Annotated in this window: 41 protein-coding genes and 1 tRNA gene (2 of these 42 running past the window's edge); 21 read left to right on the plus strand and 21 right to left on the minus strand. The window is 44.4% G+C overall.

Going from position 1 to position 57,671, the window contains the following annotated elements; genetic code table 11:
* Positions 1 to 1,525, plus strand: partial view of a GDSL-type esterase/lipase family protein gene (locus V144x_RS28385; protein WP_197998918.1) — the 3' portion only. Its footprint begins 665 nt before the window's first position; the window shows 1,525 of its 2,190 coding nt (coding positions 666-2,190); its start codon lies beyond the left edge, outside the window; it ends in the stop codon at positions 1,523 to 1,525.
* 91 nt (positions 1,526 to 1,616) lie between these two features.
* Here V144x_RS28385 and V144x_RS13525 read toward each other — a convergent pair whose 3' ends face one another.
* Positions 1,617 to 2,534, minus strand: coding sequence for a GntR family transcriptional regulator (locus V144x_RS13525; protein ID WP_144985683.1), 918 nt, complete (start codon positions 2,532 to 2,534; stop codon positions 1,617 to 1,619).
* A 322-nt stretch (positions 2,535 to 2,856) separates the two neighbouring features.
* On the opposite strand from V144x_RS13525, the gene V144x_RS13530 reads away from it, so the two are divergent.
* The 4 genes from V144x_RS13530 (at position 2,857) to V144x_RS13545 (ending at position 7,174) form a co-directional block, all read left to right on the plus strand.
* Positions 2,857 to 3,846, plus strand: a complete 990-nt coding sequence (locus V144x_RS13530; protein ID WP_144985684.1) for a DUF1559 domain-containing protein — start codon at positions 2,857 to 2,859, stop codon at positions 3,844 to 3,846.
* Positions 3,847 to 3,917: 71 nt separating this feature from the next.
* Positions 3,918 to 4,349, plus strand: a complete 432-nt coding sequence (locus V144x_RS13535; protein ID WP_144985685.1) for a hypothetical protein — start codon at positions 3,918 to 3,920, stop codon at positions 4,347 to 4,349.
* A 269-nt stretch (positions 4,350 to 4,618) separates the two neighbouring features.
* Entirely contained in the window at positions 4,619 to 6,235 is a 1,617-nt protein-coding gene (locus V144x_RS13540) for a N,N-dimethylformamidase beta subunit family domain-containing protein (protein ID WP_144985686.1), read from the plus strand.
* A gap of 21 nt (positions 6,236 to 6,256) precedes the next feature.
* Entirely contained in the window at positions 6,257 to 7,174 is a 918-nt protein-coding gene (locus V144x_RS13545) for an acetamidase/formamidase family protein (RefSeq protein WP_144985687.1), read from the plus strand.
* A 17-nt stretch (positions 7,175 to 7,191) separates the two neighbouring features.
* Here V144x_RS13545 and V144x_RS13550 read toward each other — a convergent pair whose 3' ends face one another.
* The 8 genes from V144x_RS13550 to V144x_RS13585 all read right to left on the minus strand — a co-directional run bounded on the left by V144x_RS13550 (position 7,192) and on the right by V144x_RS13585 (position 19,521).
* Positions 7,192 to 8,109, minus strand: coding sequence for a dihydrodipicolinate synthase family protein (locus tag V144x_RS13550; protein ID WP_144985688.1), 918 nt, complete (start codon positions 8,107 to 8,109; stop codon positions 7,192 to 7,194).
* Between the two features lie 30 nt (positions 8,110 to 8,139).
* Positions 8,140 to 9,258 carry a mandelate racemase/muconate lactonizing enzyme family protein gene (locus V144x_RS13555; RefSeq protein ID WP_144985689.1) on the minus strand — a complete coding sequence of 373 codons (1,119 nt, stop codon included), beginning with the start codon at positions 9,256 to 9,258 and terminating at the stop codon, positions 8,140 to 8,142.
* A 10-nt stretch (positions 9,259 to 9,268) separates the two neighbouring features.
* On the minus strand, positions 9,269 to 10,189 hold the full coding sequence (locus tag V144x_RS13560) for an amidohydrolase family protein (RefSeq protein ID WP_144985690.1): 921 nt from the start codon (positions 10,187 to 10,189) through the stop codon (positions 9,269 to 9,271).
* A 72-nt stretch (positions 10,190 to 10,261) separates the two neighbouring features.
* Complete coding sequence (locus V144x_RS13565) at positions 10,262 to 11,224, minus strand: GntR family transcriptional regulator (RefSeq protein ID WP_144985691.1); 963 nt, start codon at positions 11,222 to 11,224, stop codon at positions 10,262 to 10,264.
* A gap of 269 nt (positions 11,225 to 11,493) precedes the next feature.
* Entirely contained in the window at positions 11,494 to 12,816 is a 1,323-nt protein-coding gene (locus tag V144x_RS13570; RefSeq protein WP_144985692.1) for an MFS transporter, read from the minus strand.
* 117 nt (positions 12,817 to 12,933) lie between these two features.
* The gene (locus V144x_RS13575) at positions 12,934 to 14,427 is read right to left on the minus strand and encodes a DUF1501 domain-containing protein (RefSeq protein ID WP_144985693.1); all 1,494 of its coding nucleotides are present in this window, start codon (positions 14,425 to 14,427) and stop codon (positions 12,934 to 12,936) included.
* A gap of 45 nt (positions 14,428 to 14,472) precedes the next feature.
* A complete protein-coding gene (locus V144x_RS13580; protein WP_197998919.1) occupies positions 14,473 to 18,003 on the minus strand; it encodes a PSD1 and planctomycete cytochrome C domain-containing protein in 3,531 nt (1,176 codons plus the stop codon).
* 171 nt (positions 18,004 to 18,174) lie between these two features.
* Positions 18,175 to 19,521, minus strand: a complete 1,347-nt coding sequence (locus tag V144x_RS13585) for a Kelch repeat-containing protein (RefSeq protein WP_144985695.1) — start codon at positions 19,519 to 19,521, stop codon at positions 18,175 to 18,177.
* A 400-nt stretch (positions 19,522 to 19,921) separates the two neighbouring features.
* Here V144x_RS13585 and V144x_RS13590 point away from each other — a divergent pair, with 400 nt between their 5' ends.
* From V144x_RS13590 to V144x_RS13605, 4 genes are all read left to right on the plus strand, one after another.
* Positions 19,922 to 21,337: an SBBP repeat-containing protein gene (locus V144x_RS13590; RefSeq protein ID WP_144985696.1), complete on the plus strand. Its 1,416-nt coding sequence runs from the start codon at positions 19,922 to 19,924 to the stop codon at positions 21,335 to 21,337.
* Position 21,338: 1 nt separating this feature from the next.
* The gene (locus V144x_RS13595) at positions 21,339 to 22,400 is read left to right on the plus strand and encodes a hypothetical protein (RefSeq protein WP_144985697.1); all 1,062 of its coding nucleotides are present in this window, start codon (positions 21,339 to 21,341) and stop codon (positions 22,398 to 22,400) included.
* An 830-nt stretch (positions 22,401 to 23,230) separates the two neighbouring features.
* Positions 23,231 to 25,642 (plus strand): outer membrane protein assembly factor BamB family protein, encoded by a 2,412-nt coding sequence (locus V144x_RS13600; RefSeq protein ID WP_197998920.1) that lies wholly within the window; start codon positions 23,231 to 23,233, stop codon positions 25,640 to 25,642.
* 479 nt (positions 25,643 to 26,121) lie between these two features.
* Positions 26,122 to 27,657, plus strand: coding sequence for a ComEC/Rec2 family competence protein (locus tag V144x_RS13605; protein WP_144985699.1), 1,536 nt, complete (start codon positions 26,122 to 26,124; stop codon positions 27,655 to 27,657).
* A gap of 157 nt (positions 27,658 to 27,814) precedes the next feature.
* Here V144x_RS13605 and V144x_RS13610 read toward each other — a convergent pair.
* The 10 genes from V144x_RS13610 to leuC all read right to left on the minus strand — a co-directional run bounded on the left by V144x_RS13610 (position 27,815) and on the right by leuC (position 40,440).
* Positions 27,815 to 27,888 (minus strand) — tRNA-Pro (locus V144x_RS13610).
* A gap of 71 nt (positions 27,889 to 27,959) precedes the next feature.
* Positions 27,960 to 28,979, minus strand: coding sequence for a tetratricopeptide repeat protein (locus tag V144x_RS13615; RefSeq protein ID WP_197998921.1), 1,020 nt, complete (start codon positions 28,977 to 28,979; stop codon positions 27,960 to 27,962).
* A 308-nt stretch (positions 28,980 to 29,287) separates the two neighbouring features.
* Positions 29,288 to 31,612 (minus strand): hypothetical protein, encoded by a 2,325-nt coding sequence (locus tag V144x_RS13620; RefSeq protein WP_144985701.1) that lies wholly within the window; start codon positions 31,610 to 31,612, stop codon positions 29,288 to 29,290.
* A 211-nt stretch (positions 31,613 to 31,823) separates the two neighbouring features.
* The gene (locus V144x_RS13625) at positions 31,824 to 32,633 is read right to left on the minus strand and encodes a DUF1573 domain-containing protein (protein WP_144985702.1); all 810 of its coding nucleotides are present in this window, start codon (positions 32,631 to 32,633) and stop codon (positions 31,824 to 31,826) included.
* Between the two features lie 123 nt (positions 32,634 to 32,756).
* A complete protein-coding gene (locus V144x_RS13630) occupies positions 32,757 to 34,031 on the minus strand; it encodes an MFS transporter (protein ID WP_144985703.1) in 1,275 nt (424 codons plus the stop codon).
* A gap of 113 nt (positions 34,032 to 34,144) precedes the next feature.
* Positions 34,145 to 35,692, minus strand: a complete 1,548-nt coding sequence (locus tag V144x_RS13635) for a Gfo/Idh/MocA family protein (RefSeq protein WP_144985704.1) — start codon at positions 35,690 to 35,692, stop codon at positions 34,145 to 34,147.
* Positions 35,693 to 35,827: 135 nt separating this feature from the next.
* Entirely contained in the window at positions 35,828 to 37,054 is a 1,227-nt protein-coding gene (locus V144x_RS13640) for a DoxX family membrane protein (RefSeq protein WP_144985705.1), read from the minus strand.
* 167 nt (positions 37,055 to 37,221) lie between these two features.
* Positions 37,222 to 38,325 carry an FAD:protein FMN transferase gene (locus V144x_RS13645; protein ID WP_144985706.1) on the minus strand — a complete coding sequence of 368 codons (1,104 nt, stop codon included), beginning with the start codon at positions 38,323 to 38,325 and terminating at the stop codon, positions 37,222 to 37,224.
* A gap of 50 nt (positions 38,326 to 38,375) precedes the next feature.
* Complete coding sequence (gene leuD, locus V144x_RS13650; RefSeq protein ID WP_144985707.1) at positions 38,376 to 38,966, minus strand: 3-isopropylmalate dehydratase small subunit; 591 nt, start codon at positions 38,964 to 38,966, stop codon at positions 38,376 to 38,378.
* 52 nt (positions 38,967 to 39,018) lie between these two features.
* Positions 39,019 to 40,440 carry a 3-isopropylmalate dehydratase large subunit gene (leuC, locus tag V144x_RS13655; RefSeq protein ID WP_144985708.1) on the minus strand — a complete coding sequence of 474 codons (1,422 nt, stop codon included), beginning with the start codon at positions 40,438 to 40,440 and terminating at the stop codon, positions 39,019 to 39,021.
* 632 nt (positions 40,441 to 41,072) lie between these two features.
* Here leuC and ffh point away from each other — a divergent pair.
* The 11 genes from ffh (at position 41,073) to ligA (ending at position 53,912) form a co-directional block, all read left to right on the plus strand.
* Positions 41,073 to 42,551 carry a signal recognition particle protein gene (ffh, locus tag V144x_RS13660; RefSeq protein WP_144985709.1) on the plus strand — a complete coding sequence of 493 codons (1,479 nt, stop codon included), beginning with the start codon at positions 41,073 to 41,075 and terminating at the stop codon, positions 42,549 to 42,551.
* A gap of 91 nt (positions 42,552 to 42,642) precedes the next feature.
* Positions 42,643 to 43,041, plus strand: coding sequence for a 30S ribosomal protein S16 (gene rpsP, locus V144x_RS13665; protein WP_144985710.1), 399 nt, complete (start codon positions 42,643 to 42,645; stop codon positions 43,039 to 43,041).
* 33 nt (positions 43,042 to 43,074) lie between these two features.
* The gene (gene trmD / locus V144x_RS13670; RefSeq protein WP_144985711.1) at positions 43,075 to 43,776 is read left to right on the plus strand and encodes a tRNA (guanosine(37)-N1)-methyltransferase TrmD; all 702 of its coding nucleotides are present in this window, start codon (positions 43,075 to 43,077) and stop codon (positions 43,774 to 43,776) included.
* A 78-nt stretch (positions 43,777 to 43,854) separates the two neighbouring features.
* Complete coding sequence (rplS, locus tag V144x_RS13675; protein WP_144985712.1) at positions 43,855 to 44,217, plus strand: 50S ribosomal protein L19; 363 nt, start codon at positions 43,855 to 43,857, stop codon at positions 44,215 to 44,217.
* A 112-nt stretch (positions 44,218 to 44,329) separates the two neighbouring features.
* On the plus strand, positions 44,330 to 44,737 hold the full coding sequence (locus tag V144x_RS13680; protein WP_144985713.1) for a YraN family protein: 408 nt from the start codon (positions 44,330 to 44,332) through the stop codon (positions 44,735 to 44,737).
* A 90-nt stretch (positions 44,738 to 44,827) separates the two neighbouring features.
* A complete protein-coding gene (locus V144x_RS13685; protein WP_144985714.1) occupies positions 44,828 to 45,271 on the plus strand; it encodes a RidA family protein in 444 nt (147 codons plus the stop codon).
* Between the two features lie 600 nt (positions 45,272 to 45,871).
* The gene (locus V144x_RS13690) at positions 45,872 to 47,161 is read left to right on the plus strand and encodes a beta-ketoacyl-[acyl-carrier-protein] synthase family protein (protein ID WP_144985715.1); all 1,290 of its coding nucleotides are present in this window, start codon (positions 45,872 to 45,874) and stop codon (positions 47,159 to 47,161) included.
* A 195-nt stretch (positions 47,162 to 47,356) separates the two neighbouring features.
* Positions 47,357 to 48,835: an aldehyde dehydrogenase family protein gene (locus tag V144x_RS13695; RefSeq protein WP_144985716.1), complete on the plus strand. Its 1,479-nt coding sequence runs from the start codon at positions 47,357 to 47,359 to the stop codon at positions 48,833 to 48,835.
* 187 nt (positions 48,836 to 49,022) lie between these two features.
* Positions 49,023 to 50,738 (plus strand): cation:proton antiporter domain-containing protein, encoded by a 1,716-nt coding sequence (locus V144x_RS13700; RefSeq protein WP_144985717.1) that lies wholly within the window; start codon positions 49,023 to 49,025, stop codon positions 50,736 to 50,738.
* 137 nt (positions 50,739 to 50,875) lie between these two features.
* A complete protein-coding gene (gmd, locus tag V144x_RS13705; protein ID WP_144985718.1) occupies positions 50,876 to 51,859 on the plus strand; it encodes a GDP-mannose 4,6-dehydratase in 984 nt (327 codons plus the stop codon).
* Positions 51,860 to 51,899: 40 nt separating this feature from the next.
* Positions 51,900 to 53,912, plus strand: coding sequence for an NAD-dependent DNA ligase LigA (gene ligA, locus V144x_RS13710; RefSeq protein ID WP_144985719.1), 2,013 nt, complete (start codon positions 51,900 to 51,902; stop codon positions 53,910 to 53,912).
* Positions 53,913 to 53,928: 16 nt separating this feature from the next.
* On the opposite strand, the gene V144x_RS13715 is transcribed toward ligA, so the two are convergent.
* Positions 53,929 to 54,918 (minus strand): radical SAM protein, encoded by a 990-nt coding sequence (locus V144x_RS13715; RefSeq protein WP_232102811.1) that lies wholly within the window; start codon positions 54,916 to 54,918, stop codon positions 53,929 to 53,931.
* On the minus strand, positions 54,881 to 56,209 hold the full coding sequence (locus V144x_RS13720; RefSeq protein WP_144985720.1) for an asparagine synthase-related protein: 1,329 nt from the start codon (positions 56,207 to 56,209) through the stop codon (positions 54,881 to 54,883). Before V144x_RS13720 ends, V144x_RS13715 begins: the two co-directional genes overlap by 38 nt.
* Positions 56,210 to 56,474: 265 nt before the next feature.
* On the opposite strand from V144x_RS13720, the gene V144x_RS13725 reads away from it, so the two are divergent.
* A protein-coding gene (locus V144x_RS13725; protein ID WP_144985721.1) for a DUF1501 domain-containing protein crosses the window boundary here: on the plus strand, positions 56,475 to 57,671 show its 5' portion. The gene runs 186 nt beyond the window's last position; the window shows 1,197 of its 1,383 coding nt (coding positions 1-1,197); it begins with the start codon at positions 56,475 to 56,477; its stop codon lies off the right edge, out of view.

Genomic DNA, 57,671 nt, shown 5'->3' on the forward strand with positions numbered 1-57,671 from the left:
TGCAACGAATGATGTATGGAGTTCTGAAGATGGAATCCATTGGAAACAGGAAACAGCGCAGGCTCCCTGGCACGAAAGGCTGTGGTTTTCTTCGGTGGTCTACCGAGATCGAATGTGGGTTATTGGTGGTTGGTCTAATCATCCCGCAAAAAATAAAAATGATGCCTGGTATTCAAAAGATGGAAAGCATTGGAATAAACTCAAAACGAATAAAGTCTGGAAAGAACGCCACGAGCTTTCCGCGTTTGTTTTTAAAGATAAGATCTGGATTGCAGGAGGGCATGCACAACCTCTCAACAGTGAGGTCTGGACGCTTGATATCCCCAGGGACTGGTTCAAAAAGGAAGAGAGTAGCGCCTCTCTGAAACGTGGTCTACCAAAGACTATTGAAAAACTAAAGTCTGGAAAACCGACAAAAATCGTTTGTTTTGGAGATAGTGTCACCGGGGTTTACTATCACACGGGGAGCCGGCGTGCTTATACAGATATGTTAGGCATCGCATTAGAAAAAACGATACCTGAGGTGAACCCTCATATGATCAACGCTGGTATCAGTGGGCATACCACGGTCAATGCCTTATCACGGATTGACCGGGACGTGCTACAACATCAACCTGACCTCGTCACGGTGATGTTTGGTTTAAATGACATGAGTGGTGGTAAAAGGCATGTTCCATTGGAACAATACCGGAAAAATTTACAATTAATCATTACCAAATGTCGTGCTGTAGGAGCAGAAGTTCTACTTTGCACACCGAATGCTGTAACTACAACTCAAAGTCGCCCTGCAGAGAAATTGGTTGAGTATTGTGATGTTGTGAGAGCAGTTGGCAATGAAATGAGTGTACCTGTGTGCGACTGCTATCAAAAACTGAATAAATTGCGCGATCAAAATCCATTCGCATGGCGATTACTGATGAGCGACGAAATTCATCCCACAATGGCAGGGCACAAGAAAATAGCGGAATTCATTTCTGAAGCAATTACAGGAAAAGAGATTTCACTGACCGAAGTCGAACCACCTGTACTTGCGATTCCGCGCACGAAGTCGCTACTGAAAACAAATCAGCCGATTCGTGTTGTCGCAATGCCTCCCTTGGATGAGATGATCCAGAAAGTCGTTAAGCAAGTTGCACCTCAGACTAAATTACAAATGACTGTCTGGAAGACAGATGGTAAAACAATCAAGCAAATTGAAGCAGATGCCAAAACAGTGATTCGTCCGCAGAAGCCGGATTTGGTTTTACTGGCGATTCCGCGCACAGCAGCTTCAGATTCGAAGGAAGAATTCATACATAGTTATATCTGGACGATGAACTATTCCCTGAATTTTGGAAAAGGGGGCTGGGATTGTGTCGTTTTTCATCCGAACGTCTTTAACCCTCAGAGTGCAGATCCTGACTTTGACAAGCTAATACGCCAATTGGTCCGCGGGCAGGATTTGACTCTCGTCGATCGTAAACCTGATCAGAAAACAGAAGCAGAAACGATTTTATTGAAATGGTGGCAATCTCAACTGAATTGAGCCATGCATGATTTGCTCTGTTGCCTAAAAAAACAGCAGCTTGCTTTGACATCAATCTCTCTGCATCGATATCAATTACGCTTGAAAATCATTAGTTCGAATTTTCCTGATTTGGGACATTTTCGTAAGTTTCGATATGCGTATTTAATGCTCTTGAGATGTGTGCGGTCAAACATTTGGTTGCCAGCTTAAGATCACGCTTTCGAATCGCCTGCAAGATGGATTTGTGCTCTATCGCATAGGTGTGGGGCTGATGTTGGGAACTGAATTGACCTTTAAAGGCAAACCGTTTCCGAATCAGCGGCGCAATCACTTCCAGGAGCGTCTGACTACCCGTGCTTTCGACCAGCGTGCGATGGAAACGCATGTCGTTATCAAGACGTTCATAGCGCGAAATATTTCCATTAGCAGCAATCACAGCATCACATTCTGCCTCTAATCGATCGATCGTTTCATTAGTGATATGTTTCATGGCCTCTTTTAAAGCGACCGGTTCAAGCAATAGTCGACAATGATATAAATCAGTAATTTCAGAGACAGTGAGTGAAACAATTTGCCAGCCGCGACGTGGAATACGTACAAACATGCCGTCTTTGCAGAGCCAGTCCAGTGCTTGTCGAACAGTAATTAAGCTGACACTGAATTCTTTGACGAGATCTTGCGCACGTACTGTCTGACCCGGAAGGTATTCGCCGCGCAGTACCTTTTCCTGAATCTCTCGATAAGTGCGTTCTGTCTGGTTTTTAAATTCGAATGTCTCATCAGTCGGAACTGCGCCGTTTGTAGGTATTTTGACCACAACAGGGTGACGGCGTTCATCAATTTCGACCCACTTATCCTGAATAAGCTGGTCGATTGCTTTTCGGATGGTCGTGCGACTTGTACCTAGTTCCCGTGCCAGAGTGGTTGCATTTAAGTGTGTACCTTTTGAAAGCTCATCTGAGGCTAATTTCGCAAGTAAGTGCTGATGCACACGAGAGACCAGAGTTGGTTGGGAATTTGATGACATGAATTGGCGCCTCTTGAAATCAAAATCGAATGGAAGACAAACCTGACTTCTGAATAGAAACACATTTGTTCGAAGTGATTTTGTCTGCTGCAATTATAGAGAGCATTCAGTGGAACGAAACCTATGGAAAATATAAAATAACAAAATGATATTATTAATAAAAAAGTCATTGACATGTACGTCTCTATGATTTATTAATAATGTTATTCATAAAAAAGTCATTATTTTAAACGATTATGATCTTAATACTCTTCTACAGTAAATAGCTGTTCTACTGTGCTCGTTTATTTTTCATTTCCAGGTTATTGGGAGTACATCAGCCATGCGAACTCAAAAAAATCCTCGTTCTGCTTTTACATTAATTGAATTATTGGTCGTGATTGCGATCATTGCCATTCTGATTGCTTTACTTCTACCGGCTGTTCAGCAGGCCAGGGAAGCAGCCCGTCGTAGTACCTGCAAAAACAATCTTAAGCAATTAGGATTAGCAATTCATAATTATCATGAGGCACATAGTGTTTACCCACCTTCTTCAATAAACAGAGGTGCCGGTAGTCCCAATGGTTGTTCTGGCTGGGGAGTTCCCGCGATCAGCGGTCTTACGATGTTACTGCCTTATATGGACCAGGCTAATGTTTATAACCTCTATGATTTTGATATTGGACAAACTGATCCTTCCGTGAATGTCGCTGCCATGAATACGGATATTCCCTCGTTGGTCTGCCCCACTGATTCCAATTCAGTCGTTCAAATTACAGGAGCCTGTTACAAATTTGCCAGCCCCTGGCAGGCAGCTCAACATAATGGAGGTACAAATTATGTATTTTGCACAGGAACAGGGACTGGTTGGACTTATTTGGGATCTGCGGGAAACGCACCAGATCTCGGGGGAATCTTTCTGGAAAATGGAAAGAAAAAAATACGTGATGTGACCGATGGTACGTCTAACACAATTGCGATGGGAGAAGTTCTCTGGGTTGATCATGCCAATAATGCCCCCAGTAATGGCGAAGGCGGAAAACCAGCCTGGGCGGTTGGCGTAGGGACACAACTTGGATTCTCATCCACAGCAGGCATCAATTTCGATTGGGAACAGTTTGCTGGTTCCCCGGGACAATGCCGTGGTCCGAATACGACAAGTGGCAGTAGTTGTGGTGGTGCACGTCCTGCGGCATTACAAAGTATTCACGTTGGGGGCTGCCATGTGCTCCTGGCAGATGGTGCGGTCAGATTTCTATCTGAAAATATTGATCAATTGACTTTGGATTACCTGTCACAACGGGCAGATGGCGAGGTAGTAGGCGAGTTTTAATTTTGTCTGCAATCCAGACACTCGCATCATTTTAAGTCAAATCATCATAGTCGATCAAGGGAGGTATGAGCGTGACTACTTTGATGAAAGCATCAGTCGTTTTCAGCGCGCTGTTGACATTAAGTGCATTCTTAGTGGGATGTAGTGCTTCTTCAGTAGATGATGCACCCGAGAGAGCAATTACATCTGGCGTAGTTTCGTTTTCCGGAAATCCGATTACCCAAGGGCAGATTAGTTTCATACCTAAGCAGGGGCCGACTGCGATGGGACCGATTAAAGATGGGAACTATCGTATTGACTCAAAAGGAGGTGTGCCTGTTGGCAAGTGCCAGGTGAAAATCCTGGCATATGAGGAAACTGGTAAGGAGTATACAGTGGGTGCTGGTGGAAAAAAGGCAAAGGAAACAAAACAGATCATTCCGACCAAGTATAATAAACGGTCAACATTGCATGCCGAGATCGATGCCGGTAAAGAAAATAAACATGATTTTGATCTGAAATAGATTTGATCAAATTCTATTTGAAATGACGAGGATGGCTAAGTGAGTCATCCTTTTTTCATAGGCTATGAGTTGTCTGTTCTCAATGAATGTGAATCTTCGATTGATGCAGTTCACAAACATTTTCTCACGAGAAGTTGATATTGATTTCTATTAAGAGCTGATTTGTTTATGATTTGATTTTGAATGTAAATCCTTCCTTTTGCTCGCCACCATTCTTATACCGTATTGTCGCACACCTTGAGTTCACTCCAGAAGCCAGGATCAAATCAATGTTAATTGGATACGTCAGTGATGAAAATTACCGTGCCTTATATGATGTCGCTGTGGAGTTTCAGGCGGATGGTCAGCATTTCAGTACTCGTTCCACTGCATCCGGGGCTGTGATCGCAGATCTTTCTGAGGGAACTTATGAAGTCATTTTGCAGCATCATGATTTTTGTTCAAAACGAGTTCAGCTTCAGGTACAAGAAGGTCAGGTGCATCAGTTCCGACTTCTATCTACAAAACTCTATGGCTATGCCTGGCCAAGATGTGTCAGCGTCGGGGAGTCTTCCGAATTTCGAGTCCACTCTACATCCGAATATTATTTAGAACTTTGGCGTTACGGGAAAAAGAAAGAATACGTGCGTCGTATCGGTACTTTTGATGATCATGCCCCTTTAGCAAATCTACAAATCACTCCAGATGGTGATTATACCCAGAATGGTGTCGACTGGAATCACGTCGGTTATAAAACGGTCACACAGAAACAAAGGGTAACCGCACCGGATCGAACGGGCTTGTATATGTTCCATCTCAGTAATCAAGAAGGAAAAGTATTTACGTTTCCCTGGGTGGTTTCTCCCGAAACACCGCAAGCAGATGTTGCGATTCTTGCCAGTGATTTAACCTGGAACGCTTACAATAATTTTGGGGGCCGGAGTAACTACCTGAATCCGGAAGGTCTGCCTCCAACACCTGTTGTGAATAGTCGCCAGGAGTTACGGCGTTACCTTCAACCTTCGTTTGGGGTCTATTGTTTTGATGAGTACGCACCACTTTCTTTAGAGCGTCCGCAGCCGTATTTACACATTGATCTGAAAGAACAACTACGCGACCCGATTCACAGCCGCATGGGTTGTGGGATGCTGCATTCAGAGTGGCGTTTGTTGGGCTGGATGGAAGAACAAGAGATCGCTTACGACTATTATAGTGAGACCCAGTTTCACTTTGATCAGGTTCCGCTCGATCAATATAAGGTGTTGATTTTGGGATCGCATCCTGAATACTGGTCCAAGCAAATGTATGATCGGCTCAAGTCCTGGGTCTTTGAATCGGGAGGGCGTCTTATTTACCTGGGGGGGAATGGACTGAATTGTGAAGTGGAATTTCTGGATGATCATCGGATCGTGCATCACGATACCGATTGCACAAAGTGGTGCGGAGTAGCGATGGATCCACCGATTCCGGAATCAGAGTCCAAGTATGAAAGTCGCTATCACGTGCGTCAGGAGTCTGAAGCCAACCTGTTGGGAGTTGTTTTCTCCTTTGCTGGCATTATGACGGGAGCCCCATATAAAGTAGTTGATGATCAGCACTGGTGTTTTCAAGGGACAAACTTAAAACAAAACGATCTATTTGGGACGGAAAGTCAGCACATGCGAATTCCGGGAGGTGCTTCCGGACACGAGACGGATAAAATTTCTCCCAGTTCACCGGTGAATGTGCATCTGGTGGCGCAAGGAATGAACCCCGATCAAGGTGGTGCTGATATGGTCCATTTTCAAACTCCCTCTGGGGGGGAAGTCTTTTCTGTCGGCTCGATTTGCTGGATTACATCAATGCTAGTCGACGAAAATGTATCGAAGGTCTCACGTAATGTGATTGATCATTTTATCGAATCATAAATCTAATAGTTGAAGAAACTCATGAAACGCATTCTTCGAGAACATACAACGGCTGTTTTTTCTGCTCAGGCTGAACCTGTGTTGTCAGTGAGTCCCGGCGAAACTTTTATGATTGAAACTGAAGACTCGCGCGGCGGTCGAACCAGGAAACCCGAACAATGTACTCCCGATGCGTTACATAGGATGCGCCAAGAGGGGTATGCCGGTAATCCAGTCGTCGGGCCTGTGTTTGTGGAGGGGGCAGAGCCTGGGGATACTCTTGCGGTTCAGATTCAAGAGATGGCCTGTGATACACAGGGATACTACGGCTATTGGCCGTTCGAGCAACATCTACAGGATCTGATTGAAGAGCCAGTAACACGTTTGGTCAAGATTGTTGATGACAAAGTGAAATACTCATTTCAGGCTGGCGGAAAAACGCATGAGTTGGTCCTTCCTGTTGCACCTGTCATCGGAACGATAGGAACAGCCCCGCAGGAGGAAGTGGTTTATACCTATCATACAGGAACACATGGAGGGAACCTCGATGTACCTGAGATCGGACCCGGCTGTACAATCTATCTGCCTGTGGCAGTCGAAGGCGCGTTATTATCGTTAGGAGATTGTCATGCGCGGCAAGGCGATGGTGAACTGTGCGCGGTTGAGATGCGTTCCGAGGTGAAATTGTCAGTGCAAGTGCTTAAGAATTGGACCAAGCAACAACAATGGTTGCGTGCGGAGACAGATGAGGAACTACTCACCATTGCCTGTGATCGTCCTTTGGAATCTGCGCAGTGGTTGGCGATTCGAGAGATGATTTCCTGGCTCGAAGAGCGGCAGGGATGGACCAAAAGCGAAGCCCGTGAATTTCTGAGCATTGCCAGCGATGTTAAGCCAGGGCAGTCACTTGCTGGGCCTTATTCGATGCGTGTGCTCGTTCCTAAAAAACTTCTGCCTTGAGAACAAGAGGAGAAAAATCAGACGGCCATCATCGATTCTTCACGGTCCAGGATCGGTCGCACGAGATCGTTAATCTCTTTGCATTCCAGATTTGTTAATTGGCGTTGAGGAGCACGAGCAGGGCCAAAGTCTTTTCCGGCGATGTGCATTGCATATTTTAACATGCTGATACTAAAACTCTCACCATTGCGCGCTCGATATTGTTCAATCGGCAGAATGATCCGTTGCAGTGTCATCGCTTCTTCAAAATTCTGACCGGCTAGTGCGGTATATAAAGCAAGTACTAAACGAGGGCAGAGATTGACGGCACCGGAAGTGAAACCTGTCGCGCCAGCCAACATATAATAGGGGGCAAATCGTTCTGCAGAACCACAGAGCCATTCACAGTCACCAGAACTCCGCTCCACAATCGATTGAAACTGATCCATGTGATTCACTGCGTATTTCACTCCGCAAATGTAGGGGTTAACGGCCAAATTCAATAGTAGCTTATCACTGGGAATCTCTCGCGTTTTGTAGATCACAGTAGAAGCATGTGTTGATTCGATGAGACGCAGGTAGTAGTCGGAGGCTCCTTCGTCACACAGGTACGGATGCGGTAAAGGCATCACCATAAGACCGGCAGCACCACGTTTTATCGCCTCTTTTGCTAGTTGAATCGCATCTCCGATGGCGCCACTGATGGGGGCCAGGATGAACGCGTCTGGACCTGTTGCACGACAGGTGGCTTCCACGATGTCCACGATTTCTGAACGAGAGAGACTGTGAAATTCACTCGTACCGGCTGCGGGCAAAAAAACGCGAATTCCAGCTGCATACATTTCATTAATATGATGCTCATAAAGATCAAAATTGATCTTATCTGATTGATCATAGGGTGTGAGTGGGACTGCGTGAACGGTTCTTAAATCAGAGCCAGAAATTAACTGCGACATGAGAATTACCTTTATTGTTTCAAAGAGGAGTTAGCTATCGGTGCGCCACTGCTGTAACTGGTCTTCATCTAACTCAACTCCCAGACCGGGGGCAGTAGGCAATTCTGCAGTAACTGGTCCGAGAGACAGAGGTTGTTGAATTAGATCTGCTTCATGGAACAAAGGTCCCAGGCAGTCAGCGGGAAATCGCTCGCTATCGATCACTTTCATCGCGGCAGCGACATGTATCATGGCTGCGCTGCCAATTCCCAATTCCAGATTACTACCAATCGAGCAGGTGAGCCCGGCTGCCTCAGCCAGATGACAAATCGCGACGGTTCGAGAAATTCCTCCGTTTTTTCCAGGGTAAATACTGAGAATATCAGCAGAACGTTGGCGACAAATTTCCCAGGCATCTTTAACAGTAAATACGCTTTCGTCAGCCATCAAAGGAATCGCGGTCAACTTTCTTAGTTCGTTCCATGCGTCATGCTGGCCTATCGGAATTGGTTGTTCGCAAAACGATAACTGAAACGGTTCCATTCTTGATAATGCTGTGCAGGCAGTGTTGAAATCCCAGCCACAGTTGGCATCGACTCCCATACTCATCACAGGCCCAATGGTTTTTCGGACGGTGTCGAGACGTTCCAGATCGCTTTTTAGATCAAGGCCAACCTTGACTTTTAAACTCGTAAATCCTTGATCGAGAAAATACTGAGTTAACTTGATTACCTTTTCAGGCGAAAAAGCACCGATCACGGTCTTGACGGGTATCGAATTGCGTACCTTGCCCCCAAGGAGTTGATAGATAGGCTGGCCGGCTGCCTTACCTGACAGATCCCACAGTGCCATTTCGATCGCAGCTTTTGTAAACGGGTTAAGCTTGATGACCTGATCCATTTTTTGAACTGCAACATTGAGATTGAGTGGATCTTCACCTATTAAGGCAGGAGTAATGAGTTGGTTTATCGCTGCCAGACAGCTTTCACTGGTCTCCCCACTCCAGCGTGGTGCGAGTGTTGCTTCCCCTAGCCCAATCAACCCTTCATCCGTGAAAACGCGAACGATGACATAGGGAGAATCGACGTGTTCTCCATGTGCCGTTTTAGTTGTTAGAAAAGGCTTTAAAGGCACTTTGATTGGAATGGCTTCGATCCTGGTGATTTTCATAGTAGGCTCTTCAAGTCGTCGCTGTTTCCAGTCCCAACTCTTGTGGAGAGAGAACCTGTTTCCAGTTTTCATAAATAATGCGGTCAATCACTTCCTGGGGGAACTTTGGAAATGCAGTTCCTTCCACCACTTGATTGACTTTGTTTAATCCGGAGATCACCTGTTCGGGAGTAGCAGAAGGGAAATCAGAGCCGTAAATCAATTTGTCTTCGACACCATATTCGAGCGCAGTCATAAAGGCTTGGTAGTGTCTGAGCGGTCGATAGTGAAGTGCCGACACATTCGAGTACAGGTTAGGGTGTTTGCGGATCAGGACAACACATTCAGATTCCCAGGGATGTCCCATATGCGAAATGATCATCCTGAGATCCGGACAGGCGACGGCGATGTCTTCTAATTGAATCGGGTTTGAATACTTTAAAGGCCCGGGACGAACGAACGAAGTTCCCTGATGAATATTAATTGGTATATTCAGTTCTTCCGCTTTTTTGAATAAAGGCAGATGCTTGGGATCTTGTGGGTTCCAGTTCTGATAAATGGGAGAGACTTTCAGGCCTTTCATGCCCAAATTCTGGACGTAGTGCGTCAGCTGACCAACACAGTCGGTGTCATTCGGGTCAACAGAACACCAGGCGACAAAGCGGTCGGAATGCTCTTTTGCAAACTGAGCAATCAATTCCTGATCGCAGTTGATGCCACAAAAGGGGGCTTTGATTCCAAACACAATGACTTTGGTACAATTTTGGGTCGCTTCAAGTAACGCATCCGGTGTTGAATCAAAGGCATTCTGCTGATCAGACTCTGAACCGGCAAAATAGACATCAGTTGAATTCTTCATTTTTGCTTTTTTGGCTGCCCAGGCAAACTCAACGAATTCATCAGACAGATGATCTGGGTACCACATTAAATTGGTATGTGTGTCAATTAGCATGAGTATTTCATCCAAGCAGAAACTGTATTTTCAACAACAAGAAAATTAAGAATTTAACTTTAATTGTGAGGCTTATTCCGTTTCATATTGTGTTTTGGCGCGAAGTAGATGTGCCCGCATTCGTTCGCGGGCTAATTCCACATCGCGATTTTGCAACACTCTGGCAATTGCCAGGTGTTCTTTCATCCCCTTTAATGATGTTTTGGGAGGCAATTCCTGGTAGACGCCAAATAACGCCATCTTCATGATTAAGGGATCAATTGTTTCCAGAAGAACAGAACTTTCAGAAAGTTCCAGCAGGGTCCGATGAAAGGTGTAATCGATCTGCCTTCGATCTGAATCGTTAAGATCGTCAAATTGTTCAATGATGCGTTTACAGTCCTTGACCAGATTTTCAAGTTCAAGATCGTTGGCTTTGATGATCACTCGATCAATGACCTCTGATTCCAGTAAGAGACGAAGCCGATAAATATCGACGATTTCCTCGGGAGTCGCATCAACAACCTGCCAGCCTCGTCTGGGAACGCGAATAAAAAGGCCCCGTGCACAAAGCCAGTCCAGTGCCTGACGAACTGTTCCAAGGCTGGCGTTGAGGTCATTGGAAATTTCTTGCGCACTTACGTTTTGCCCTAAAAGGAATTCACCATTCAATAGCTTTTCAAAGATCCTACGGTAAGTGGCTTCTGTTTCTGTTTCTCGATTGAAGTCTGACGCGGATACATTTTCCGGATGTTTCGTTTTCGGTTGTTTAACAGCAGTGATACGACCATTGTCACTTGTCGTGACCCACCCCTCTTCAGCGAGAAGATTGATTGCCTGCCGCACAGTGGTGCGTGAAATATTCAGCTCACGCGCAATCTTAAATGGAACAAGAGTGTCGCCGATGGCAATTTGATCGTGAAGAAGCTGAGAGAACAAATAGTTGTAGACGCGAGTTGTTAACGGCCCACGATCCGGATTCGATAAGTCCTCGGATACTTCGGTCTCTGGTTCCTGCTTTCTGTCGGTCCAGTCAGATAGTTTCAGGCGGATCATGTAATTTTATCTTATTTTAGATTGAGATGAGATTGAGATGAGATTGTTGTGTTTTTATGCCATTGAACAATGGGATGAATCATAGGGATATTAAAAAGTAGTTGAAAATTAGTTTTATTAAACTAGATGTAGTGTATTTAGTTTATAAAAAACACTTGTTGTGTCAACTGGTTTTATATGGTTTTTCAGTCTCTATTCTTTTTTACTTTCTGGTGACCCGTTGAAAGTGGTTGTTCAGACAAATTGTCCTCTGATTGCGAAAAAGTCATCTAATCTGAGACACTTTGATTCGGATTAATGAAAGCCCAGCAGAGGGTTGCTGCCAGGTAGATTCCTGCAAATAAATAAAGAGTCAGATTCCAGTTAGGAGTATTCATTTCTTTAATGTATGTGAAGAGATTAGCGACGACGATAGGTGACACATAAGTCCCCACACTGCCCAGCATGTTCCCGACCGCGATTACTACTGAAGTATGTTTGCCTCCCAGATCCATTGCAGTAACCCATGTAGAAGGATTACCTACTCCGGAAAGAAACGTGCCACACGAAATGAGATAAACGGCGGAAAACGGTTCTGCCCAGGCTGCTCCCAGAATGCAGATGGCGCATATCAGATGCGAGAAAACACCGACAAGTGATCGACTATAATATTTGTTACCAGTCCGACTATAGATCAGATCAATTAATTTTCCTCCTGTCAAAGTGCCCAGGACCACTCCTATTAATGGCAACATGGCAAGCAAGCCGGCTTCCTGAACAGAGACCCCACTGGAATTTTGCAAATAGGAAGGAAACCAGGTAATAAAAAAAGCATAACCAAAACCACGAAAAGCCAATTGCAAACAAAACAGCCAGATATTTCGATTGGAAATCATCTGATAGGTCAGAGTGCTTTTATTAGTATGTGCTTTTTCCTCGGTATCATTCTTTATAATTTTGTTTTGGTTCCCGATTAAATTGACTTCTTCAGAATTGGTATGTGGATGATCCTCAGGCTGGTCTCGAAAGAACAGGAAAAAAAATATCACCCAACAGAGTGAAAATATACTGAAGAGAATTAATGGAAATCGCCAGCCAAAAGGGACTACGAGAGAAGCGGTTAATCCCGTAGCAATAATACTGCCAACTGACATGAAGCTTCCCATGAGAGAGCTGGCGATGCCACGTTGGGATTCTGGTGCCCAGTTTTTGATCACTTGAGCAGTACAGGGGACCATGCCTGCCTGAGCAAGACCCAGAATGAGCCGTGAGATCCAGATTAAACCAAACGAGTACGCTACTGCAGTCAAGAGATTTGCAAATGCGGCAAGCAGGTGTAAGAGCGGGAGCGCTATGCGGTTTCCGAGTTTTTGTCCTAACAATCCGCCTGGAATTTGAAACAAAAAGTAACCTGCAAAGAAGACTGCTAAAATACGGCCCATTTGCAGATCGTCAAACGACAAATCTTTTTTAATGGTACTGGCAAGTGGGGCAAGGCCGGCTCTAGGCAAGTATGCGAGAACAAACCCTAAACTTAATGCAGCCAAGACCATATAACGCGTGTGAGTTGAGGCTGATTTTGAAGTATTCTGGTTTTCAAAAAGCGGATTCATCTACGATGATTCCTGCCTAAGATGATAGGAACAATATTTAGCCTCAGAATGAAACTCAATCAAAGAGACGAATTGAAATGATGTGCGTTAAATAACCATATTCATTGACAGTGATGGTTACGTGATAATATCCAGAATTGGTTTTCCATAATCGATTTCCAGTCGTTTGCGACCGGGGATATCTAACCTATGTTGATCGAGTCCCAGTAAACGATAGAGAGTTGCATGGATGTCTGTCACATAATGTGGTGATTCGACGGCATGAAAACCTAATTCATCTGTCGCGCCGTGTACGTGTCCCTGTTTAATTCCTGCACCAGCGAACCAGACTGTGAAACCATGCGGGTGGTGGTCGCGACCACTGGGCATCTTCGTACTGCTACCACGCACTTCGACTGCGGGAGTACGACCAAATTCGGTACAGAAGACAACAACAGTGTCATTCCACATTCCACGGCGTTTCAAATCTTTCAATAGTCCGGCGATTGGTTTATCAACGCGTTTACAGGAACGTTTATGATTCTCTTTCAACTTTTGATGGGAGTCCCATTCACCATATCCACTTAAATAGACCTGGGTGTAACGTACTCCGCGTTCTGCCAAGCGACGCGCAGCCAGCAGGCGACGCCCGTAAACTGCCGTTTCTTTGTCATCAATGCCATACAGACTTTGAGTCTCTTTGGTTTCTTCTGTCATATCGAGAACTTCAGGAACGGAAGATTGCATGCGGTATGCTAATTCATAGGAATTAATACGGGCACGCAGTTTTTCATCGCTGGGATATTCCACCGCAGAAAGCTGATTGAGTTCATTGATAAACGCGTATTGGTTTGCCTGTTCCTGCTCTAAAATTGTTCTCGGCCTCGCACCAAATGGGAGCGGATTTTTAGGATCCAATGAAAGTTCCACGCCCATGTATTTCGGACCGAGGTAGTTCGGATTGAAGTTTTCTTTCACTCGAGAGTCAGTATAAGAGCCCAAAAAGACATATTCAGGTAGATTTTTATTCAGACTACCTAAGCCGTAGCTGAGCCAGGAGCCCACTACCGGTTGTTTTTGATCAAGTTTATGTCGACCATGATGAATCTGGAATTCGGCGGCATGATCGTTGTCTGTTGTGTACATCGATCGTACAAACGAGATATCGTCAACGCAGGTCGCGAGGTGTGGCCACCAGTCGGTGATTTCGATTCCCGACTCGCCATGCTTTTTAAAACCCACTTGCATGGGCATGATCTTGGAATGTTCGCGTTTGACCATAACTACAGATCGTGCCCGTTCCCTATAACGCGGGTCTTTGAAAGGATCGGGATAAATGGTATCGGAAAACGTTTTTCCACCGTACTTATTCAATTCCGGTTTAGGGTCAAATGTTTCCATCTGACTATAGCCACCGGAGAGAAAGACCCAAATGACTGATTTTGCCTTTGGTGTAAAATGAGGGCCTTTTGTTGGGTCACTACTTTGCGTACCGGCAGCTTGTGTTAGATTCTCCTGGCCTAAGAGTGTGCTCAGTGCCATACCTGTTACGCCGAAGCCAAGATCTGCTAAAAAACTACGGCGATGAATCTGATTACATTGAGGGAAATTCGTGGTAGGGCGATATTTCATGAGATCTATCCTGCTATGTTTGAACGCAGATGAATTCTAAATTTATTATCGAATGGTGACAAAATCATTATGGCTGAATAATGCCTGGACGAAACTTTCTCTTGCTCGAACTTCTGGTTCTGTGGCTGGTTGACTAAAATCGTTCTTTATTGGTTTTTTCGTTTGAGAAGCTGGTTTTGTTTTCGCTTGTGAAAAGAGTTGTTCTTGACCAGAGAGGAATTTTGTTGCTGCGATTTGCTCTTTATCGCTGGCAGGTCGAGTGAGGATCAGCTCAAATGCGCTTTGTATAAAGGCCTGGTTTTTTTGCTCACGAGTTTTGTTCTGGTCAACAAGCTGTGACCATAACTGGTCCGCTATCTGTCGTCCTTTTTGAACAGAAAGTTGACTGTTTGTTAAGGCAAGTGCCTGTTGTGGCATGATGCTGCTTTTGCGTTCATAGCAGTCGGTGGCACTGGCTGCATCAAACAGTTCCAGGAATTCCATTTTTGCCTCGCCGTGATGAGAGTAGTAAATACTTCTACGGTTAGTTGTCAAACCTTGATTTTGTTCAAGCTCCTGCCCAAACATTTTCGGGTCTAAGTCTTTGGCAAGATAAAAAAGACTATCGCGAATTACTTCCGCTTCCATGCGGCTCGTGGGGAATTTCCAGAGCAGGTGATTATCACGGTCTTTACTATGATTCACATGTTGTGGATCGACGCCTCGCGAACTACGCTGATAGGTTTTGCTGAGGACGATCTGACGGTGAAGATGTTTCATACTCCATTGGTGGTCCATCAATTCCACTGCTAGCCAATCAAGGAGTGCCGGATGTGTTGGTTTGGCTCCACTTCGGCCAAAATTATACACTGATTTTACAATCGGTTGTCCAAAGTGCCGCATCCAGATGTGATTGACGGCAACTCTTGCAGTTAACGGATTATTCCGATCGACAATCCACTGCGCGAGTGCTGTTCGTTTTCCGGTGCTTTGTTTGGGATACTGCGGACTTAACTTTGAATATGTTGTCGTTGTTTCCTTAACAGCATTTTGGGCAGTTTTCAGTTCTCCTTGAGATTGTGAAAGCTGTTTTTCAGCGGCTTGAATTTTCTTGGCACGTGCTTTGTTTTCTGATGGTAGCTGTTTTGCTTCCAGCAGAGCAAGCTTAGCTGATTTCAACTTAGACTCAGATCGACTCAGGTTTGCTTGACGTTCAGCCTGACTGGCAGCTTGTTCCAGCGCTTCAAAATTCTTTGTTTGATCAATATAGCGTGCTTTCGCGGCCTGGACGCGTGCAGCGTATTCCTGTTTGGCATCACGGGCAGACCTCATTTTGAATTGGACCACGTCCCGTTTCAATTTTGCCAGATCACGTTTCTCAGTAGCAGCTTTGATCTCTTGTTGTAACTTTTGTTCTGCTTCTGTTAACGGTTTGTGTAACACGACCTGCGAAGTTGCCGGGGCACTACTGAACCGAGTCGCTTGCCAGTTTTCAATTCCAGGAATGTCTTCACCCTGGCGATAATTGGGAAACTCAAAGTCAAAGCGCTGGATCTCTTCAGAGCCATTTTGCATGAAGACAATGTCGTCAAATTCGGCAACACTTCCAGGGTGGGCATCCAGGAAAATTCCTCGGTTTTTTGCACCAATGGGATTCCAACCATTCAAGGCAATTGGTTTATGATCGACGATGACTTTGGAATCGGCGATCTGAGTGATTGTCAGCTCGGCAATGTCTTTCTCAGGCTGTAGGAGAATATTAATTTGAAAATGTAATTTACCTGAATCCGTTTTGTAAGAACCGATTTCTGCTTTGCTGGTTGTTCCTGGTGCAAATGTGATAATCTTGCCAGCATGAAAGGCAACATACAAATTTGTTCTGCCTGCTGACAAATCATTCGATAATTGGAAATTCACTAAACTGTCAGATAGAATTTTGAGTTGAAATCGAACCAGTGTTTCTGTGTCAAATGATTTCCAACCCGACATTTCGTGTGAGAGCGTACGACGCCCCTGAGTCGCTTTCAGTCGGAGTGCCTGGCGATTGATTAAACGAGGTTGTTTTGAATTGGCTTGTGAAATTTCAGCTTTCTGTTTTACTGTCAGATTTAAAATCGTTTTTGCCAGTAATGCTTCCTGTTTTTTTAGCGATTGCTCCAAATGGGATTTCTGTTGTTCCCAGGCTTTCAGTGCGGCTTGATAGTCTGATTCTCTCTTTTGAGTCTCTTCTTTGATCACAAAGGGTTTCAGACCGGGGTACCAGGCAGTGACGGGAAGATCAACCTTACCAAACTGAAGTTGGTCACCCTTTAAAAACTTGATCGCCGCAGCTTCAGCAGGAGGTTTGTCTTTGACGAGATTCTGTTCGAGACCTCCGGTGTAAAATTTCGCTTTTGCATCCAGCTTTTTATCATAGATGCGGACCATTCCGGTTCGGACTGGCCCATTTCTGACACCTAATTTATATTCAGGAAATTCGCCAGGATCGGCTTCACCGGGAACGCGATCATGTCTGAGGTCAATCGGTTCGAAAAATGAACGGAACGAGAAATATTCTTCCTGACCGATGGGGTCATATTTGTGGTCGTGACATTCACAGCAATTCATTGTGAGACCGAGAAACGCTTTGCTGGTATGTTCTACATTGTCTTTAAGCCACGTGTGGTAATTCCAGCGATAGAAATTCCGAACGATAAAACCGGTGGCGACTAGATTTTCCAAATCGTTGGGAGCAATCTCATCAGCGGCAAGCATTTCCATAACCATGCGATCATAGCCTTTGTCCTCATTGAGAGAACGGATGATCCAATCGCGCCAACGCCAGGTCAGCGAATAACTATTGGTCATATCTTTCGCACCTCGGCGTCCATACCAGTCGCTATACCGCCAGACATCCATCCAATGTCGTCCCCAACGTTCACCATACTGTGGGCGTTTGAGTAAGTCTTCTACGACTCTCTGGTAGGCATTTGGACTGGAGTCGTTCAAAAACGCGTGCAGTTCCTCAGGAGTGGGAGGCAGGCCGATTAAATCGAGATAGACTCTTCTGAGAAGTGTTGCTTTGTCTGTCTCGGGTTGGGGAATTAATCCCGCGCGTTCCTGTTGATAAGCAACAAATGCGTCAATGGGATTAATTACTTTGGTCTGCACAGTGGGAATGGAGGGGCGTTTGATCTGTTGAAAAGCCCAATGATCAGCGGGGTCTGCTTCTGGCCGATCGTTATCAGGAAATTTTGCACCTTGTTCTATCCAGAGTTTGATTAAGTTCACTTCGTCTGGTTTTAATTTTCGCCCCTGACCTTGTGGAGGCATTTCGAAGTCAGCATCATCCGTGAGGACTTGATAAAGCAGGCTTTCTTTCGAATTGCCTGCGACGAGAGCAGGGCCAATCTCTCCCCCTTTAAGCATGTGATTTCCGGAATCCAGCCTCAGGTTCGATTCTTGTTTCAGAGTTCCATGACATGCGAAGCAATGTGCTTGCAGTAATGGCTTGATTTGTGCTTTATAATCGACAACGTTAGGCGCTGTTTGTGCGTAAAGCGGAAGGCCCGTCAGTGAAATCCATCCAACCATCGTTTTGGCAAATTGCCACTTCATAGGACAACTCCTCATCAATTTAAGATCAGGTTGTAGCGAGTGAGTGTCTTTTATTCACAACGTACATTTAATTACCAGGATCGTCAATAGGGAAGCCTTTGATTTCCCAAATCAGTAATAAGGTTTCCTTAAATATAAAACTCATTCGAATACGATCTGAATCGATAGCACTTAGTTCGTATCTTTACGCACCAGTTTCCAGACATCTGATTCAAAGTTGTTGCCAGTCACCATCCATAAGCCATTGTCAAAAACAAACACACTGGCGGCGTGTCTGGGTTTCCATGGTGTATCGGGTAATTCGTACCAGTTCACTCCATCATCAGAATACCAGACATCATTTCGATTTCCGCCTTTTCTGTTATAACCTTCCATGACCCACATCCGGCCATCAAAGACGGCCACATCATGATATTGGCGAGGATACCAGGGAGCCGCTTTAGTGTGTTGTTTCCAGTGGACGCCGTCAGCTGAACTCCAGACATCGTTATAGAAGTTCCGTGTGGGAGTGGTTGGCGTGTCATAAGTACCGCCTCCCAGAATCCACATTCGATCTTTGAAAACGACATTGCCGCCAATCATTCCTCGTGCAGACCAATAGGGTTCTTTTGGTTCAATCTTGTTCCAATGGATGCCATCTTTCGAATTCCAAATGTCGCGATAGAATACTTCTTTGGATGGACCGAATGCCGGCATCGTCTGGCCGCCGATAACCCAGATTTTATCTTTAAATGCCAATGTGTAATGCAAGGCACGGGGAGCCCAGGGAACATCTTTGGGACTCAGCCTGTGCCAGTTTTTTCCTTCTGATGAGTTCCAGACATCGTTTTGGTAGTGCCCCTGATTGACATCGCCTCCCACGATCCACATTTTATCTTGAAAGACGACATAACCAGCGGTATGTCTTCCTTCCCAGTCTTTGAACGGGTCGAACTGTTTGTCTATAAAGGTATTCTGCTTGATCAGATTCCAGTGCAGGCCATCGGATGATTTCCAGACTTCGTTGTTACAGATACGTGGGAAATACTTTTTATCGCCGGGATTCCAACCTCCCAGTAGCCAGAGTTTATTCTGGTACACCAATGCGCCAGCACCATCGCGAACGGCAAATGGGGCTTTCATCGTGATGTTTTTCCAGGTGTAGCTGGGAACTTTACGAGATTTACTAATTGAGACATTAATTGTTGATGAGGCCTGATTACCAACAGCTTGCAGGCGTAGTAAACAGGATGCCGTTGGTGTATTGGGAACATTCCACAAACAACTCCCTTGTTTTATGGGGACCGATGCAATTTGTTTCCAGCTTATTCCGTTATCGCTTGAGCAGGCAAGATTGAGAATTGTTTCAGGAGCGATGTTTGTCTTGCTCCAGACGATCTGATGGATGCTTTCTGCTGCTAATGTCGCTTGATCTTTGGGAGACACGATTTCGAGTTCGGCTCCGCTTAACCACTTGACATCAGCGAGCATAAGAAAACCAGCGACGACTATTACTGTACGATGAATCATTCTAGCCATGTTTTAATCTTTCATCAGATCGTGTTCAGGAGTGAAAGCGAACATAGGGGGGGGCGATGGTCTTACACAAAACATTCTGGTTTTCTGTGAGGATTTTTCTTATCGGCAATTTAGTGTTTATTATCCACAATAAACACATTAAATGCATTCGTCAAGCAAAATTACAGTTGATTTTTAAATATGCTAAGAAATTGTTGCTGAGGTTTATTCACATTCGACACCGTATCAACAACAAAACAAGTTGTGCTGATGAGCGATATCATGAGCCGTTGTGTCGTGTGCTCCTGAAAATATCAGTTCATTCTGTACCAGGATTCCTCTCTCATTGTGTAGACTGGGAAGAAACAACAGACAGAGTACCTCGTTAATCCTACCTTGATTTGAAACATGAAAGCCCGCCATGAAAACACCACACCATCAGTCTACCACTTATAATTTCGTTTTCTTCCTGTGTTCTATGGCATTGGTCCTTCTGTTTTCCAAACCGATTTTGGCGGGAGAGACCAAAGAGAAAGCAGCGGCATCTACCCGTTCAATTATCTGGATTCAACAAGAAGGAGGTCGCAAGCATGATAAAATTCGCGGCATGGTTGTGGACGGAGCCGGTAATTGTTACGTCACCGGGGAATTTACTGAAGAGGCCCAATTTGCTGATAAAACGGTGACCAGCCGCGGCAGTATGGATTTTGTGCTTGCCAAATATAGTCCCGCAGGAAAATTACTTTGGTTGCAGACAGCAGGTGGGACCGACATCGACCGAGGTTACAGTGTAGCCGTCGATCAGGTAGGAAACTCGTATGTGACCGGTCATTTTCAGAGCCCTACATTTCAAATCGGGGACAAAACTCTAAGGAACCACGGGGACTATGATTATTTCATTGCGAAATATGACCCGTCAGGCAAACTGTTATGGACCCAAAGTGCAGGGGGGACCGGTTATGATTACGGACACGGAATTGCAGTGACACCACAGGGAGAGTGTTACGTAGCTGGTTCATTTGCGGGAGAGATTACATTTGGAAACTCTCAATCGAAAAACAGAAAAGGCCGTTCGTTGTTTGTTGCCAAGTATGACACCAATGGAAAGTTACTTTGGAGTCAATTGGCGGGAAATGGACGCAGTCAAAGTGGTCATCAAATTGCCGTTGATACGAATGGGAACTGTTATGTGTGTGGTTTTATTTCAGGCGTTGTCGAGTTTGCTGGGAAACAGATCGGATCTGATACCAGACAACAGGATATCTTTCTCGCTAAACTAACACCGGATGGGAAACTTGTCTGGTCGGCGAATTCCGGTGGTCAGGCGAATGGTTTGAGTACTGGAGTCGCCGTCGATCAACGGGGGAATTGCTATCTAACAGGAATGTTTAAAAATAAGGCCGTATTTGGAAAAACAACACTCAAAAGTGCTGGAGAACATGACATTTTTGTGGCCCGCATCAATTCAGATGGAACCCCTGCCTGGGCTTATTCCGGTGGCGGAGAAAAAATTGATTATGGGCTGGGTATAGCGACAGATCGCGCGGGAAATTGTTATGTGACCGGCGAATTCACCAATGATGTGATGTTTATGGGACAGCATCTGACTCATCTTGGCGGGCGAGATCTATTTATCACGCGGTTTTCTCCAGAAGGCAAACTTGATTGGTTGGAAATGATGGGGGGAAAGCATAGTGACTTGAGTTATGCGATCGCCGTGGATGGTAATAATCATTGTTTCATTTCGGGGGCGTTTTCTCCGGCAACTCAATATCAGAGTCATCAACTGAAGAGCCGCGGAAATAACGACATTTTTTTGATTAAGATGAGCCAATAATATGATACAACGCTGCTGTATATTTCTGTTCGTAATCAGTCTTTATTTTTCTACCGGTTATGCGCAATCAGTGGTTAAGAAGCCGGTGGTAAAGCCTGCGCAACTGGGAGGAGCGCCTCTGGCAGAAACGCGTCGCAAAGCGATTAATGTGCTGCCGTTTCAGCGCCAATTGGATGCCAGTAAAATCAAAAGATGGCTGGAGATCAGCTCGCAGTGTACGATGTCTGAATTTGAATTGTTTTTGTCTCCGCTTTCTGTTCAAGAAAAAGAGTTGTTGAAAGTCATTGAAAGTAAGCCAGCTCCAATTGTGAACCGACTGAAATTTGAGAATCTACGACATGTTCTAAAACAGAAAGCACTCGTTTCTTTACGCGTGGAAGAAGAATCCGCGCATGATCAATTGGCCCATACGACTCCTGCTGTCGAAAATTTGCTCTATGGTGCTTTTGATGTCGTGTTTGCGAGTGTTGGACCTCCCCATGGTTCACCACGTTATGGCGATGTGATTATCCGTCTCAAAGATTCTGTAAGAGAAAACGGCTGGGCTACTCCGTTTAGTGGCATGCATTTCATGTATGCGATTCGTCATAAGAACGCCCGCAAAATGCAAGATATGTTGGCGGCTGGGAAAACCTTACCAAAGTCACCATATAATCCACTCAATCTGGGTTTTGATGACCGTTTACATTTTTCGCATTATGTCGTTACTGAAAAATCCTGGAACAAGGCGCTTGCCTATCAGGCAATCCTAGTGCATCGTAACTTGGACGATTCTCTCGCCAGCAAAAAAGTCAAGCAGCGTTTTGCAGAAATGTTGTCAGAGAAAAATCCACAAAAATTCTGGAGCCTGTTTATTCCTCCTCGCCTGAAGAATGGAACGCCACAACAGGATGCCGAAAACGTACCATTTGGTTATCTGGAAGGCAAATTTGACGATCAGATTTCGAGTGACTTTTTTACTTCGATTGAAGTCCCTGCTGACAAGCTGTCTGAAGTTCAATCCTGGCCTGAGGCCCAACCATTTCTCCACTTGATTCACCCTAAGCCGGCCGGTCAGCCCTGAAAATAACTAGAACCTATGTTTTCAGGGTAAAGACTTGAGTACGCTTCGATGATCACTTATTTTCATGCAAGTGATACGCTTTGATCACAGTGTGAACGCCATTTCGTAGCAATTGATATGGCGTTGAAAGACGTTGATGACATCGTTTTTGTCGCGATGAACAGAGTGAACTTTTTCGTGTGGCGAACATGACTATACTCTTTGAGTACAGAACGTTACAAAACTTTCTTTGGTATAGGTTATTCAAATTAAGCATAATCAATCTGGCGCGGGTCATTTCGAGATAACTAGTGTGATCAACTGGAGATAATACAAAAATAAAAATTTGTTACGCGCGCGACGCAGAATTCAGGATTTTATGTTGCGTCAGGAACGTGTCAAGCTGTCTATTTTGAAGTAAATAGAACAATATTTTTTGATTCATTGTAGTGTCCAGTCAGTAAAAAGTAAAAAAAGTGAAAGAGTCAAAAAATGAATCGAACAAATTAATGCAGATGTTTAAATCGAAAATAAGCTGAATAAATTGTGACGCGCAAAAATGTTTTTATATGAAATTTTGGAGAGCTCTCAGTGCATGCCAGGCAAGAGTGTTGACAGCATGACAGGCTTGCTACTAAAAAGTAAAAGCCGTTCGAAAAGAGTGAGTCTGTCATATCTACAAGAATTGAATTCTGGGTTCAAAGCGGGATTACGAATCTCACAATGCGGTCATCTGATTTAATTCTTACTATGATAAAACTTCAGTTCGTATAACAATATACCAGGGGAGAAGCCAGTCGATGCCATTTTTTCAACACGCTAGTTTATTTTCATTTCTTAAAGATAAAGGGATGAATTTTTTAACAGCTGTTTGTTTTCTCTGCCTGAACTTGGTTTATTGTGACGTTTCGTTTGCAGACTGGCCTCAATTGCGGGGTGAGAAGTGTGATGGCCATGCCGAGGAATCAAGTATCCTCTCTCGCACATCGGATGTGCAACTAAAAATAGGTTGGAAAAAAGCACTTGGAAGTGGTTATTCGAGTGTGGTCGTTGCAGGAGACCGCATTGTGACAGGTTACTGTGACGACAAAGAGGGATATCTTGTTTGTTTCTCCGCAGAAGATGGTCGTGAACTTTGGAAGCATCAGACCGGGCCCAGATGGAAAGGTTCGAACGGTTCATTTGATGGGCCGATTGCAACTCCGGCGGTCGGTTTTGGGCGCGTTTTTATGATCACTCCTGCGGGTGATTTATTCGCAGTGAAGTTGAAGAGCGGGGAGTTAGACTGGAAGATAAATGTTGCAGAAAAATTAGGGATCAAGCCAATTTTTTATGGGTTTGGTGCTTCCCCCATTATTCATGGCAAGCATCTTTTTATTCAACTGGGACCACCAGCGGGAACGCTGTGTGCGCTGAATCCGACGGACGGGGAAGTGGTCTGGTCTCAAGGAACTGATTCTGTCGGTTATCAGAATCCAGTACCGATTGTTTTTAATGGGAAAACAGTTTTGTTGTCTGCCGGAAATACACAGATTGCCGGCGTAGATACACAAAGCGGAAAAGCATTATTTGAATTTACACATCAGGGCCAGGGAGCCCGTGGTGCCTGGAGCCTGATTCCAGTTCCGATGCCCGGCAATCTGGTGTTTCTTGCGCATGATGACACGCGTTCCAAACTGATTGCACTCAAAACTGGTAATCAAACAAAGCCGATTGATGTGGAAGAGGTTTGGGAAGAGCGATCGATACGTAACTCCTACAATGTTCCAGTTGCGGTGGGGGAAAATATTTTTGCGTTCAGCTCACGCATTCTTACATGTGTTGATGACAAGGGAAAATTATTATGGCGTTCACGAAAGCCAGGGGATGGGTTTATTTCAGCAGTTGATAATCATCTGATTCTGTTGACCAAAGCCGGTACGATGCACATTGCGCGTGCCAGCGTGAGCGGTTATGAAGAGATCACACAGGAGAAAATCTTTGATGATGTAACCTGGTCGCTTCCCGCCATACATAAGAATTCTATTTTTGTACGAAGTATAGGCGAGATTGCGCGTGTTAATATCGTTCCTGGGAAAACATCACCACAGCGGCTTGTCAAAAGTGAGCCTGTCGGTGAGAAATTCCAAGCGTTCCTTGACCGTGTGGAGAACGCAAAAGCAACTGACAAAAATAAGGAAGTCGATCAATTTTTAGCTAAAACTTCATCAACACCTTATATCGAAAACGGTATTGTGCACTTCCTGTTAAGAGGAAATTATCAAGATGCTGCGGTCGCCAGTGACCTCTTTGGTGCGCGACAAGAGCGTCGGATGCAATCCGTAAAAGGAACCGATTTATTCTACTTCGCAGCAAAAATTCCGAATGACACACGAGTAAGCTACGTTTTTATCGCTGACTATAAAACGATCTTGGATCCTCTGAATCCTCGGAAAAATAAGAGTTCATTGTTTGTGGAGGATATTGAGATCGTGCATTTGGTTGGCGGCGAAACACTAACGATGTCATGGTTTGATATGCCTGGGCGACCAAAGTCAATTGAGCCCGACAGTAGTCAAGCTCTTGTAGGTCAGTTGTCTACAACTCATCTCGTCAGTAAAAATATGAAGGACGAGAAGATTCCACTTACGGTTTATACCCCGCCTCAATATCCACTGTCAGGTAAGTCCTATCCCGTAGTCTTCGTCCATGATGGAGAAGCAGCGATCAAATTGGGAAAACTGCCACATATTGTTGAAAAACTGATTCAGTCTAAGACAATTCCAGAGGTGGTTGTTGTCTTCATTCACAGGCCATTTAATCCCATGCTGGGGGCATTCGGTTACGAGCAGATGTTTGGGACTGAGCTGATACCGATGATTGAGCAAAAGTATCAAATTTCGAAAAAGCGTAAAGATCATAGTTCTTTAGGAGGCGGTTTCTCAGGTCTGATTGCTCTTACCTCTGCCATGTCGAATCGAGATCAAATTGGTCGTCTCGCAATACAGTCTGTTCATGCATTCGAACTTCATCAGCTGATGATTGATGGCGCTCTGGCAACCGCGGGGCCTAAAAGCGATATTTTGATGCAGTGGGGAAAATTTGAAGTTACAAACCCCGAAGAAAATTGGGATATGGCGAAAACATCGGACCGTATCAGTAAGCAGCTTTCAAAGTCAGGTCACAATATTCAAGCTCAGGTTGTCAATGACGGGAGCGATTGGATCTGCTGGCGAAGCCACGCGGCAGAAGTATTTAAGTTTCTTTTGTCAGAGTCGAAATAATTGCCTTCAATAAGCAAGTTTGTACGCTTGTCGAATCCTCTGAACTTACCAGGTGAGTTGCGGCGTCCTTCACAGTTGATATGATCAATGTACCTACGCTAGAACGCGAGATAGGTGAGTGCTAGCTCGATAATATATCGTAAATGAAGTATTATTGCTGGAAAAATTGATAAAGTTCAATCCCAAACCAAAGACCAGCCATTTTTTATTTGATTTTCTCCAAAGCAGCAGGCATGCTGTAAGCGAGTAGCTTGATTCTTTGTAGTAGAGTGGCCAGAGAATCAAGGAATTTAGCATTTCATGCTGCAGCGCCAATTGCTTCATTCAAAATTTACAAATTCTACTACTTTGCTGTTAACATAAGTTTTATTTGAAAATATTGAATACAAATTGGTCTAAATGTAGATCCATTTATATTAGATTCGAGCTTATTCTCGAATGATATATAGGCATAGTATGTCTTGTAATAATTGTTGTAGGTGATTCTTATGACAAATTGTTTCGTCGCACTACCGAAAGATGAAGAAGGTAAAAATGTTAAAACATTTCTATTTAAAGAGAATCGTTCCAAGAAAGTACGACAAGTCCTGTGGGGAGATTGGTTGACAGTAAAACGTGATATGGGTGATGGCTGGTTGGAAATTGAATGGGCTCCTAACAGCGAAGAGCCCGAGTTGCTTTATATTCCCAAAGAGCATACTACCGATACCCGGCCATTAGAAATCGTGTTTTTGGATGTCGGGCAAGGTGATGGCGCGGTGTTGATTACTCCAGAACGCGGAGAAAACGAAGCTGTCATGGTAATTGACTCGGGTGACTCTGACAACATGCATGATTTTTTGGATAAACGATTTAAGCCTTACAATGAGCAGTTTCAATTTCATGCAGCTGTTATTACTCATCCTGACCAAGATCATTATCAGGGGTTTAATAAAATATTTTCATCAGAAAAATTTGGATTTGATGTTGTATATCACAGTGGATTAGTCGAGCGTCCGATAAGTGGAACTTTTGAAAAGCTCGGTGGTCGAAGTGAAAAGCTGTCTAATAAGAAACGCTATATCACTGCATTGGCTGAGGATAAGAGTGATGTTGAACGACTTTTTGGTGGAGCTGTGGATCCTGGAGACTTTCTTTTTCCGAATCTGATGCGGGCAGCACTCAATAACCAAAACATCAAAGACTTCAAAATGTTATCGACTGAACACGGCACAAAAGAAGCTGGCACGATTTGGATGCCAGGATTTGCCCCCTCGGATGGTCGGGCCTATAGTATTGAGGTGGTCGGCCCAGTAGTCGAAACTGTCGATGATGGTAAACCAAAACTGCGCTCTATTGGTTCTTATGGTGAAACTAAAAATGGTCACTCAGTAATTCTACGTTTGCATTTCGGTGGCATTAAAATTCTATTTGGTGGAGATTTAAATGACAAAGCTGAAAAGTTCTTACTGAAACATTATGCAGGAGTAAGTAAATTTCCTCGTGATGATTCACCACAGTATATCGAAATGATCAAGTTGGCTTCTAAGAAATTTCGCGCTGACATTATGAAGGTTTGTCATCATGGTTCCGAAAAAGTGACAGATGCATTTCTTGAAACAGTATTTCCGGCAGCGTTTGTTATTTCATCGGGAGATAGCGAGGGTCATGTTCATCCTCGACCTGATCTTTTAGGACGCCTTGGTAAAAAAGGACGTAGCAAAGCGCCAGTAATCTTGTCGACAGAACTCCAACGCTCTACTCGTGAAAAAGAGGATAAGAAGCTTGTTGATCGATTACTGAAACGTATTGCAGATTTGGATGCTGTTCCTAGTGAGAGCGTGAAAGATAAATTCGAGAAAGACATCAATTTATTAGGTCGCTCAAATGTGACCGTTTATGGCACAATTTATTTAAAAACAGATGGCAATACTCTTATCACTGCATTTCGCATAGAAACTGGCAGTGAAACTAAGAAATGGTTTACTTTTCACTACGAATTAGACGATGAAGGTGAATTGAATCTGATTGGCTAGTGATTTTTGGTGCACTAATCGTAAAGAAATGTGCTTGTATTTTGAAATGCACTTGAGTTTTCAGCGATTTTGCAGCTAAGAGAACGATTAGAAATTAAGCAATATTAAATTGAGAGATGATTACTAAAAATCATCCTAAACAGATTATATTAAAAAGTCGGGATGACAAGATTTGAACTTGCGACCTCTGCGTCCCGAACGCAGCACTCTACCAGGCTGAGCTACATCCCGTTTAGATTCTATTCTATCAGAGGATGATGACTGGTCAACGTAATCAAACCGTCTTATTTTCGCATGCAAACCTAATAAGGTTGTACAACCGGTGGTGTTCCAGCCGTTGATGGTGCGGTGGGAAAATGTGCTGGATCGACATTAATTGGTTCAGGTGAATTTGCAACAGTGGGCGGTCCTAGCTGAACTGGTTGACCTGCGATACCTGGGGCAACCAGCATCGGTTGTGAGGCCATAGTTTCACTGGGTAGTGCCTGAGCATGGCTCATGTGTGAAGGGCTCGTCATGGCGACTGTTCCCGCAGTCATGCTGCTATAGGTGGGCAGGGGGTAAGCATTACTTGCCTGAGCAGTACGAGATTGATAACGAAACCTGCTGCCATTGCCAAGGGGGCCATGTGACCAACCTTTGGCTGCAATGCGATTAGTTCCGGTTGATGTTGAATACGGTTTTTTGATCGAAGCGATACGTGCCTGCACCTGTGGTTGATACCATTCGGAGTGCATTGATTGTTGGTACATTGCCAGGGCCTCTTCAGAGCGTCCTGTCTGTTGATAAAGCTGACCTAGATGCGCAAGTACTTTGGGATGGTTTGGGTCGGCATTCGATGCAGCCTTTAATGATTGTTCTGCTCCGCCTAAGTCGCCGGACTGTTGTTGCAACCATGCCATTTCCAAATGGGATTCAGCAATATAGGGTTGGGTGTCTCTCCAGGCGGTAACATGCTGTATTGCCTCCTGCTGACGTCCCTGGCTGATCATTAATTCTGCTAACCCGTGATGTGAGGGTTGATGGGAAGGATCTATCATTAACGCATTTTTATAGGTTTGTTCTGCTCCTGCCAGATCGCCTTCTTTTTGCATCGTGACAGCGAGGTTATGGACATAATCCGGATTCCCCGGATTGTCAGCGATCGCACGACTGAAAGCAGCTCGTGCATTTGCATAGTCGCCACGTTGATAATAGCCATTTCCCATTTCGTTACTGGCGACTCCGTGCATAGAGTTGCATCCGGAAAGTGTTAACGTTCCCAATGAGAACGAAATGACCAAGTTACTAATGAATAGAAAATTTATCCGGGTTGAGTGCATCGTGCACATCTCCATCGTTTGTAAGTATGATCAAGAATCAACGGCAGATTCCAGTTTCATTCTGTCGGGAAAACGGTTTGGATAGGGGGATGATATTGGGAATTTCAACTGTGTATCATGATATGACTATGAGAGAAGTGTGGGAAAGATATCAATCACTTGAAATTACGGCAAGAGGAATTTCAACAATTTTCGTTGGATTCACGATCCAGATAAAAAAAGAATCGAAGACCCTAAATTCTTGTTTAAATAGAAGATAGGGCCTTATTACCTGGTAAGCATTTACAGTGATTTTTAGCAGGGATATCTTATTTTTCTGTGCTGTCGGGACTAGTTGCAGAAGCGGGTTTCGCCTCTTCATCCGGTGCAACTAGTGATCCATGTTTTTCAAGATGCGAAAACCATCTGCGGGCGGTCGAACGTCTTTGAGCGGGTGTGGCGATTGCTGAGTAGTCTATGGGCCTGCCTGTTAATTGATGGATTGCATTGAAGGCAAGTTCTCGCACGGTTGCGTTGTCATGTTCGAGCCATTCCACCAGTCTACCTGATATAAATCGATCCTGAGCATCACTTTTTTGGAATCCCCAGAGTAGACGTTCCATGATTTCCGCCATTTCAGGGGAAAATTGTGTATTCAATGCTTTTTTGAGGAGTTCACCATTCTCAAGACTACGGGGTAACCAATTTCGGATTCCATTGATTGCCGCAATACGAGATTCATGGTGGTCAACCTCACCAAGAACTTTAACCAGCGTTTCATAACGGTTAGTTAATGCTAGAGACTTGGTTGCCAAATCAGAAATATTAGGCTTTAAGTCTTTGGTAATGGCGGGCATCGTTAGGGAAACGAGTTGATCATCATCTAATTCTTTGACAAATGCTGCGATAGATCGGCGAGATAAGTAGGAGTTGTCTTTAAACTCAGGTTCAACCCAACGAGGGACGCGTAAGGGTTTTGGGCGATCAGAAGGATGGATCACACCAGCGGCTCGATCTTTTGCTGACAGCGACATCCATTGACCTGCATCAACAGTCTTGACCTCGCCTTTACCATCTGAAAAACGAATCATACCAGAATAAGCATATAAAACTCCTGTGTAACCGTTAGAACCGAGTATTTCTCCGGGTTTGGTTGGTTGAACGGGGGTGATTTCAATACCACAAACACTATCTCGGGTGACGAGTTCAATTCTCCACAGATCACCATTCACTTTGATGGATAAGATCGGGCCGGCCGCATCATTAGCGTCATTCAAGCCACGGGATGCTTCAATGCGGAGGCGGCCTTCTTGAATTTCAAAACCCATTTCTGCTGCTTTGTTTTTGCCAACATAAGTAACAGCTGTACCTGGAAGAAGTTCAACTTTGCAATGTGCTTCAGGAATATTGATCCTGGCTGTGAATGGTTCTGGTGATGCCACAGGGGTGCCAGCTTGGATGGGGCTGACTTTTGAATGAATGACCCAATCATTCTTGTCTGCAATGTCAGGCATATTAGAGACACTCGCCAGAAAGAAGCCGTCTTCTGATTCAATTTGCGCAGCGGGAGCCTTGGCAGGGACATCAGCTAGTTCAATTTTTGGGGTAGCCTTTTTAGCTGTGTTATCAGTTTTGTTGTCCGGACTAGCTGGAGGGGGAGGCGTAGCCGGCGGTGCTGGTGTTTTAGGAGGAAGATTCGTATCAACTGGAGGAGTAGCAGGGACAACCTTGGTCACTGTTTCACTCTCTGCATCAGCTGGTGGTGGAGGATCGAATGCAGGCGGTTTTTCTTTAATCGCAGGGGTGGGCTGTTGCGCCTCGTTTACTGGAGTATTCGACTTATCCACTGTTGTAGAATCAGTTTCGTTTTTGGCAGGAGCTGTTTCGACTGGTTGATTTTCTCCGGGTATTGGAATTTTAAGTTCTGGATTTTCAGCCATATTATTTGCTAATTGTGTTGATGAATTGCCCCCAGAAAAGAGTTCTGGGAAAAAAGTGGGGTCGCCAAAGAACAGGCCTGCCCAAACGACGCCTGCAAGTAAAATCAAGAAATAGGGAGTAAATCGTTTCCACAATGGTTTTGTTTTGAGGTAGTCGGGGATGCGAGAAGAAAATGGTTCAGGGGTATCCGCAGGAACTGTCTGTTGACTGGCGGGTACATTGTTTTTTTGACTTGGTGATGCAGCTTGTGTTGTTGCTGACGGGGAATCGGTTTGTGCCGCTTCAGATGCTGTTTCGGAAATCGCAACGTCAAGTTCATCCCCGGTTGAAATGGGGCCCAGAGCATAAATCCGCTCTCTTGTATCTGGATTAATAGTGGCTGGTTCTCCCAATACCAGCGTCAGTATTTGGTGTGATGCAGCGACTTCAACAAGATTGACATCGGAATTCAAGCAGATCTTTTCAACGTCCGCAACGCTTTCTGGAGAGAGGGTATTATCCAGGTATTCGGCGACCGTATTAGGGTCTGGATTAGAGCCAGGACCTTCCACTTCTGGTGCAGTGAGTCGGCGTCGGCGTAAAACGTCTTTGATTCGCTCAACAAGAGAAGAGGCGTAGCCACTTTCATCAAGCTTTTTGCCAATTTCTTTGATTTGAGTTGGTTCGAGAACATCATCTAAATAGGCGATTAAAGTTCTTAGGGTCAAACGCATAGGGCACCAATAGTTGTTAGGTTGAAGAAAGGGCGATCTGAGTCTTTACTCTCATTGAGTACTGAACTCAAATGTAAACCGGTCTCTACAGTAATTAGTGACCGCGCAGACCAAATTCCGTACAAAAAAATTGAAGAATTCAAAAGAAAATATTGGAAAATAGCCCATTAGCTGATTTCCAACTTTGTTACGACTCTCAATTTACAGCGGCTTAGTTGGCTTTGGGAGCGGTTGGCTCTTGTTTTTGTGCGGTCTGTGGGTCAGGACCTTGAACAATGAGCGGAACATAAAGTTCAGGGAAGTCGGAATCATTTGTTTTGATAACGACCAGCCCATTATGTTTTCCCGGTGGAACTACATTTTCCACAATCACATCTAACTTTTGCTGTCTGAGGCCATCGCTGACTTGCAGTTCTTTAAGTTCCACTTTCGCGTATTTTAGCGTACTTTCCACACTGGTGATTTCAAATTCTTTCCCTGCTCGGTAATCAGAGACTGTGATGGGGTGCACCGTACGTCCTGGTGTAAACTGGTAAACAACCAGCGCTTTGGGTTTTACAACAAGTCTACGGATGGGGAGTTCCAGTTTGAAAGTGAGTCGAGTCGAACGCTCCTTTGTATCTTCATATTTGAAATCAACAAAGTATTCTTTCTGTCCGGGGGACTCTCCTGCCGTCTCCATTTTTAGCCGAAATTCGCCGACTTCGTTGGGGAGATATACTTTTTTCTCCAGACGCGGTTTCAGGCAACCACAACTTGGGACTAATTCCTTAACTGTCACCGTTTGATCGCTGAGATTTTTGAAACGAAAACGGGCTGATACGACGCGAGTAGTTTCTTTGACGCGACCGGTGTCAACAAGGTAAGTTTCGAAGGCCAATGCTGGCTTTGCTTCACCAGCTATTGCCGTTTGGACGCGTGAACCAGCCCAGAATGCATAACTGGCTATGACAAAAGGTGATGTTGCCAGGACAAGCAGAACAGGTCTGGTCCATTTTGATTGTAAAATTTGATCACGCATGTCGGCATCCCTGCCTGTCAAAATGTCAATTTCAGAATTCGAAATCCAAACTGAGCGTATCTTTAACAGAACGTAAAAGTTAGGACAAGACCGGGTTTGCGGTCTGGGCTTACTGGACAATGTTCAAGTTTCAATTGCTGTGTCAGTGGCATGTGACTTAAGAAAACCCAGTAATAAAAGGCCAAGAACCATGATGACAGCACCAACCCAATAGGGGGATGTAATACTTCCTTGTATAAAACCGTTTTTTGTTCCTTTAAAAAGAACGATACCTGCTAGTGGACCTAGAATTCGTGCCAGAGCAGAAATGCTCTGGCCGACTCCCAGAATACCTCCTTGCTCATCCTCTGAAGTGTTGAGAGATAACAGTGACTGTAGAGAAGGGGTTGTCGCTGAAAAACCAATTACAGAGATAGGTAGCACTGCATAAAGCAATGTGTAAGAGTCTGATTTCCCAGCAACTCCGATTAACAAAAGACCCACCACCATCAGTACAATACCAGCCAGTCCCATGCGGTATTCTCCCATTTTAGGAATCAGTCTTCTGACGAGAATTCCCTGGCTTAAGGTCAAAATCAATCCGATGTAGGCAAAAATATAAAAGTTACTGCGTGCAGCGAATCCCAGTTCCTGTGTCAGCAGAGATAGTGTGGATTCAAATTGTGCGAAAGCGAATGTGGTCAAAAAGATGGTAAGCAGAATGATCCCAATTTTGGGTCTCGCAAGAGCGTGACGGAAACTAGCGACATCAAACCAATGATGACGTTTTGAAAGTGAGGCAGAAGTTTCTTTATCGAGTGATTCTGGTAATAAGAAGATTGAGAGCAGGGCAGCAATTCCTGATAGTACGCAAGCGACATATCCAGGGGCGGCACTTGGGGTGGCACCCGTCTCTGCGGAGACGAACGCGGCTCCGATTAAGGGGCCAAAAGTGAAGCCAATTCCGAATGCAGCACCAATGAGAGCCATTCCTTTTCCACGTTCCTTGGGGCCTGTAATGTCTGCTATATAAGCTTGAGCTGTTGGAATCGTTGCACCCGCGATACCTGCACCGATGCGTGTGATGAAAAGCCAGGACAAAGCTCCAATTCCAAGAAAGATACCTTCTTTACCCAGCGATGTCGCAAAGCCGAACATTCCATAAAAAACTGTTGAGCCTAATAAACCAAGAATCAGGATGGGGCGACGTCCTATGCGGTCTGAGATGCGACCCCAGATAGGAGCGAAGAGAAATTGCATCGCAGAGAAAGATGCCATCAGTAAGCCCAGCGTACCGCCATCTGCTTCAAAGTGTTCTCCGTATCGTGGTAATAATGGTAAGACAATTCCAAAACCGAGCAAATCGATAAAGACAGTCACAAAAATGAGTGACAGGCCTGCCTTGCGTCTTTTCGACACGTGGTTCCCCTTTGAACTAAGTAGTTGGGTTAAAAAGAAACAATGCCGAGGAGAGAATTCCTCGACATTGTTGAATCATTATAGAAAATTGGTTTGAATTCAATAGACAACTTTTATGCAAGTTTATCTGAGAACTCTGCTTCAGGAGTCGCTGGATCGTTAGGATCGAACCATTCTGGCTTGAATTCAATGCGAATTTTATGCTTCATTGCAAGATTAGAGGTCAATGCCATGATTGCATCCGCCATTGCAACTGTTCCGTTACATTTCAAACCGCCTTCAAAGGGACCTTTGAAATTATTAGTACGGATACAATGGCAGAAATGTTCCATTTCCTCAGTATAACCACGACTGATCTTGTCACCCATTGCTTGTGAGGTATCTGAAGCACCTGCAGAAGGGGCCGTGGTTTCATATGCATCCAACACAGGACCACTACCATCGTTTGAGTTAATAACCCATAGTCGTTGATCGGGGCCTCCACCACCGGTAGATGGACTGGATTCTTTGAAGAGCAAGGCTTCTTTTTCAGTCTTCATGATCAGTGTGCCACGACTACCCAAGACGGTTTCACCATAAGGCTCCCAGCGATTCGTGTTGATTGAGGAATACGTCACAATACAGACATCGCGTGGATTCGTTTCCGCATCATAATTGGGGCCGGGAAATTCAAAGGTCACATAGACATGGTCGTCGATTTCTCGATCATCTTCCTGTTTGTCTTTTGAGCCGATGCCTTCCACACCGTAGAAGTTTTTACCGCCATAGCCCTGGACAGCCAATGGATGAACTTTTCCAAGAAAGATACTACAGGCGTCTAATTGATGGCTTCCCAGTTCAGCCATCAAGCCACCTCCCGTTTTGTTATAGAGACGCCAGTTAACCAGCTCATCCATGTCGTCATAGCCAAATTCTTTTACTTTATCGGCTAACGCTTGAGCATCTTCTTTAGGAACTTTCTTACGCCAACTATCACGGCCTGGAAAACTGTTATTGCGATGCCATTGGGCACGAATATGTCTGATGTCACCAAGCAGACCCGTTTTGACAAGCTGGTTTGCGTTATCATAGAGCACACTGTAATGACGCTGGTGACCAACGGCGAGGAGGAGCTTCTTTTCATCGGCTTTTTTGATCAGATCTTTACATTCAGTGATATTGTGAGCCATCAACTTTTCTGAAAGCACATGCAATCCCGCATCTAAAGCAGCCATTGCAATCGGTGCATGCTGACTGAGCGGGACGGCGATCACAACAGCTTCCAGTCCCAACTGATCTTTTGCGGCAATGAGTTGTTTGTGATCTTCGAATTGTTGGATTTGTGATGCTTTTTCTTGCCCCAGTTTATTAATCAGACCGACACGGTGTTCATTTCCATGACCGTGGATTGCCTTTTTTCTATTGGAAGGCCTAAGGTCGGCAATCGCTACAATTTCCATGTATTCTGGCGGATGCTGAGTGATAAGCACGCTGCCTTCATCACCAGTTCCAATGAAGCCAACTTTAACGGGTTTCCCCTTGAGCTTCTCATACCCAAAATAGGCGGCGCCTAAACCGGTTGTTGTCGCAGCGGCAGCAGTGATGAAATCACGTCTTGTTAAAGAGACTGCCTCATTAAAATTGTCTTTTCCAATTTGTTCTTGTTCGGGAGTTAAATTCATATTTTTGCTCCTAATACGCAATGCGTATTTTTGCCGGTTTAAATGACTTTTTCAGTATTATATGTGGAATAAAGGTCTTTTGTTAGATGTACCCGAGTTTCCTACGAATATTTGACTTTTTAAACTAGTTTTGTTTTATGAGTTTTTGTTTTTGTTGAAAAAACGATAAAACATACGATCGATGCCAAACCAGCTTCCTGTAGGCAGACAGGCGATCGCTAGTAACGCAATCACTTCAATCAGATTTTTATTGACGATAAAACTGTGTTCAGGTCCCGGTGCAGCAGGAACTCCGGGCCAGGGGGGCATCACAAGATAAAACGACAGTAGCATTCCTGCGGCGGCAATGGCGGCAATTCGGGTTCCCAATCCAATTAAAAGTAAAATCCCCAGTATTGTCAGAGCAGCAATCGTCATCATGTTAATGCGATGCATTTCGGTATTTTCTGGAGGAATAGGTCCAGCAGCAAGTTGTTCTGGAGTCAGAAGCTTGTAAGCTTCCGTTTTCATGTCATCTTCCATCGCACGAATGGGGTTGACCAAACTGGCTCTCATTTCCTGTATTTCAGCCCAGATTTTATCAAGATGATCTCTTTTAAAATCCTGATCTGCTTCCTTTAGCTTCTTTTCATATCTCTCTAAGGCAATTTGATATTGTTCAAGTTCACCGATGCGCTTGCCATCAATGGTGCCTTCTTGTTTTTTGTCAACATGGCCGGCTACTTCAGGATTTCCACGCAGGGAGGCCTGCATTTTCTCGATATAACTCAGTCGCGCAGAGCGCGCATAAACTTTTTCAACGGCTGTATAAAAATCCTGGTCCAGCTTTGTACCGCCAGACAGTTTTCCATTTGCTTCTTTTGTCACTGGAACCATTGATTGCAGTCGATATTTTTCAGCAGGTGTTAAATGTTGATCGCCTTTGACAATCAACCGTTTTCGCTTGGGATCAAACTGAATTGCTTTACCTAGACTACCTCTTATTTCGACTCCCGGAGGTAGGGCACTCAGTTCTGCCGCAAATGAATCACTGCCACTCACCATTTGATGCAATTTCGATTTTTGGGCGTCTGTGATATTGGGGAAATGGTTCAGGAACCGTTGTTCCCAGCTAGACCACTTTGCTTTGACCTTATCTGCATCCAGCCAGTTCATATCATTGGGATCACCCGTCATATTACGGAAATGGTCCCGAAATGGTCCCTTAGCGTTTTTTAGATATCCTGCAGCAGTCCATGGTCTGTTGGAACTTAAAGTATCAATTTTCCAAAGGCCTTCATAAAGCAGTTGCCAGCCAATCGAAAGTCGTAGCAACACGATCAGCAGGATGGCAATACCTGAGATTTTTTTTAAATCTTTCACAAGTAAACCCTTTGTTTTTAAGGGGGATTTCTAAAGAGAACATCCTTTACTTTCGTCAAAAAGTACAGGGTTCTGGCAAGCTGGCTTGAACACTTTATATAAAGTGAACGTGAATTCTATCTCACAACGTGCCTGTCTTTTAATATTTCATTTATAACGACTAATCATTATGACAACAATTGGTCGCGATCCAGGAACAGAAACTCATTCGGAATTCCACGAATCACCGGTGAAAGTTTTCGGCCTTGGGTGGGGGCTGGAATTAAAATCGTACCGACTTCACCATGATTTTCGCAATACTCCAGAGCTTTTTCGATTCCGATTACATAAAAAGCAGTCGAAAGTGCATCAGCCAGAGCTGCAGAGGGAGCAATAACCGTTACAGACAGCAATTCCGAAACAGGCCATCCGGTTCGAGGATCGAGGATATGCCCATAACGTTTTCCTTCATGTCGGAAGTGTTGTACTGAGGATCCACTGGTCGACATTGCATAATTCTTTAATAAGATTGTTCCCAATCTTTGACTGGTAAAAAGTGGATTTTTGATCCCTACCGGCCAGCCTTGGAGCTGATTATGAGAACCTCTGGCAAGAATACTGCTAAATCCCCCATAAAAAAGCCAGTTTTCTAACTTTTGTTCTTTTAAAAACTGTCCTGCGACATCTAATGCATATCCTTTACCAATTCCACCAAGGTTCAATTCATTCTCGGGAAATCGATACTGTATGGTCTGATTTGAGTGGTCAAATTCAAATTGATCGATGCCTGTATGAGCGAGGCACGAATCAATTTCTGTTTGGGTTGGAATACGTCCTAACCTTCTGCGATCTTGCCAAAGTGCAATGAGAGGGCCGGAAGAAGGGTCGAAACCGCCTTCTGTATCTAAACAGATTTGACGAGACTGGTCGAGTACTTCAAACAGACGAGAATCAATTGAAACGGGACCTGCAGCAGCTTCTGCATTGACGCGCGACATCTCGCTGTTGCTTCTGTAGACCGTCATTAACTGCTCCAGTTCATGAAGCATGTCCAAGGCATCAGAGGCTTGGATTACTTGTTGACTACGGCCGGGATTCATGACCACAGCAAATTCCGTTGCCATAGCACGTGTACTCAATCTAATGGTCGAACCACCCGATGGTACTGTTATTTCTTCGGTCGCATCACTCAAGTAATCAGCCAGATTCTCTCCGGCTTGCTCAGCGGCTTGTTTTATAACACGTCCAGTTAGAAAGTCGCGCCGATTACTTTCCGATTTCTTTTCAGGCATAAAAATCACATTAGAAAAGGTGAGTCGGATTTCTGCTTCTTGTAGGAAATTCAAGCAAAAGATGTAAAGTAAGGCACAGTTGTTGCGCGTTCTTTTATTTCCTCTTTGCTTTTGAGTAATTGTGCCAGAAAGTCATAGGATCCCGAAGTCAGAGCAGTGCGTGCATTGTCTGGTAAAGTGCAGTCAAATTCTTGATCACCACAACTGATTTTCATCGTGAGCAGGTCAACGGTGATTTCCTGATCTGGTTGATTCTTAATTGCATGATCCAAGGTTTCGAGTGTTTCCTGGCTGGCGCAGACAGCCGGAACTCCTAGTGAAGTACAGTTACCGAAAAAGATTTCGGCATAGGATTCGGCAATGATTGCTTTAATGCCCCAGCGTATCAGTGACTGAGGTGCATGTTCACGAGAAGAGCCGCAGCCAAAGTTACGTCCTCCTACTAAAATGGATGCATCCTTATAGCTTGGGTCGTCAAAGGGGTGATTTGGGTCTTGGATGCGGTCATCTTCAAAAGCATGTTCCCCCAATCCTTCAAAAGTGACACAACGCAAAAAACGGGCCGGGATAATCCGATCGGTGTCGATATCATCTAATAACAATGGGATGCCAGTCCCGGTGATGCTTTCAACTTTTTTCATTTGTCGTTCTTTATTCTTTTGTATGTGATTGAAGGAGCGAATTATTAGAAAATTAAACTGTGACTGGGCTGATTACTTCTCGCACATCAGTCACACAACCATTGACGGCGGCGGCGGCAACCATTGTCGGGCTCATCAGTAGGGTGCGGCCTGTGGGGCTACCCTGTCTACCTTTGAAGTTTCGATTGCTGGACGATGCACAAAGTTCATTGCCGACCAGCTTATCGGGGTTCATTGCCAGACACATGGAGCAACCAGCTTCTCTCCATTCAAAGCCCGCGTCAGAAAAGATTTTGTCGAGCCCCTCTTCGATGGCTTGTTTACGAACCAGTTGTGAACCAGGAACTACAAGTGCTTTTACATGTTCTGCAACATGACGTCCTTCAACAACTTTCGCTGCTTCTCGCAAGTCAGAAATCCTTGAATTCGTGCAAGAGCCAATAAAGGCAACATCGATTTTTTGTCCCTTAATGGGCTGATTTTCTTCCAGTTCCATATAGCGAAACGCTTCTGTGATCAGCGTTTGCTCATGTTCCGGATAGCTTGAAATGGGTGGCAGCGTTTCTGAGACACCGACTGATTGTGCTGGAGTGATACCCCAAGTAACTGTAGGCTCGATTTCGGCTGCATCCAACTCAACAACATGATCAAACTTCGCATCAGGCCCAGATGCCAGGCTCAACCACCACTCAGAGGCTTTGTCAAAAGCTTCTCCTTGAGGAGAACAAGGCCGGTCCTTCAAGTAGTCGATCGTAGTTTGATCGGGGTTGATATAGCCACAACGAGCGCCCCCTTCGATGCTCATATTGCAAACAGTCATGCGTTCTTCCATCGACATACGCTCAAAGACTTCTCCCGCATATTCATAAGCATAGCCAACGCCTCCTTGAACACCTAGTTTTCGGATCACATGCAGGGTTACATCTTTTGCTGTTACGCCAGGACCAAGCTCACCATTGATTAAAATTTGGCGTACTTTGGGACGCTCCAGCGCCATTGTCTGCGTCGCTAATACATGTGCAACCTGACTTGTTCCAATACCGAGTGCAATTGAACCGAATGCACCATGTGTGCTGGTATGACTGTCACCGCAAACTATCGTCATACCAGGTTGGGTCAATCCTTGTTCTGGGCCGACAACATGGACAATTCCCTGACGAATATCATCTACATCTAACAGAGTGACTCCAAATTCAAGACAGTTCTTTTCGATGGCTGTCATCATTTGTTCAGCGAGATTGTCTGCAAAGGGTCGTGCCTGATTCTTTGTGGGAACAATATGATCAACAGTTGCAATTGTTCGTTCGGGAAACAAGACTTTCAAATCACGTTCACGGAGCATTTCAAATGCCTGCGGACTGGTCACTTCATGAATCAGGTGTAAGCCGATCAGGAGTTGATCCTGTCCCGATTCAAGAGTTTTAATGAAGTGTAAGTCCCAAACTTTGTCGAACAGGTTTTTCGTGTTACTCATCTTGGTTTTTAACTCAAAATATTTAATGGACAGATGAATTGAAGTATCAATTACACAATGACAGATTCAGTTTTGGCAGGATTGTTTTCGGTTGGACACCGTAACCAGTAGAACGGTTCCTGTATCTCATCAAAAGAGATAGTTTTCCGGGTGAAAAAGCGTGATCAAGAACCATACACGATTTGAGGCCTGAATATAAGGTTTGCAGACCTGACAAATCTGAAAATCAAAAGCATTTGCTCCGTAAAATTCAAATATTCAGTATAAATAAAAGATTATAGGTGGGCTTAATATGTCTGAGTGCGTTTTTCTGAAGAATTCTTATAACATTGTAGGAATTCTGATGAGCAAATGGGATAAGAATTTTAAAAAGAAGTGCTGCAACCGTTGTGTATTATTCGGTCACCTTTTAAACTCCACGGTTTGATACAAGTTATTACCTCATCATAACTTTGCGAATACCAGCATCATCGAGAGAATCGCTTTGACGTTTTAACTCTCTTTCAGTGCATAGGTTATGTGTGCGTTTTGCGCTCGCATTCTATCGTCAGATACCCTACCAGAGGTAGTACTTCCTTAGTTTTTTGTTTTGTGTTCAGTTGTTTTCATAATTAACGATTTGGATATCACAAGTGTTTGAAGGATTAACAGGCAATCTGAAAAATGCGCTCAGTGGTCTTGCCCGCGGTGGGAAACTAACCGAAGGCAATATCAAGGATGGTCTGCGCGAAGTCCGACAGGCGCTGCTGGAAGCTGATGTTAATTATGAAGTTGCCACTAAATTCATCGAACGGGTTACAGAGCAGTCCGTTGGAGAAAAAGTCCTCAAATCGATTCGACCTGATGAGCAGATTGTCGGAATTGTCCATCAGGAATTGATCAACCTGATGGGGCCAGTCGAACCTGATTTGGCTTTCAGGCCTTCCGGGATCACCGTCCTGATGATGTGTGGGCTGCAGGGGAGCGGAAAAACAACAACCTGTGGAAAACTGGCACGCCTGCTCAAGGAGCAGGGACGCAATCCAATGTTGGTGGCTGCGGATTTGCAACGTCCTGCAGCCATTGAACAATTGAAGGTGATTGCCGGGCAAGTTGGAGTTCCTGCGCACACAGAAGCACCCGAAGGAAACAATGCGGTTAAGGTCTGCCAAAACGGGTTGAGCCAGGCAAAAAAACTCGGGAATGTTGATACTGTCATTCTCGATACGGCAGGTCGTTTGCACGTTGACGAACAGTTGATGCAGGAATTGGAGCAGATTGAACGCAAGCTTCAGCCTGATCAAGTGATTTTTGCCTGTGATGCCATGACCGGACAGGATGCCGTTAATAGTGCGAAAGCCTTTAACGAAGCTCTGGAACTAGATGGCGTCATTTTAACAAAGCTAGACGGTGATACTCGAGGCGGGGCGGCTTTGAGTGTCAAAGAAGTAACCGGCGTTCCGATCAAGTTTATCGGTGTGGGGGAAGCTCTGGATCGATTGGAGCCATTTCACCCTGATCGGATGGCTGGTCGTATCCTGGGGATGGGAGACGTGGTCTCTCTGGTCGAGAAAGCACAGCAGCAGTTTGATGAAGAACAAGCTGCTGATCTTCAGAACCGGATGGCTTCAGGAAAATTCAGTCTGAGTGATTTCCAAAAGCAGATGGCAACCATCCGAAAAATGGGACCAATGCGGGAGATTATGAAGATGATCCCCGGCATGGGAGGACTCCTGGATACAAATCCGGACGTTGATCCGGGATCAGAAATGAAACGCATTGATGCGATCATTAGTTCGATGACTCCAGCCGAACGAGAAAACCCTGATCTCATTGATCATAGTCGCCGCCGCAGAATTGCGATGGGGAGTGGCACTGATCCTTCCGAAATCAGTCGTCTCGTAAAAGATTTTAATAATATGGCCGGTGTCATGCAGAAAATGGCTGGTATGGGGATGCGTGACAAAATGAAAGCCATGAAAGAGTTGTCTTCCGGAGGAATGATGGATCCCATGGGAGGGCTTACTAAGCAGAAAGCACGTAGCAAGCGTGGTGGTGACCCAGTCAAGCTGCGTGAGAAAAAGAAAAAAGAGAGAAAAGCAAAAAAGAAGCAACGGAAGAAAAATCGTTAGTGAAGCTGACGTGAGATGAATCTGAAGTTGTTTAAACGTAAATATTGTATCTTCCATAAGATGAGAGTTAGTATCCAATAAGGAGAATTTAGTGGCAGTTCGTATTCGTATGAAAAGAATGGGGCGTAAGCATCGACCCTTCTATCGGATTTGTGTAATGGATTCACGCAAACAACGTGATGGAGAAGCAATTGAGGAAATCGGTACTTACGATACCTCTGTTGCGGATAAATCAAAGCGCGTGGCAATTAACATGGAACGTGTTGATTACTGGATGTCAGTCGGAGCAAAACCTTCTGATAACGTGGCAACACTGATCAAAAAAGTGAAACAAAACAAGTTTGGAACAGCAGCAGCACCCGCTCCGTTGATTGCTCCTAAAGAACCTGCTCCCGAGCCAGAACCAGAAGCTCAGGAAGAGAGTGCAGAAGCAACAACTGACGAAGGTGCTACGGCTGAAGAAGCTCCTTCGGAAGAGGCTTCTGAGTGATTTAGAGAAGAGTTCGCTCCCTGAGAGAGCACAATGCGATTTGATATCCTGACACTGTTTCCCGAACTGTTTGATAGCTATCTTGAGCAGGGTTTGCTCAAAAGGGCGATCCAAAATCAATTAGTAGAGATTCAGCGTTGGAATTATAGAGACTGGGCAACAGACAAACATTCCTCAGTTGATGACCGCCCCTATGGTGGGGGACCGGGAATGTTGATTGGCTGCGAGACAGTTTTTAAATGTGTAGAACATGTTCGGGAGGTGATCCCTGAGACTGGTAAGTTGATCATGTTAACCCCGCAAGGGAAAACATTGGATCAAAAACTGGCCTTGGAATTATCAAAAGAACAGCAACTGACATTATTATGTGGAAGATATGAAGGATTCGACGAACGAATCCGCATTGGACTAAAACCAATGGAAGTTTCAGCAGGTGACTTCATTACCAATGGAGGGGAAGTGCCTGCGATGTTGATTATTGAGACTGTGATCCGGTTAATTCCGGGGGTATTAGGTGATGAAAGCAGTGCCAAATATGATTCTTTTTCAGAATCGGGGCTGTTGGAGTACCCACAATACACGCGGCCTCAAAACTTTCGTGGAATGGAAGTTCCGGATGTGTTATTAAGTGGGAATCATCAGGAGATTTCACGTTGGCGGCACGAACAGAGTTTAATTCGAACTCGTGAACGACGTGGAGACCTTTTAACTGAGTCGGAATCAAATTCAACTTGAACTAAACTTAATATAATCAAGTATGTTTTGAGTCTTCATTTCCGAGGGCAGAGAAACGTGCAAAGAGGATTTTGAGTCATGCAGGAATTAATGAAAAAAGTAGAGGAATCCAGTCTTCGCGAAGAACCACTTCAATTTGAAATCGGTGATACAGTAGATGTACATACCCGAATTCAGGAAGGTGACAAAGAGCGCATTCAGATTTTTAGTGGTGTCATCATTGCACGACGCGGAAGTGGAACGCGTGAAAATTTCACAGTTCGACGTATTGTCGCTGGTGAAGGTGTTGAGCGAATTTTTCCAGTCAATTCCCCCAAAATCGCCAAGCTAGAAATTAAGCGACATGGTCGTGTTCGCAGGGCAAAACTTTACTACTTGCGTGATCGGGTTGGAAAATCAACACGTCTTACAGAGCGACGAGCGAAAAAAGGCGAAGAGTAAGTCATTCTATCTCAGCATTGCAGAAGTACTAAGATCAGTTCAGTGCTTCTGCATCAGGCTGTCAGGAATCTGTTTCGTTTACATCACAACTTCCGTTTATGAGTAGTCACTCATGGCAGGTAAATGGCTCAGCAAGTTGTTGGGAGATCACGGCGAACGCGCTGCCATCAAATTTCTAAAGCAAGCCGGTTACTCGATTCTCGCGAAACAGTATCGCACGGGGCAGGGTGAGATTGATGTGATTGCCTTAGATGGGCAGACAGTCGTATTTGTCGAAGTGAAAACACGGCGGAGTGATTCTAAGGGAAAGCCGTTTGAAGCAATCACGCTACAAAAACAGAGCCAGCTCACTCGACTGGCCAGTTCCTTCCTAAAAAAACACAAGCTTCTTCAGCAGCCCGCTCGGTTTGATGTCATTTCTATTCTTTGGCCTCGTGCACATGCAAATTCAGCAAAACCCGAAATACAGCATTTTCAAAATGCATTTGCTCCTTCAGGTAAGTTTCAGTTCTTTACTTAACAGGACTGGATTATAAATTGTAAGTCTGTTTGCTTTGTTTTACATTAACAAAAATTTCGTAACAAAACTTCGTATTTGAAGGAAATGAGTATGTCTGTTGAACAGAAAGCTGCTGAGTTAGGCCTTACTTTTGAACCGATTGAACCTGGTTATCTGAATCTCTGCATTAAAACAGGAAACTTGTTGATGACTTCTGGTCATGTCAGTGACCAGAAAGGACGTTTGGGTGAAAACGTTAGTGTAGAAGAAGGACAGGCAGCTGCTCGTGATTGTGCAGTCAAGATTTTACGATCAGTTCGACATGAGCATGGAAGTCTTAATGGCTTGAAAGTCATCAAGTTGCTTGGCTGTGTGAATTCAACTCCCGATTTTACTGATCAGCATCTTGTGATTAATGGAGCATCTGATTTGTTTCATGAATTGTTTGGTAAAACCACTGATGGGTATCACGCACGCAGTGCACTTGGTTTTGCCGCTTTACCGACTGGAGTCGCAGTTGAGATTGAAGCGATTTTTGAAATCGTCGATGCATAAGTGTCTTTGTGAATAAGATGTGTTCAAAAAATCACATTTTTGAGGTGATTTACGGTAATAATGTGAGTCTCAGGCTTTTCTGAGAATTAGCTTGACAAAATGGATTACAAAGTGTGTAATGATTACCGATTGGTATCATTCAGGTGCAAGATATGGTTGATGGGGACCTCAATTATATTTATTAGCTTGATTTGATTTCACTCGAACCTATGAAAAGGATTTCCAACCTACTAATTTGGGAGTTTAGCTCTCTATCACACCTTTGCTTTTTAAAGCACCTTCCTTTAATTGTGGCTCATTCTGTGCGAAGCTTTGTCTTTGCAATAGCGTGATCAAAAACAGCGGCAGTGTTATAACCTGTTTGTTTTTGCTCGTTTAAGGATTAAATAGTGTGGGTTTGAGATCACTCTCAGATTTCTGGTTGTTGTTTTCCGATAATAAAAAATAAGAGAAGGAACTCAAATAAGAAGTTACGCTCAGAGTAATATCAGATTTTGTGTTAGTCTGAGGATTCCAACAGTCTTACAACTACAGTTTTAAAGCAATGATGTTAAAGGATTTGCATTGTTTTTCCTGTAGAAGATTTAGGGTCAAGCTAAGATGGCTGGGTCAAATCAAACACGTGTTGTTATTTCCGGTATTGGAGTAGTCTCTCCAATAGGTATCGGTATCGATGCATTTTGGAGAAGCATGCGTTCAGGTGACTCGGGGATTGATCGACTCAAAGCAGTTCCTACCGAGAATTTGCCTTCCAAGTTGGCTGCGGAAGTAAAAGACTTTCAACCTGAAGCGCACCTTTACAACAAAAAGTTCCTGAAGTTTATGTCGCGTGATATCCAGCTTGGGGTTTCTGCGGCCTCAGATGCAGTTCATGATGCGGGAATTTCGAGTGGTGTCGTCGATCCAGAACGCTTTGGTGTTTCATTCGGAGCCGGACATATTCCGACGAGTCCGGATGAACTTGTCGAGGCAGTCAAACGTTGTGGCGAAGATAATTCTTTCGAATTGACACGCTGGGGCGAAGACACAATGGGGCAGATCACTCCATTATGGATGCTTCGACAACTTCCTAACATGCCAGCTTGCCATATCTCGATCGAACATAACGCACAAGGCCCGAATAATACGATTACCAGTCAGGACTCCTCAGCACTGTTGGCTTTGTCTGAGGCTATGCGTTGGATCAAACGTGGTGCCGTTGATTGTATGGTGGTAGGAGCCTGTACTTCGAACATCAATCCCATTGATCTCTCTCGTAAGAATTTGATGGATCTCTTGTCACGAGACGAAGACCCCAGGCGCGCTTGCAGGCCATTTGACCGTGATCGAAACGGTACGATTCTGGGTGAAGGTGCTGCGGCATTTGTCGTTGAAAATTATGAACATGCTGTTCGTCGCGGTGCGGAAATCTACGCAGAAGTCATTGGGCTTGGTGCAGGGTGTGACGGGCATTCTGTTTCCAACAGCAATCAACAAAATGATACAGGTTTAGTTCGAGCTATTGAATCAGCAATGTATCAAGCTGATTTAAAGCCGAGTGAGCTTGGTCACATCAATGCACATGGTAAAAGTACAAAAATTGACGATCAGGTCGAAGCAAGAGCCTATCATCGTTTGTTTGGTGATGATGCTGCGAAAATCCCAATAACTGCACTCAAGAGTTACTTTGGTCATTTTGATGCGGGGTCCGGTGCCGTTGAATTGGCTGCAAGTATTCTTTCCATCCGTCATAGTGCAACACCTGCCACACTCAATTATGAAACTCCAGATCCATTATGTAATCTCGATGTGGTACATGGGGAAATTCGTCCGCTCACGATTCCGACCGCTATGACTGTCAGTCGAACTTCGTTCGGTCAAAGTGCCGCAGCAATTCTGCGTGCGATTTAAGTTTAAGCATCTTAGCCAAACGCTAGAACTTTTTTTGTTTTAGCGTTTTTTTGTGCGCTTCTTGTCTTCCCTCTTGAGAACATGAATGAAACCTATCAGAATATTGATAGGGACGAGTAGTAGTAGCTCTACTTTTAGGAAGCATTTCGTCCTTTGAAATTGATCCCGCTCTTCATTTTCTCAGGAGATTGAGTCATGGCGACAGACATTCTTGATACCGTAGCAGTTGCTCCTCGCATCCGACAGACTCAGCTACTCATTGACGGAGAGTGGCGAGACGCGGTTAGTGGTAAAACCTTTGAGACCGTGAATCCTGCTACGGAAGAAGTGATTGCGAATGTTGCAGAGGGAGATGCCGCTGATATTGATCTAGCGGTCAAAGCCGCCCGAAACGCATTTGAATCTGGTCCATGGTCAAAAATGGATGCACGTGACCGAGGTCAGTTAATATATCGTCTGGCTGATTTAGTTGAAAAAAATATCGAAGAACTAGCTGCATTAGAATCATTAGACAATGGAAAGCCAATTCGAGATAGTCTTGCTGCCGATTTACCGCTCGTAATTGATTGCCTGCGCTACTACGCTGGCTGGTCAGATAAAATAGAAGGGACCACGATTCCAATTCGGGGCAATCATTTTTGTTATACCCGTCGAGAGCCACTGGGTGTTGCGGGGCAAATCATTCCCTGGAATTTTCCGCTATTGATGGTGGCATGGAAGTGGGCACCCGCATTAACGGCGGGTTGTACAATCGTGATGAAGCCAGCTGAGCAGACACCACTATCATGCTTGAGGATGGCGGAATTGGCGATGGAAGCGGGGATTCCACCTGGTGTAATTAATGTCATTCCAGGCTATGGCCCTACAGCAGGTGCATCTTTGGTGAAACATCCTGACGTAGATAAAATTGCTTTCACCGGTGAAGATGCAACCGCAAAAATTATTATGGCTGATGCAGCGGCGACTTTGAAACGACTCACATTCGAGCTGGGTGGCAAAAGTCCGAATATTGTCTTTGCAGACAGTGATCTCGACGCTGCGGTTGCAGGAGCGGAATTTGGTTTGTTCTTTAATCAAGGGCAATGTTGCTGTGCGGGAAGCCGACTGTTCGTGGAGGAATCAGTCCATAAGGAATTTGTTGCCAAGCTTGTTGAGAGAGCAGCGTCTCGCAAGTTAGGCGATCCATTAAATCCGGAAACGACTCAAGGTCCACAGGTCGATCACGCTCAGATGGAGAAAATTCTAAGTTACATCCAAAAAGGAAACGCGGCAGGCGCACATTGTGTCACGGGGGGGACACGATTTGGTGACAAGGGATATTTTGTCGAGCCGACGATTTTTGATTATGTAACCGATGATATGCCCATTGCAACTGATGAAATTTTCGGTCCGGTGCTGAGTATATTGCCTTTCAAAAGTATCGATGAAGTCGTGAACCGGGCAAACAATACTCATTTTGGATTAGCTGCGGCAATCTGGACCAGTGATGTCAAAAAAGCGCATCATTTGGCTAACCGCATCAAAGCGGGGACAGTTTGGGTAAACTGTTACGATGTATTTGATGCAGCGGCTCCCTTTGGGGGATTTAAACAAAGTGGAATCGGTCGTGAATTAGGTGCAGCCGGTCTGGCAAATTATACTGAACTAAAAACAGTAACAATGAGTTTGGATTAAGCGGTCTAATAGAGTAAATCGCTGTATGAACTGAGGCAGAAAAGGTTAAACGTTCGAACTTATTGTCTCATAGTAGTTTAGTATGAATATTTTATGAGCCCATTTGTATTGTAAGCATCGACCAGCAAGCATTCTTTGCTATAATCGCCCGCAATTGTATTCAGAACACAGCGAACAGGAAGTTCAAATGGGCTCATGGCATATCATATTTACATTGGGAATCTTTCTGGCTGCTGGATTGCTATCGGGCACATTGGGAGAATTATTCCGTCTTCCCAAAGTGACTGCCTATTTATTAATAGGTGTTATTCTAGGACCAGCAGTCTTTGGTGTCATCCCGCATGAACATCTTGAAGAGTTAAACCCGCTTGCTGATTTGGCAATGGCATTGGTGTTGTTTAACTTAGGATGTCACTTCACACTGTCGCGTCTCAAACGTCTGTTTCATCGTGTGCTTCCGATATCTTTGAGTGAGATACTTGCTACTTTTTTTGCGGTTTATGTAGGACTAATGCTCATTGGCGAATCAGGAAGTGCTGCCATTTTGCTTGGTACTCTGGCAATAGCCACAGCCCCGGCAACAACAATTCTGGTTCTTAAAGAAATGGAATCAGAAGGCCCTATTTCCGAATATACGGGCATCATGGTTGCGATCAATAACTTAGTCTCCATTATCGCATTTGAGATTATTTTTGTTGCCGTTTACTTTTTTCAAAGTGATAGTCAGGTAGCTTCTGCATTCACTCAACTAGGACATCTGAGTCTGGACATCTTTGGCTCCATTTTTATCGGTGTCTTTGGTGGTTTGATGATTAGTTATGGAAACGCAGTCATCAAAGGTAGTCGTCGGATTATTATGCTCATCGCGTTAATTGCATTAGCGTTGGGACTGTGTCGGACGACAGGCCTGCCTTATATGCTGACTTTTCTTGCAATGGGTTTTACGGTAGCCAACTCTCTGGTTGAAGAAGATGTTCCGAAAGTAGAAACGGAATTAAACCCACTGACAGGTTTTTTATGCGTGCTATTTTTCATTATCCATGGTGCCGAGCTAGAACCCGAACGATTCATACATGCAGGCTTGATTGGAGGAGGCTATATCGTACTTCGATTATTGGGTAAATATTTTGGTGTCTTTATTTCTGCTAAAGTACGAAAGGAAGAGCCAGAAGTTTCTCAATGGTTGGGAACGGCACTTTTTGCACAGGCAGGTGCAGCCATTACCCTTTCAGCTATTGCAGTCAGTCGAGATCCTGTACTGGGCGGCCATTTGCAGACAATTATTCTGGGGTCCGTTGTGTTTTTTGAAATTGTCGGGCCAATTATGATTCGTCAATCTGTATTGAGGGCCGGTGAAGTTCCATTGATTCATGCCATTCATCATACCGCCGGTGATCCGATCAGCGAATTTCAAGCAATGATTCGACGTTTTTTAGTATCTTTTGGATTGCTTTCAGAGAATGATCAACCACATGACGAGATTAATGTCGAACAACTCTATCGGAAAAACGTCAAAGGAATATTACAGACTGCCACATTTAATGAAGTCATTTCGTTTATTGAGCACAGTCACGATAATACGTTTCCGGTAATTGGTTCCAACGAAGAAGTGGTAGGCGTAATACGCTATCAGGATTTGAGTAACACATTATTCGATCCCAAAATTGGTTCATTAGTAAGAGCGGCGGACTTGGCAAATAATCTCGAAACAGTCGTTTATCCTGATGACTCTTTGGCGCTTGTCTGGAGTAAGTTTCGTGAAGGTTCTTACGATTGTCTACCAGTTGTTTCACGCGAGCAACCACATCGCATGTTGGGTGTGATTAGACGCTGGGAGATATTGAAGTATTACATTAAAGGACATCGATCAGCTCAAGGTATCGATACTAAGCAAGGTCACTGAACTTTACACAGTAGCTGACATGGGGTAGATGCAGGCAGACTCTTGCGAATAAGTAGAAAACTCCTAAACTGAATAAAGTAGTATAATCACAGTTCTAATATTAGAATATCTCACACTTCGATACAGGATCTTTTGCGGTGAATCGAGTTGCTTTAATCTCAGGGATTAATGGTCAGGATGGTTATTACCTTTCCAAGTTGCTGAAAAATAAAAATTATGAAGTCCATGGAATCACCTCATGCAGTAAACCGGGAATTGGGGAACCTCCACAAAATCAATATTATTGTGATTTTGCGGAAGGATCGAACCTCAATGAGATCCTGGATAAAGTTCAGCCAGATGAAGTTTATCATTTAGCAGCTCAAAGCCATGTCCGCCTTTCATTTGATATTCCCGTTTACACTGCAGAGGTAACAGGGGTGGGAACTCTCAGATTGCTGGAAGCATTACGGCATTATGAAAAGAGAAGTCAAAAAAAGATTCGTTTTTACCAGGCTTCCTCCAGCGAAATGTTTGGTAAAGTTGTTGAGTCTCCGCAGAGCGAAACAACTCCCTTTCATCCACGAAGTCCTTACGCTTGTGCAAAGGTCTTTTCTTATTGGCAGACAATTAACTATCGAGAATCATATGGTATGTATGCGTGCAATGGGATTCTCTTTAACCATGAATCTCCCCGACGAGGCGAAGCTTTTGTAACTCGAAAAATTACTAAAGCGGTCTCGCGTATTAAATTGGGAATGCAAGACAAGTTGTATCTTGGGAATATTGATGCAAAAAGAGATTGGGGTTTTGCAGGAGATTATGTCGAGGCAATGTGGCTCATTTTGCAGCAGGAAAAACCAGATGATTTTGTGATCGGTACGGGAGAGACTCATTCCGTGCGAGAGTTTTTGGAGGCTGCGTTTGGTGCCGTTGAATTGGACTGGAAAAAATATGTAGAGATCGATCCACAGTACTATCGACCCGCAGAGGTCGAGTTGCTTTGTGCTGATCCAACGAAAGCACGTCAAAATCTGAATTGGGAACCTAAGGTTACATTTGAAGAATTAGCGCGATTAATGGTCGAGGCAGACATGAAATTGAGCCAGCAAGAAAAAATACTAAACGAAGTGACTTCCTGAGATCCCCATTTCTTTTCTTCTTCCAACGCGGATTATCAACATGTCAATTCGAAAAGAAATCGAAGAACTTCGTAACAAAATCGAACATCACAACCGCCTCTACTATATTCAGGCAAAGCCGGAAATATCTGATCGTGACTTTGATCAATTGATGAAACGGCTAGAAAAGTTAGAAGCCGAACATCCGGAATATGATTCACCTGACAGCCCCACGAAAAAAGTGGGGGGGGCTCCCATAGAGGGTTTTCAGACTGTTGAGCATCGTTTGCCAATGTTATCAATTGATAATATTTTTGAGCAAGAAGGACTCAAAGACTTTGAAACTCGTATTCGTAAGCTCCTTGACGAAGAACAGATTGAGTTGACAGCCGAGTATAAAATCGATGGAGTGGCAGTGTCTTTAATCTATGAGCAGGGACATTTGACACAGGGAGTTACACGTGGTGATGGTCAGCAAGGAGATGATATTACGCACAATGCGCGAACCATTGGTGGCGTTCCACTACGGTTAAACACAAAGCGTCCCCCTGATTTATTAGAAATCAGGGGAGAAGCGTTTATTTCCAATTCAGATTTTCAAGTTTTGAATGTGGAAACGCAAGAACAGGGAAAAGAACCGTTTGCAAATCCACGGAATACGACTGCCGGGGGATTAAAGCTGCTTGATCCCAAACTCTGCGCAATGCGTAAAATCCGATTTTTTGCACACGGAATTGGAGCCGTTGAAGGAGTCGATTTTCAAACACACATAAATTACCTGGTTGCACTTCAAAAAATGGGGGTTCCTGTAACACCCAATGTAGAGGCATTTCCAAATTTAGATTCGACTCTAGAACATGTCCAGAAAATGATGGATGACTTACATACATTGGACTTTGAAGTCGATGGTATCGTGCTGAAGGTGAATCAATTTGAACAACGTGAATTGCTGGGAAATACTTCCAAGAGTCCTCGGTGGGTTGTCGCTTATAAATGGGAGCGGTATGAAGCGGTAACTAAGGTTGATTCTATTAATTTTCAGGTTGGTAAAACAGGCACTGTTACTCCCGTTGCGAATTTAGAACCAGTTCAAATTGCTGGTACTACGGTTTCCAGGGCAAGTTTACATAATCGGGATGAGATGGAACGCCTGGAAATCCAAATTGGTGATTGGGTCGTAGTTGAAAAGGCCGGGAAGATTATACCTCATGTTGTTCGTGTGGAAGAGCATCTACGGGATGGAACACAGCAAGAATTGGAATTTCCAACACGCTGTCCCGAATGTAAAGCGACTCTCATAAAGGATGAGGGAGGTGTTTACATTCGTTGTCCTAATCCAAATTGTCCTGCCTCGTTACGCGAAACATTGCGTTACTTTGCATCCCGACAGGCAATGGATATTGAGGGCATGGGGATTAAAATGGTTGAGCAACTACTCGATCAGGGGATCATTAAAGGACTGGCGGACGTGTATCGGCTTCATGAACATCATGATCAGCTCATCAGCTTGGAGCGCCAGGGGGAAAAATCGATTGAAAATTTGCTGGAGGGGATCGAACGCTCCAAACAACAACCATTATGGCGGCTATTAACGGGCTTGAATATTCGACACGTAGGTACCAGTAATGCACGTATTCTTGAAAAGCAGTTTGGTACGATTGGTGAGATTTCCAAACAAAGTGTAGAAGATCTGGCGGCAGTAGACGAAATTGGTCCTGTGATTGCAGAGTCAGTCTATACCTTCTTTCACTCTGAGTTTGGTGTGGAACTCATTCAAGAGTTGCAAACACTGGGACTGAATATGGGGAGTCCCGTTGAAAAAACTAAGAAAAAAAAGGGGCTTCTCGACGGAAAAACGGTTGTTGTAACAGGCAGCTTGTCACAATTCACAAGAGATGAAGCCAAAGAACTAATTCAAAAACACGGTGGTAAGGCGTCCGGAAGTGTTTCTTCGAAAACCAGTTATTTGTTGGCTGGTGAAAAGGCAGGCAGCAAATTAAGCAAAGCACAGGAACTGAATATTCCTGTGTTATCAGAAACTGAATTTTTAGAATTGTTGAATAAAGAGTGGTAGGGATTCAGCAGGGTGATCATGCAGTCGAAACTTTCTGGAGTAGATTCATCTGTTGTAATTGTTCCAACCGATCATGCAGATTAATCTCATTTTGATAAAGTCGTTCCAGACCCCAAAGATCCATAAAAACTCTTCCTTGCTTTAAATTCAAGCAGGCCTCCAATGTTTCTTCAACAGAGGAGAGAAGTGGATGAGAAAACTGCCCTGTCTGTTCCAGTTGTTCGAGTATACCGTTTCCAGAACGTGTCGGAATCAGAGAGCAGCAATCTATTCCCAGAGAAAAGGCGTATTCAACAGAACGAATGGCCCACTCAATTCCCTCTTGCTCATTCATGAATGGTGGCTTCAATAATATAAATGCTCTTATCTGAATGGAGTGGTTTAACAAAAATTCGACGGCTTTTGAGAAATTCTCTAGCGTCATTTGCTTGTTCAGAGCTTGTAAGACATTTTCGTGGATGGTTTCCAGTCCTAACGCGATTTCCAGTTGTCCGCTTATCATTTGTTGAAAGTCCAGGCAGTGCTGATTGCACAACAACGGATGGTTTTCAACGATCACTCTTTCAAAATTATGAACCTGAGAGGCAATACTCGGAATGTCTTTTTCTGGAATCGCTTTGCGATCAAAGAAGTTACCGCTGTTATACAGTTTCACTTGTTTAGCCGGTGGCAGTCTCTGAAGGGCATAGTCGATTTGATGTGTGATCATACCTGGAGTAAGTGTCTCGTCCAATGTGTTTTGCCAGAGATCACACATCAGACATTGAAAAGGACACTCACGGTTTGTAAGAAAGATCGTAGATATTTCAGTCAGGGCTCCATCTGAATCGCACTCTGTTTCATTTAAGAAAGCATAAGGTATTTCGGGAGATACCTGATTTTTAGCAGAGCGGGCCGCTTGAATTTGCTGATTCGTAAATGAGGGAAGAATGTGATCCATGCCAGGTAGTGCTTTGAGCCTCGTTTCTCTATTGGTAAAGCGATAAAAGCGTTTGTCGATATTCATTCTCTGTATCAGAGAATACTGATTCGAAAGAATCGTGATTTAGAGTCCCCTCTTGAAAACGACGTTTGGGATAGACTGGCATGGACAGACCAGTAATCTGCTTGATTCCTCTACATACAATATCACCTTTGAGGGCATATAGTTTGTTGTGATCCCAATTTGTCAACTCGATAAAGGGGATTCCTTCCGCAACTTCAATGACATTGGGTAATGCATAAGGGCTAAATCCTTGAAATCCAAGACTTCGAGCAGGTGCATAGGTTCGAACGTGTCCACGGCTCTGGCCCCCCGAATAAGTTAACGAATGCTTGACAGCTTCAACTCCCCAGCCTTCCTGGTAGAGCATCAAATTATTGAGCACACTGCGTATAGTAAGCTCAGGATTCGCTTCGATAGGGTAGTCTTTCAGATTCTCGTCTCCTCCATCGCCGTCGACCAAATGGATCCAACGTGGATAAAGGGTACGGATTTTTTTGCACAAAGCGTAAGTCATCGTTGCAGCTTGAACATCAAGTGATTTATAGTCTTCCAGAACTTTCACTGTTTCTTCAAAGTCCAGGCTACTGCGAGGGACTTCCAGCACTTCGAGAAACAGATTCAAATTCATCTGTTCCAGAAACTGATATGCTTGTTGGCAATCACTGCCTTCCCCATCTATGGAAAGAGAAAACGCTTTGAGACGGGAAGGCGATTCATTGCGCGAAATCAGTGCATGGTATACCAACAGGAAGAGGGCGCCACTGTCAATGCCTCCGGAAAAGAGCACGCCGATAGGCTCAACTGGAGGAATAGAGTCTAGCCATTTATGAATTTCCTCAGAGACCGTCCCGATATACTGTTTTCCAATTTCATCTAACTGATTTGGAAGAGAGTTTCGAGTGGGAGTAAAGAATCGAGTTGTCTTGGGATTGGGGTCAGGGCAGCCAAGTAATTGTAGCTCAAGAATGTAATGCGCGGGAACCATTCTTGTATAGGAAGGATGAAATTGTGTGTCGAGCCCTTCACTTTTGAGAAACTCATATATTTCGTCAATTCTTTCAGCAACGACGAGACATGGTCCCTCAGCGCGTTTCGCCAGAAAAAATCTCATTGGTCTACCGATAGACCGGGCCATCCGAATACAAGTACCCTCTTTATGAATCAGAGCAAATTGACCTTCGATTTCCCTTACAGCCTCTGGTGAACCTGTTGCCACTCGCTCTGTTGCCTCTTCAAAAGTCATATTGAAGAGAAGATTTGCTTGAGGATCCAGCAAATTAACAAGTCGTTCCACGTATTCTTCATGAATCATTAAATCTAATCCTGAGATTTAATTGAGGTTGTTCGCGATGCTCTGAACTACTCAAAAATTTTATGAACCACCACAACAAATGAAAACTCTTGGTGGGTGAAACCTCTGTATTTAAAAAAGAATTTGATGTCTTTCGATTATTGTTCATAGGTCGAACAGTCGCTGTTAAAGCACGTAATGAGTTAAAAATGAGAGCTATAAATGAAAAATAGAGTTGAGAGATTTGCTCCAGTCTGGTACTTTTTCAATATATAGGAGAATACTTATGAGTAGTCGTTCATCTCATGCTGATAATTTGTTTTGTAATAGCCTTTCGAGGCGTCACTTTTTGCAACTTGGCTCCTTTGGCATAGCGGGGGGAGTATCTCTATCGCATCGATTCGAGTTAGAAGCAAAACTAGCAAAAAAAATGAGTCAGCAGTCGGTTGTGATGATTTACTTGCCGGGTGGGCCGACTCAATTCGAAACATTTGACCCCAAACCGAATGCACCCGCGGAGATTCGTGGTTCTTTTTCACCAAGCCAGTCAAAAGTACCGGGGATCCAGTACTGTGAATTGCTCCCTCAGTTGTCAGCTATTGCAGACAAGTTCTCAGTTATACGCACATTGGTTGGTATGGAAAATCGGCATGAATCCTTTCAATGTTATACAGGCCGACCCGGTGGGATGACTACTGATGGCGAGCCTGCGGGAGGCTGGCCGACCTTGGGTTCGATCGTTTCCAAGGTATTAGGACCAGGCAAAGAAGGGATGATTCCCTATGTCGATGCGGCCCCGAAGATGAGCTACGGCCCTTACAATAATAACGGAAGTCATTTGCAGGGTAACCCTTCGTGGCCCGGGTTTACCGGTTATAAACATGTTCCTTTTGCGCTCGAAGGCGAAGTGAAATCTGATTTGGTATTAAATGGCATTGATGTCTCGCGATTAAACGACCGCCGAGAATTGTTACAATCATTCAAAGATCGTCAGCAATACTTTGAAGTCGATGGCAGTGATAATTTTCAAAAGCAAGCTTTTCAAATGCTGACATCTGGTCGTTTTGCAGAAGCGATGGACTTGGAAAAAGAACCCAGATCAGTCCGTGATCGATATGGTGAATTACAGAAAACAGATCCCAGTTTTGGAGGCGCTCCTCAAAGTCCGCAGCAATTGTTATTAGCGCGTCGTTTGATCGAAGCTGGCGTGCGTTGTGTTACTGTAGCCTTCGGTGCCTGGGATTGGCATGCGAATCGGGAAGGGACAATCGAGTATTTATCAAAAAGATATCTACCTGTGTTTGATCAGGCTATAGCCGTATTTCTACAAGATCTGGATGAGCGGGGACTGTTAGAGCATACGACAGTCGTAGTGTGGGGAGAATTTGGCCGTACTCCGCGTATCAACGCTAAGGGAGGTCGTGATCATTGGCCTGGAACACAATCTGTTTTACTGGCTGGTGGAGGAATACAAGGAGGGCGT

Source organism: Gimesia aquarii (assembly GCF_007748195.1).
GTDB classification, from domain to species: Bacteria; Planctomycetota; Planctomycetia; order Planctomycetales; family Planctomycetaceae; genus Gimesia; species Gimesia aquarii.

What these genes read in the sequence shown, in the direction of transcription:
- V144x_RS13525 (WP_144985683.1), bottom strand. Translation starts at nt 2,534, where the DNA reads ATGTCATCAAATTCCCAACCAACTCTGGTCTCTCGTGTGCATCAGCAC.
- V144x_RS13530 (WP_144985684.1), top strand. Translation starts at nt 2,857, where the DNA reads ATGCGAACTCAAAAAAATCCTCGTTCTGCTTTTACATTAATTGAATTA.
- V144x_RS13540 (WP_144985686.1), top strand. Translation starts at nt 4,619, where the DNA reads ATGTTAATTGGATACGTCAGTGATGAAAATTACCGTGCCTTATATGAT.
- V144x_RS13545 (WP_144985687.1), top strand. Translation starts at nt 6,257, where the DNA reads ATGAAACGCATTCTTCGAGAACATACAACGGCTGTTTTTTCTGCTCAG.
- V144x_RS13550 (WP_144985688.1), bottom strand. Translation starts at nt 8,109, where the DNA reads ATGTCGCAGTTAATTTCTGGCTCTGATTTAAGAACCGTTCACGCAGTC.
- V144x_RS13555 (WP_144985689.1), bottom strand. Translation starts at nt 9,258, where the DNA reads ATGAAAATCACCAGGATCGAAGCCATTCCAATCAAAGTGCCTTTAAAG.
- V144x_RS13560 (WP_144985690.1), bottom strand. Translation starts at nt 10,189, where the DNA reads ATGCTAATTGACACACATACCAATTTAATGTGGTACCCAGATCATCTG.
- V144x_RS13565 (WP_144985691.1), bottom strand. Translation starts at nt 11,224, where the DNA reads ATGATCCGCCTGAAACTATCTGACTGGACCGACAGAAAGCAGGAACCA.
- V144x_RS13570 (WP_144985692.1), bottom strand. Translation starts at nt 12,816, where the DNA reads ATGAATCCGCTTTTTGAAAACCAGAATACTTCAAAATCAGCCTCAACT.
- V144x_RS13575 (WP_144985693.1), bottom strand. Translation starts at nt 14,427, where the DNA reads ATGAAATATCGCCCTACCACGAATTTCCCTCAATGTAATCAGATTCAT.
- V144x_RS13580 (WP_197998919.1), bottom strand. Translation starts at nt 18,003, where the DNA reads ATGAAGTGGCAATTTGCCAAAACGATGGTTGGATGGATTTCACTGACG.
- V144x_RS13585 (WP_144985695.1), bottom strand. Translation starts at nt 19,521, where the DNA reads ATGGCTAGAATGATTCATCGTACAGTAATAGTCGTCGCTGGTTTTCTT.
- V144x_RS13590 (WP_144985696.1), top strand. Translation starts at nt 19,922, where the DNA reads ATGAAAACACCACACCATCAGTCTACCACTTATAATTTCGTTTTCTTC.
- V144x_RS13595 (WP_144985697.1), top strand. Translation starts at nt 21,339, where the DNA reads ATGATACAACGCTGCTGTATATTTCTGTTCGTAATCAGTCTTTATTTT.
- V144x_RS13600 (WP_197998920.1), top strand. Translation starts at nt 23,231, where the DNA reads ATGAATTTTTTAACAGCTGTTTGTTTTCTCTGCCTGAACTTGGTTTAT.
- V144x_RS13615 (WP_197998921.1), bottom strand. Translation starts at nt 28,979, where the DNA reads ATGCACTCAACCCGGATAAATTTTCTATTCATTAGTAACTTGGTCATT.
- V144x_RS13620 (WP_144985701.1), bottom strand. Translation starts at nt 31,612, where the DNA reads ATGCGTTTGACCCTAAGAACTTTAATCGCCTATTTAGATGATGTTCTC.
- V144x_RS13625 (WP_144985702.1), bottom strand. Translation starts at nt 32,633, where the DNA reads ATGCGTGATCAAATTTTACAATCAAAATGGACCAGACCTGTTCTGCTT.
- V144x_RS13635 (WP_144985704.1), bottom strand. Translation starts at nt 35,692, where the DNA reads ATGAATTTAACTCCCGAACAAGAACAAATTGGAAAAGACAATTTTAAT.
- V144x_RS13645 (WP_144985706.1), bottom strand. Translation starts at nt 38,325, where the DNA reads ATGCCTGAAAAGAAATCGGAAAGTAATCGGCGCGACTTTCTAACTGGA.
- leuD (WP_144985707.1), bottom strand. Translation starts at nt 38,966, where the DNA reads ATGAAAAAAGTTGAAAGCATCACCGGGACTGGCATCCCATTGTTATTA.
- leuC (WP_144985708.1), bottom strand. Translation starts at nt 40,440, where the DNA reads ATGAGTAACACGAAAAACCTGTTCGACAAAGTTTGGGACTTACACTTC.
- trmD (WP_144985711.1), top strand. Translation starts at nt 43,075, where the DNA reads ATGCGATTTGATATCCTGACACTGTTTCCCGAACTGTTTGATAGCTAT.
- rplS (WP_144985712.1), top strand. Translation starts at nt 43,855, where the DNA reads ATGCAGGAATTAATGAAAAAAGTAGAGGAATCCAGTCTTCGCGAAGAA.
- V144x_RS13680 (WP_144985713.1), top strand. Translation starts at nt 44,330, where the DNA reads ATGGCAGGTAAATGGCTCAGCAAGTTGTTGGGAGATCACGGCGAACGC.
- V144x_RS13685 (WP_144985714.1), top strand. Translation starts at nt 44,828, where the DNA reads ATGTCTGTTGAACAGAAAGCTGCTGAGTTAGGCCTTACTTTTGAACCG.
- V144x_RS13690 (WP_144985715.1), top strand. Translation starts at nt 45,872, where the DNA reads ATGGCTGGGTCAAATCAAACACGTGTTGTTATTTCCGGTATTGGAGTA.
- V144x_RS13695 (WP_144985716.1), top strand. Translation starts at nt 47,357, where the DNA reads ATGGCGACAGACATTCTTGATACCGTAGCAGTTGCTCCTCGCATCCGA.
- V144x_RS13700 (WP_144985717.1), top strand. Translation starts at nt 49,023, where the DNA reads ATGGGCTCATGGCATATCATATTTACATTGGGAATCTTTCTGGCTGCT.
- ligA (WP_144985719.1), top strand. Translation starts at nt 51,900, where the DNA reads ATGTCAATTCGAAAAGAAATCGAAGAACTTCGTAACAAAATCGAACAT.
- V144x_RS13715 (WP_232102811.1), bottom strand. Translation starts at nt 54,918, where the DNA reads ATGAATATCGACAAACGCTTTTATCGCTTTACCAATAGAGAAACGAGG.
- V144x_RS13720 (WP_144985720.1), bottom strand. Translation starts at nt 56,209, where the DNA reads ATGATTCATGAAGAATACGTGGAACGACTTGTTAATTTGCTGGATCCT.